Source organism: Streptomyces sp. NPDC091292, from assembly GCF_044757265.1.
In the GTDB taxonomy this organism is placed as follows: Bacteria; Actinomycetota; Actinomycetes; order Streptomycetales; family Streptomycetaceae; genus Streptomyces.
In genome coordinates this window covers 113,559-171,229 of sequence record NZ_JBIVUQ010000007.1, presented here as the reverse complement: position 1 = coordinate 171,229, position 57,671 = coordinate 113,559, and the positions used below count along the sequence as shown (strand labels likewise).

The window sequence follows — 57,671 nt, the reverse complement described above, 5'->3', positions numbered from 1 at the left end:
CCGCCGTCGTCCCGGCCCGCAGATCCCCGGAGAAGCGGTACAGCGGGTGGCCGTTGTACGTGATCTGCGCGGTGCCGTCGTCCCGGTCGGACGTGCCGAGGAGGTCGCTCCTGACGCCGCCCGCCCCGCTCGGCCCATCGGCCCCCGCCTCCGCCGGTGGCCATGACTTGGCGCAGTTCCCGTAGCACGACGACTTCGACGACTTGTCCCCCTCGAAGAGGTAGAGGGTGCGGCCCTGGCCGTCGACCAGGTACGTCCCCAGCGGCCCGGTCGCGGTCGTCACCTGGGACTCGCCGCCCGCCGCGCTCGGCGCCGACGACGGCGACGTGGACGCGGTGGCGGTCGGGGCGCTCGCACTCGCCCTCGTGGTCGGCGCGTTCGAGGACGCCGACGAGCCGCCGCCGCTGGAGCAGCCGCCCACCAGCGCGGCCACCACCACGGCGGCGGCCACCACTCCGGCCACGCGCAGGCCCTTGTTCCCGCCCTTGTTCCCGCTCTTGTTCCCCCGGGCTGTCTGACTCATTTTCGGGACTCCTGGTCCGGTTGTCCGGCGACGGCCCGTTCCGGGCCGCACGCGCCCCACTACACGGCAGGTCCGGGAGAAGGGCCACCAGAGAGGGACCGTCCGGGTCAGCCTGAGACCCGGACGGGCTAGAGCCGACGGTGCGTCAGGGGCCGTACGGGAGCGCTACGGGGGCTCTCCGCCCCCTTGTCTGATGCACCGTCAGGTATCACGATGGGACCCCCCCACATGACGGAACGTCACATCTGACGAGGAGGCGCACCGCCGTGCCCACCCCGATACCCCCCGCCTACGGAATGCAGCTCCCGATCCAGTCCCAGAGCACCCTCTACACCGAACCCTGGGAAGCGGACGCCACCGTCGACGACCTGGTCGAAATCGCCCGTACCGCCGACCGCACCGGCTTCCACTACCTCGCGAGCTGCGACCACGTCGCCATCCCGCGCCGCCTCGCCGACGCCATGTCGACCATCTGGTACGACCCGGTCGCCACCCTCTCCTTCCTCGCGGGCGTCACCGAGCGCGTGCTGCTCATGAGCCATGTCGCCGTCGTCGGGCTGCGCCACCCGCTCGCCACGGCCAAGCAGTACGCGACCCTCGACCACCTCTCCGGCGGCCGGCTGATCCTCGGCGTCGGGGCGGGTCACGTACCGGAGGAGTTCGAGGCGCTGGGCGTCGACTTCGCGCGGCGCGGGCCCCTCCTGGACGAGACGATCGACGCCCTGAAGGCGGCGCTCGGGCCGGAGGAGTACCCCGAGTTCAAGGGGGAGCGGTTCGCCTTCGCCGGGCTCGGGCAGCGGCCAAGGCCCGCCCAGGAGCGGGTCCCCGTCTGGGTCGGCGGCTCCTCGCCCGCCGCCGTGCGCCGCGCCGCGCTCAAGGGCGACGGCTGGCTGCCGCAGGGCGATCCGCGCGAGGAGATGCCCGCGCGGCTCGCCCGGATCAAGGCGCTGCGCGCGGAGGCCGGACTCGCCGCGCCCTTCACCTTCGGCGCCCTCACCGAACCGCTGTACATCGGCGAGCCCGGCTGGCACGTCGGGCGCCGCACCCTCACCGGCAGCCCCGACGCCCTCGCCGACTCGTTGCGCGCGTACGGCGCGATGGGCGTCCATCAGCTACAGGTCCGGTTCCGCTCCCGGAGCCGCGCCGAACTCACCGACCAGATGGCGGCGTTCGCGGCCGACGTCGCCCCCCATCTCGCGTAGGACTCGAACAGGGAGGCACCATGGGCAAGCTCGACGGGCGGGTCGTCATCGTCAGCGGTGCGGCGCGCGGGCAGGGTGAGCAGGAGGCACGGCTGTTCGTCGCGGAGGGGGCCGAGGTCGTCATCGGCGACGTCCTGGACGAGCAGGGCGAGGCGCTGGCCAAGGAGATCGGCGCCCACTACGTCCACCTCGACGTGAGCAGCGAGGACGACTGGCGCGCCGCCGTCACCGCCGCGAAGCGCACGTACGGGAAGGTGGACGGGCTCGTCAACAACGCGGGCATCCTCCGCTTCAACGAACTCGTCCACACGCCGCTGGCCGAGTTCCAGCAGATCGTGCAGGTCAACCAGGTCGGGGCCTTCCTCGGGATCAGGACGGTGGCCCCCGAGATCGCGGCGGCCGGGGGCGGCTCCATCGTCAACACCGCCTCCTACACGGGGCTCACCGGCATGGCGTACGTGGGTGCGTACACCGCCACCAAACATGCCGTCGTCGGGCTCACGCGGGTCGCCGCGCTGGAGCTGGCCGCCAAGAACATCCGCGTCAACGCCGTGTGTCCCGGTGCGATCGACACCGCGATGACCAATCCGGCGCAGCTCGACCCGGGCGCGGACCCGGAGGCGAGCGCGGCGGCCATGGACGGGCTGTATCGCAAGCTGGTGCCGCTGGGGCGGGTGGGCAGGCCGGAGGAGGTGGCGCGGCTGGTGCTCTTCCTGACGTCGGACGAGGACTCCTCGTACATCACCGGGCAGCCGTTCGTGATCGACGGGGGGTGGCTGGCCGGGGTGAGCGCCCTCTGACCCCTTGTCCGACCGCATGTGCATATGGCTGACACATCGTCAGCTATTGACGGTCCACGCGGGCGATGGAACAGTCACAGCAACAGATCTGACGGTTCGTCAGAAACAGCGGACTGGCGGGCGTCGGACACTAATCAGGGACGGTGAACCTCCTTGGAATTCGGGCTCTTTGTACAGGGATACGTGGGCAAGCGGGCCGAGACCGACCCCTTGGCCGAGCACAAGGCGCTGATGGAGGAGACCGAGTACGTCATCCAGGCGGACAAGTCCGGCTTCAAGTACGCCTGGGCGTCCGAGCACCACTTCCTGGAGGAGTACTCGCACCTCTCCGCCAACGACGTCTTCCTCGGCTACCTCGCACACGCCACCGACCGCATCCACCTGGGCTCCGGCATCTTCAACCCGCTCGCCCAGGTCAACCACCCGGTGAAGGTCGCCGAGAAGGTCGCCATGCTCGACCATCTCAGCGAGGGCCGCCACGAGTTCGGCTCAGGGCGCGGCGCCGGAAGCCACGAGATCCTGGGCTTCATCCCCGGTGTCACCGACATGAACTACACCAAGGAGATCTGGGAAGAGACCATCGCCGAGTTCCCGAAGATGTGGCTCCAGGAGGAGTACGTCGGGTTCCAGGGCAAGCACTGGTCGCTGCCGCCGCGCAAGATCTTCCCCAAGCCGTACGGCAAGTCGCACCCCGCCATGTGGTACGCGGCCGGCTCCCCGCCCTCGTACGCCATGGCCGCCCGCAAGGGGCTCGGCGTCCTCGGCTTCAGTGTGCAGAAGGTCTCCGACATGCAGTGGGTCCTCGACCAGTACAAGGGGAACATCGGGCAGGCCGAACCCATCGGGGACTACGTCAACGACAACGTCATGGTCACCTCGACCGCCATCTGCGCGCCCACCCACTCGGAGGCCGTCCGGATCGCGGCGGGCGGCGGGCTCAACTACCTCCAGTCCCTCGTCTTCCGCTACCACGACACCTTCCCGCGCCCCGAGGGCTTCCCCGTGTGGCCCGAGACGCTGCCCGAGTTCAACGAGGAGATCATCGAACTCCTCATCGCCGAGGAGCTGCTGATCTGCGGCGACCCGGACGAGGTGACGCAGCAGTGCAAGCGCTGGGAGGCGGCGGGCGCCGATCAGCTCAGCTTCGGCATTCCCATCGGGATATCCCGCGAGGACACCCTCCAGTCGATACGCCTCATCGGGGAGCACGTCATCCCGAAGATCGACACGGACCCGGTGCACCGCACGACACGGTTCCGCCAGAGCGCGGGCGACTGAGAACGGAGGGCGCCGCCATGCTCGACCACCTGATCAGGGGCGTGACCGTCGTGGACGGCACGGGCACGCCCTCGTACACCGCCGACGTCGGCATCCGGGACGGGCGGATCGCGGTGATCTCCGCGCCGCCCGGCACGCTCACCGAGGAGTCGAGGACGAGTGAGGACGCCGCCGGGCTCGTCCTCGCCCCCGGCTTCGTCGACCCGCACACCCACTACGACGCCCAGCTCTTCTGGGACCCGTACGCCACGCCGTCGCTCAACCACGGCGTCACGACGGTCGCGGGCGGCAACTGCGGCTTCACGCTCGCGCCGCTCCACCCCGACCGGCCCGAGGACGCCGACTACACGCGGCGGATGATGTCCAAGGTCGAGGGCATGTCGCTGGTCGCCCTGGAAGAGGGCGCGCCCTGGACCTGGCACACCTTCGGCGAGTACCTGGACGCCCTGGACGGCCGGATCGCGGTCAACGCCGGGTTCATGGTGGGGCACTGCGCGCTGCGACGGCATGTCATGGGCGCCGACGCGGTGGGCGGACAGCCGACACCCGCGCAGCTCGACGCCATGGTGCGGCTGTTCCACGAGGCCATGGACGCCGGGGCCTGGGGGCTTTCCACCACGCAGTCGTCCACGCACTCCGACGGCGACGGGAAACCGGTCGCCTCCCGGCATGCCCTCCCCTCCGAACTCCTCGCCCTGTCGCGCGCCGTCGGCGAGCACGAGGGCACGCAGTTGGAAGCGATCGTTGCGGGCTGCCTCGACCAGTTCGACGACGACGAGATCGACCTGTTCGTGAACATGAGCGCGGCGGCCGGGCGCCCCCTCAACTGGAACGTCCTCACCATCGACGCGGCCGTCCCCGAACGCGTCCCGCGCCAACTGATCCCCAGTGCGCGGGCCCGCGCCGCCGGAGGCCGGATCGTCGCCCTCACCATGCCGATCCTCACCCCGATGAACATGTCCCTGGGCACCTTCTGCGCCCTCAACCTCATCCCCGGCTGGGGCGACGTCCTCGGCCTCCCGGTGCCCGAACGCATCGCGAAGCTCCGGGACGCCGACGTGCGCGCCGAGATGCTGCGCCGCGCCGACAGCAAGGAGGCGGGCGTCTTCCGCCGCCTCGCCGACTTCGGCCGGTACGTCATCGGCGACACGTACAGCGCCGCCAACTCGGGTCTCACCGGCCGGGTCGTGTCGGACATCGCCGCCGAACGCGGCCTGGACCCCTTCCACTGCCTGGTCGAGATCTGCGCCGAGGACGACCTCCGTACGGTGCTGTGGCCGATGCCGCCCGACAACGACCCCGACTCCTGGGCGCTGCGCCAGGAGACCTGGGCGCACGAGGACGTCATGCTCGGCGGGTCCGACGCGGGCGCCCATCTGGACCGCATGTGCGGCGCCCCGTACACGACCCGCTTCCTCGGGGACTGTCTGCGCGGCCGGAAGCTGGTCGGTCTCGAACAGGCGGTGAAGATGCTCACGGACGACCCGGCGCGCCTCTTCGGGCTGCGCGAACGCGGCCGGATCGCCGAGGGCTTCCACGCCGACCTCGTCCTCTTCGACCCCGCCCGGATCGACGCGGGCAAGGCGACCCTCGTCCACGACCTGCCCGGTGACAGCCCCCGCCTCGACTCGAAGGCGATCGGGATCACCGCCGTGTGGGTCAACGGCGTCGAGGCCATTCGCGGTGACCAGGTCTCCGGCGCGACCCCCGGCACCGTCCTGCGCTCCGGCCGTGACACCCGGACGGTGAGTACCAGGTGACCCGCGAAGTCCTCCCCGAGGGACAGTTGTTCATAGGCGGCGAGTGGACGGCGCCCGATGCCGGTCACTACGAGGTGACCGACCCGGCGACCGAGGAGGTCGTCGGCCTCGCACCCGAGGCGAGCCGCGCGCAGGTGTACGAGGCCACGGCGGCGGCCCGGGACGCCTTCGACGCCTGGTCCCGTACCCGGCCGGAGCAGCGGGCGGCGATCCTGGACCGGGCGGCCGACCTGATGCGGGCCGGGCTCGTGCCGTACGCGGATCTCGCGAGCGCGGAGAGCGGGGCGCCGGTCGGTACGGCGCGCGGGATGCAGGTCGGGGTCGCCGTGGCCCGTTTCCGGCGGTATGCGAAGGGCGCCCTGGAGCCGGTCGAGACGCCGCTGCCGCCGCAGATCAACGAGGCGGGACCGATGGGGAAGGCGGGCGTCCTTGGCGCGCTGGCGATCCGGCAGCCGGTCGGCGTGGTGAGCTGCATCACGTCCTACAACAACCCCTGGGCGAACCCGGCGGGCAAGGTCGCGCCCGCCCTCGCCATGGGCAACACGGTCGTCGTGAAACCGGCGCCGCAGGACCCGCTGTCCGTGTACCGGATGGCCGCCGCGCTCGCGGAGGCCGGGGCGCCGCCGGGCGTGGTGAACGTCGTCTCGGGCCGTGCTGTCGGCGTGGGCGAGGCGGCGGTGGACTCCCCGGACGTCGACATGGTCAGCTTCACCGGCTCGACGGTGGTCGGGCAGCGGATCGCCGAGGTCTGCGGCCGGGACATGAAACGCCAGCTCATGGAGTTGGGCGGCAAGGGCGCGGCCGTCGTCTTCGACGACGCGGACCTCGAAGCGGCGGTCGCGGGCATCGGCACCACCTTCTCCTTCTACAGCGGCCAGATCTGTACCGCGCCGACCCGCGTCCTCGTCCAACGCGGCCTCCACGACCGGCTGGTGGCCGCGCTCGCCGCCTATGCGCGGGCCCTGCCGGTCGGCGACCCCCGGGAACCCGGCACGGTCGTGGGCCCGGTGATCTCGGCGGCCCACCGCGACCGCGTCGAGTCGTACGTCGACCTCGGCCGCAAGGAAGGCGCCCGCCTGGTCACCGGCGGCGAACGCCCCGCCGTCGCGGGGGGCCGGGGCTCCTATGTCGCCCCGACCCTCCTCGCGGACTGCAGGGCCGACATGCGGGTGGTCCGCGAGGAGATCTTCGGCCCGGTCGTGGCCGTCGTCCCCTTCACGGACGAGGAGGAGGCCGTAGCCCTCGCCAACGACTCCGACTACGGCCTCATCGACTACGTCTGGTCCGGCGACGTGGCCCGCGCCTTCCGCACCGCCCGCCGGCTGCGGGCGGGCGGGGTCGGCGTCAACACGGTCGGCCGCAACATGGAGGCACCGTTCGGCGGCTTCAAGAAGAGCGGCGTGGGCCGAGACGTCGGCTCCTACGCCCTGCACGCGTACAGCGAAATCCAGTCGGTGATCTGGCCGGGCTGAGGCCAGGACCTGACGCCGGCCGGCGCCGGGAGGGGGACCCTGTTTTCAAAAGTGGCCAGATCTCCGGTAGGTCATGGAGATCTGGCCACTTTTCACAACAGACCCCCCGGACCCCGCCGCTCGCCGAGCCGGAACGGCGGGCTCCGGGTGGGTCAGGCCGCCGGGGTCACCAGTTGATACAGGTCGCCGGCACGTATCCCTCGACGCCACGGTGGTAACCCCAGTACCACTTGTCGCTGGTCTTGCCGCACAGCGTGTACTTCTCGCCCACCGTCGCCTTGCCGTCGTCGCACAGGTCGCCCCGGCCCGCCTTGAGCCACAGGCCCAGCGCGGTGCCGTTCACCTTCTTCGTCGTACGGATCTTCACGTTCTCCTTGGCCGTGACATTGGAGATGTTGTTGCCGCAGTTGTGCGCGGCGGCGGCTGCCGGGGCCGCGGTGGGCGTGGCCGCCACGGCGACCCCGCCCGTCAGCGCGGTGCCCACCAGGGCGACGGTGGCGATGGCGCTCGCCGCCAGCTTCAGCTTCATGCGATGTTCTCCATTGCGATGGATGCCAATTCCCCCGGGAAGCGGGCCGGTTACGAACGGAGTTACTGGCCACGCGCCCCCGTTGAGACGTGATCATGCCATCCGAATAGATCACCTGTGCGGGTGCGAACGCCTTGGTGACGTGCCTGTGACAGGACGGGACGGTTCCGGAACAGGGGTGCGGTCAGGTGCCCAGGAACACCGGGTTCGTGAACGCCGCCAGCGGGCCCGGGAACCCGGTCGTCACGGGTGCCCGCCGGACCTCGGCGCGGACGTACGCGGCGTACGCGGGCGTCGTGCGCCACTCGGCGGTGACCGAGCCGGACTGCGGCACCGCCGTACTGAACAAGGTGCCCTGATCGGTGACGAACAGGAGCGTGCACCCGGGCACTCCGGCGACCTCGGCCCGTACCGTCACGGGGGTGTCCGCGTCGACCCGCAGCCGCTCACCGATGCCCGCGTACTTGCCGCGCCCGCCGCTCGCCGAGAACGCGACCGTCACCTCGGACGACTCGGCGACATAGCTGCGGCCCGCGCGGATGCCGTCCTGGATCGCCGTGCGCGTCAGGTCGTCGGCGAGCACCACCGTCTGCGGCAGGCCGATCCGGTCCGGGTCGCGGTGCGCGTCGCTGTTGCCCATCGCCGGAATCCAGTCACGGCGGCCCTGCCGTACCCCGGCGACCAGGGTGTTGTCCCAGTCCGCGAGGGACACCTCGTCCTCGGGCGTCCAGGGGCCGTTCCACACCTCGACCGCGTCGGCCTCGCCGAAGCCGAACTTCCAGTTGCAGCCGATGCAGGTGGCGTGCGGGTGCGCGGGCACGACCAGACCGCCCGCCGAGCGGATCTTCCGGGCGTAGTGCCCGAACCGGTTGTCCCGCGCGCGGTAGCGCCAGTCGATGAAGGTGCCGGGCTCGGTGCCGAGCGCCACCACATGCCCGTTGCGCGTGGTGACCTCCTCACCCAGCATGATCAGCAGGTCGTCGCCCGCCTGATCGGCCCAATGGGCGTGCGCCGACTGCGTGTTGTGCTCGGACGTGTTGATGAAGTCGAGCCCGGCGGCGCGCGCGAGCGCGGCGATCTCGGCGGGCGTCCGCTTGCCGTCGGAGTACCACGAGTGCAGATGGCAGTCGCCCCGGTACCAGGCGCGCCCGCGCCCCCGGGCCCGCTCCGGCGGATACACCGGCTTCGGCGTCCGGCCCGGCTCCCCGTACGTCAGCGTGATCGTGACCTCGTACGGGAGGCCCTGCGGCGCGACCGTGTACGGGCCGAGCGCGATGTGCCAGGTGCCCGCGCGGACCGGACCCGGGAGGTAGCCGGGGGTCGCGTCGTCGGCGCGGAGGAAGAACTCGGTGCGGGCGCCGCCGGACCAGCCGCGGAAGCCCTGGCCGCCGAGGTCGGTGCCGCGTTCGTCGAAGATGCCGATGTCGAGGGCGTTGCCCGCGGTGCCGGCGGGGACGGTCACCCGCTCGTAGGTGTACGCGACATGGATCTCACGCACCCCGCGCGGGACCTCGACGGGCAGGTACACGAAGTCCGGCGAACCGGTCGGCAGGGTGCCCCGGACCGTCTTCGTCTCCTTGCCGCCCGGCTCTCTGTCTGCCGCGCCGGGATTCTCGGCACCGCTCGCGAAACTCACGCTTCCCAACGTAAGCGCGGCGGCGGCGCCCGTCACGAACAGAGTGCGCCTGCCGATCGTGGTGTCGTCCTCACACATGGAATGCCCCCTGGGGGTCGGGTGTGACCTGGGTCGGGTGTGACACGGGTGATGCCACGCAACTCTGGTATTGACCCGTGAACTCCCGAGCAAGGGAAGGGGATCGACAGGTGGACAAGCGGATGGTCTTCTGTCGGCCGTGCGTGTAGGAAGAGGGCGCCTCGCTGACCCACACCCCCGGAGCGCGCCGATGCGGATCTCGACCACGATGTTCCTGACCGACGAGACGATCACCCCCGTACGGCTGGCGCGGGAGTTGGAGGAGCGTGGCTACGCGGGCCTGTATCTGCCCGAGCACACGCACATCCCGGTGGAACGGACGACTCCGTACCCGGCGGGCGGCGACCTGCCCCCCGAGTACTGCCGCACCTTCGACCCCTTCGTGGCCCTCGCCCAGGCCGCGGCGGTCACCGACCACCTCACCCTCGGCACCGGCATCACCCTGGTCGCCCAGCACGACCCGATCGCCCTGGCCAAGCAGATCGCGACCCTCGACCATGTCTCCGGCGGCCGGTTCACGCTGGGCATCGGCTTCGGCTGGAACGTCGAGGAGGCCGCCGACCACAACGTCGACTGGCGCACCCGCCGCGACCTCACCCGCGACCGCATGGCCCTGATGCGCGCCCTGTGGTCCACCGAACCCACCGCGTACGAAGGCGAGTTCGGCATCTCGGTCCGCGCCAGCCACGCCTACCCGAAACCGGTCCAACGCCCCCGGGGCCCGCTCACCGGCCCCCGCACCCTCGTCGGCGGCGCGGCGGGCCCGAAACTCTTCGCGCACATCAGCGCCTACGCGGACGGCTGGATGCCGATCGGAGGCCGCGGCCTGACGGAATCCCTCCCGGTCCTGCGCACCGCCTGGCAGGAGGCGGGCCGCACCCCCGACACCCTCCAGATCGTCCCGCACGCCATCCTCCCCACCCCGGGAAAGCTCACCCACTACGCGGACCTGGGCATCGAGGAGGTGGTCGTGCAGTTGCCTCCGGCGGGGGAGAAGGAGGTCCTGACGGTCCTGGACGAATACGCGCGGTACGTGTAGCCCGGAAATCAGGTGGAGCCGAGGGCGACTCTCTCCTTATGGTCGCGAGATGAGCAACCGAGTATTCCGGGTAACGGTGCGTGGCGTCTTCGAAGGCCTGACCGAGCAACAACGCTCGGCCCTACTGACGAGGGCAGAGGACCACGACGTCCTCAAAGCAGCCTTCACTACGGAGGGCCATCTCACGTACGACATCAAAGCCCGAGACGCCTTCACGTTCCGCTTCAAGGACACGGGAGAAGCGGAGGAGGACATCCTGGAGGCGGAGGAACGAGCGGAAACGGCAGCGAAGGCCTGGCTGAACGCCGGGGGCTACGGCTACAAGAACCTGAGATCGCAGGGCGAGGACCTGTCCCAGGCCCCTCTGGGGAAGAGACAACGCCGGGCAGCGGCGGCCCGCACCCAGGGACGCACCTCTTAAGGGGCGCGGGGAACTGCGCGACCAGCCACAGCGCACCCGCAGCGTTCCGACTACCCCAGCCCCGCAGCTTTTAGGGGCGCGGGGAACTGCGCAACCAGCCCCAGCGGACCCGCAGCTCCCCCCACCCCCCCCAATAATCCAGTCACCTCTTAAAAGCGACATACCCCCACTGATCCACCGGCGTCCCGGTGAACGGCTCCTCCGGATGCCACAGATCAATCGACCCGAACCCGGGCTCAACCATCTCCAGCCCCTCCGCAAAGGAGCGAAGCGTCTCGGCCGGCCGAGACTTATAAGGCAGCGCGCCCCCGTCCTCGTACTCATCAGACGCCGCCCGAGTCTCCGGCGTCTCAATCGTGTCGCAGGTGATGAGACAACTGCCGGCCGGGAAGGCGTCCAGGTAGCTGCGCAACAGCGCACGGGCCTGGTCGTCGTCCGTGACATGCCCGAGCGTGGAGAGCAGCATCAACGCGACCGGCTTCGCCAGGTCAAGCGTCTTCGCGGCCAACGGCAACACCGTCGCCGCGTCGGTCAGGTCCGACGGCACATAGGCCGTGGCCCCCTCCCGAGTGCTGACAAGCAGAGCGCGGGCGTGCGCCAGCACGATCGGGTCGTTGTCGACGTAGACGATCCGCGACTCGGGGGCGACCGCCTGCGCGACCTCGTGCGTCGAGTTCGCCGTCGGCAACCCGGTGCCGAGGTCGAGGAACTGTCTGATCCCCGCCGTCTCGGCCACGTACCGCACCGCCCGCGCCTGGAACTTCCGGGACGCGCGGGCGATGGTGATGATCTGCGGGAACATCTCCTCCATGTGCGCGCCGAGCTGCCGGTCGACCTCGTAGTTGTCCTTGCCGCCCAGCCAGTAGTTCCACATCCGCGCCGAGTGCGGCGTGCTCGTGTCGATCTTGTCCACCGGTGCCTGCTCCGCGTCCATCGCGCTCTCCTCGCCTCCGCACCCGCACAGCCCGTACGGGGCACGCCCATGCTTTCCCACACGGTACGCGTACACCAGCCGCACAAGTGGGCAACTCCGGTCCGAAACAGGCGCGGTGTGGTCGGAGTCAGGGGTGGTTGCGGTACGAGTCGCTCATGTTCGGCGGAGCATTGTGCACGGAGCGGGAATTGAAGACCTGGCGGTCGTGCCACGCCTGCTCGCGGCGCCGCTGTTCGAGCAGCAGCCCGTCCGCGTTCTCCGTACGCCTGTTGCCCCGCCGCATGATGATGACGATCAGGACGACCGCCACCGCCGCCATGCCCCCGAGCAGTACTCCCAGCGCGATCATCGTCGGACCCCCGTCCCGCCGGGCGGCCACCGCCTCCGGCACGCGAACTGACACAACACGTGCTACAACCCTACCCGCCCGGCCGAGATCCGCCCAGGGCAGACGCTGTCGGTCCCCGCTCGTATGCTCGGGACCATGACTGACAGCCCCACCGCCAACGCCATGCGCCGTGCCCTGCGCCGTGCCCGGGACGGCGTCGCGCTCGACGTCACCGAGGCCGCCGTGCTGCTCCAGGCGCGCGGCGACGATCTGAGCGACCTCACCGCGTCGGCGGCGCGGGTACGGGACGCGGGTCTGGAGGCGGCGGGCCGCCCCGGGATCATCACGTACTCCAAGAGCGTGTTCATCCCGCTCACCCGGCTCTGCCGCGACAAGTGCCACTACTGCACCTTCGTGACCGTGCCGGGCAAGCTGCGCCGCGCCGGCCACGGCATGTTCATGTCCCCGGACGAGGTCCTGGACATCGCCCGGCGCGGCGCCGAACTCGGCTGCAAGGAAGCCCTGATCACCCTCGGCGACAAGCCGGAGGACCGCTGGCCCGAGGCCCGCGCGTGGCTGGAGGCGGAGGGGTACGACGACACGATCGCGTATGTCCGCGCGATGTCGATCCGCATCCTGGAGGAGACCGGGCTGCTGCCCCACCTCAACCCGGGCGTCATGACCTGGACGGACTTCCAGCGGCTCAAGCCCGTGGCCCCGTCGATGGGGATGATGCTGGAGACCACGGCGGTCCGGCTGTGGAGCGAACCGGGCGGCCCGCACTACGGCTCGCCCGACAAGGAACCGGCCGTCCGGCTGCGGGTCCTGGAGGACGCGGGCCGCTCCTCGGTGCCGTTCACCAGCGGCCTGCTCATCGGCATCGGCGAGACCTACGAGGAGCGCGCCGACTCGCTGTTCGCGCTGCGCCGCGTCGCCCGCTCCTACCACGGCATCCAGGAGCTGATCATCCAGAACTTCCGCGCCAAGCCGGACACGGCGATGCGCGGCATGCCGGACGCCGAACTCGACGACCTCATCGCGACGGTCGCCGTGGCCCGGCACATCATGGGCCCGTCCGCCTGCCTCCAGGCCCCGCCCAACCTGGTCGACGCCGAGTACGGACGGCTGATCGGCGCAGGCATCGACGACTGGGGCGGCGTCTCACCGCTCACCCCCGACCACGTCAACCCCGAGCGCCCCTGGCCCCAGATCGACGAACTCGCCGCCCGCTCCGCCGACGAGGGCTTCCAGCTGCGCGAACGGCTCTGCGTGTACCCGGAGTTCGTCCAGCGCGGCGAACCCTGGCTCGACCCCCGCCTGCTGCCGCACGTCCGCGCGCTGAGCGACGGCGACACCGGCCTCGCCGACCCCGACGCCATCCCGTCCGGCCTGCCCTGGCAGGAGCCCGACGAGGGGTACGTCGCCTCATCGGGCCGCACCGACCTGCACCGCACCATCGACACCGAAGGCCGTACGGCGGACCGGCGCGACGACTTCGACGAGGTGTACGGCGACTGGGAGGCCCTGCGCGAACAGGCGGCGCCCGGCATGGTGCCCTCCCGTATCGACGGCGACATCCGCACCGCGCTGCGCCGCGCCGCCGACGACCCGACGAAGCTCACCGACGACGAGGCGCTGGCCCTGCTGCACGCGGACGGGCCCGCCCTGGACGCGCTGTGCGGCATCGCGGACGACCTGCGCGCCTCGGTCGTCGGCGACGACGTCACGTACATCGTCACGCGGAACATCAACTTCACCAACGTCTGCTACACCGGCTGCCGGTTCTGCGCGTTCGCACAGCGCCGCACCGACGCCGACGCCTACACGCTCTCCCTCGACCAGGTCGCCGACCGGGCCGCGCAGGCGTGGGACGTCGGCGCGGTCGAGGTGTGCATGCAGGGCGGTATCCACCCCGACCTGCCGGGCACCGCGTACTTCGACATCGCGCGGGCCGTGAAGAAGCGGGTACCGGGCATGCATGTGCACGCGTTCTCGCCGATGGAGGTCGTCAACGGCGCGACCCGCACCGGCATGTCGATCCGCGACTGGCTGACCGCCGCGAAGGAGGCGGGCCTCGACTCGATGCCGGGCACGGCGGCGGAGATCCTGGACGACGAGGTCCGCTGGATCCTCACCAAGGGCAAACTGCCCACCGCCACCTGGATCGAGGTCATCGAGACCGCCCACGAACTGGGCCTGCGCTCCTCGTCCACGATGATGTACGGCCATGTCGACCAGCCCCGCCACTGGCTGGGCCATCTGCGCACCCTCGCCGGTATGCAGGAGAAGGCGCTCGCGAAGGGCGTCGAGGGCTTCACCGAGTTCGTGACCCTCCCGTTCATCCACACCAACGCGCCCGTGTACCTCGCGGGCATCGCCCGCCCCGGGCCCACCACCCGCGACAACCGCGCCGTCACCGCGATGGCCCGCCTCCTGCTGCACCCGCACATCCGCAACATCCAGACCAGTTGGGTCAAGCTCGGCACCGAGGGCGCGGCGGAGATGCTGCGCTCCGGCGCGAACGACCTGGGCGGCACCCTCATGGAGGAGACCATCTCCCGGATGGCGGGCTCCAGTTACGGCTCGTACCGCTCGGTCAAGGACCTGATCGCCATCGCGGACGCGGCAGGCCGCCCGGCCCGCCCCCGGACCACGCTGTACGGCGAGGTCCCCGAGGAACGGCAGCGCGCGGCGACCGCGTCGGACGGCCATCTCCCGCGCCTGCTCCCGGTGTTGGGGGACTGACGGCGGACACCACCGGGGACGGAGGGACGGAGGGACGGAACCGGAGGCGGTCGGTCGGCGTCGGGACGTACGGACCTACACGCGGGCTCCGTCTCATCTCTGGGGGATGTGTGACGACGTTCCAAGCGACGTACCGGACGACGACGTACCGGACGGTGTGGTGGACGGGCGGCGCCCTCGCCCTGTGCGGGGCGCTGCTCACCGGCTGCACCTCGCAGCCGCCGCCCGACAAGAAGGCGGACGCCACGCCCACACGGACCACGGCGTCCCCGAGCCCCACCTCGCTCGGCTACACCCCCGACCCCGCCCGCGTCCCCACCTCCCGCACCGCCGCCCGCGCCCTCGCGGCCCGCATAGCCACCGGACCCGAGGTGTACGGCCCGGGTTACGAGAAGTCCGCGCCGTACGACAGCGACCCCGCCGAGTGGACGGTCCTCGACGGCTCCTGCGACTGGCAGCGCGAGCGGTTACCCGCCGACAGCGACGTACTCGCCACCCTCACGCGCCGCAGCGAACTTCCCGCGTCCGGCGGCAAGGGCCGCGTCCGGATCGCCGCCGTCGTCACCGTGCACCGGGACACCGCCGCCGCCGACCGGGAGATGGCCGAGACCCTGGAAGAGGCGATGCGCTGCCCCGACCAGCGACTCGGCCCCACCGAACGGGTCACCGAACTGCTCTCCCTCGGCTCCGCCTACGGCCAGGGCGGCAACATGTCCACCGACGACGTCCTGAACGAGCGCGGCAAGTACGTGGACGAGACGATCGGCGGCGCCCCCGTCTTCTACGGCTGGCAGCAGTCCCGGCTCGGCCCGGTCACCTTCGCCGTCGTGGTGAAGGGCGCCCAGGGCTTCGCGGCCGAGGAGCTGGAGAGAACCCAGGTCAGCGGGTTGACCTCGATGCTCGGCCGGATCAAGCAGCAGTTGGGAGCCACCTCATGACCGAGCCCCTGACGCCCTCCGACCCGTCGGCGATCGGCGGCCACCGACTCCTCGGCCGGCTCGGCGCGGGCGGCATGGGCGTCGTCTACCTCGCCCGCGCCGAGTCCGGCGCGCTCGCCGCCGTCAAGGTCATCCAGAGCGAGTACGCGGCCGACGACGAGTTCCGGGCCCGGTTCCGGCGCGAGGCGGACGCGGCGCGCCGCGTCGCCAGCCCCTGGGCGGTACCGGTCACCGGCGCCGACCTGGACGCCGAACAGCCGTGGATGGCGACGGCGTTCGTACCGGGCCCGGCGCTGAACGAGGCGGTCGCCGCATGCGGCCCGCTGCCGGTACGGAGCGTCCGCGTACTCGGCAAGATGCTCGCCGGCGCGCTCACCGCCGTCCACGCGGCCGGCCTCGTCCACCGCGACGTCAAACCCGGCAACGTACTGCTGGCCGTCGACGGGCCCCGCCTCATCGACTTCGGGATCGCCCGCTCCCTGGACGACACCGCGCTGACCTCGGCCGACCTCGTCATCGGCACCCCCGGCTTCCTCTCGCCGGAGCAGGCGCGGGCGCTCGGCGACGCGCTCGGCCCGGCCACCGACGTCTTCTCGCTCGGCTGTCTGCTGGCGTACGCGGCGACGGGCCGCCCGCCGTTCGGCACCGGCGCGGTCGACGCCCTGCTGTACCGGACGGTCCACGACGAGCCGGACTTGAGGGGGCTCGACGGCGGGGCGGACTCGGGCGGAGCGGGCGTAGAACTGGCCGCCCTCATCCGCCGCTGCCTCGCCAAGGACCCCGCCGACCGCCCCACCGCCCCCGAGGTCGACGCGGCGCTGATCGAGGACCTGCCCTCCGGCACCGCCGACTGGCTGCCCGCCGACGTCGTCCGGATGATCGCCGACCGGGCCGCCGAGATGCTCGCACTCCCGGACATCGAACCGACCTGGGCGGACCCGGCCGCGCCCACCACACCGGACCACCCGGACCGCCCGAACCGGCGCCGCTTCCTCGCCCTCGCCTCCGGCGCCACGCTCCTCGCGGCCGGCGGCGGCGCCGCCCTCTGGGCCGCGCTCGCCGACGACACACCCCCGCCGAAGAAACCCGCCGCCCGCCGCTGGACCATCGGCGTCCAGGCCGACCTGAGCGGCCCGCTGAAGGCGGTCGGCCGGGCGCAGGAGCGGGGCGCGCGGCTCGCCGTCGAACAGTTCAACGCCCGCGAGGACCGGCCCTTCGATGTGACCCTCAAGACCTCCGACGACGGCGGGCGGCCGGAGCGCGCGGCAGCGGCGGCCAGGAGTCTCGTCGCCGACCGGGACGTCCTGGCGGTGCTCGGCCCTTCCGACGACCGGACGACATCGGCCGCCGTCGCCACGTACGACGCGGCGCTGCTCCCACTGATCACGGTGGTGAGCGGCGACAGCTACCTGCTGCTCAACCAGCCGCGCTCCGTGCTGCGGGCCCGCCCGATCCACTCCGACGGCGGCGCCAGGATCGCGTGGGTCCTCCTCAACGACGCGCGGTCCGGGGTGCCGGGGCTGATCCAGGACCGGCGCGACGACGTGGTGTCCTGGCAGTACGGGCAGATGGTGAACGCCATGCTGCGGTACGGGGGCCGCCCCGCGTACCCCCGGGTCGTCCCGGTGTCCACCCGCGACTACCGGCCGATCGTCGACGATCTGCTGGACCGGGGCGTCGGCTCGGTCGTGTACTGCGGCACCCCGGAAGGCGCAGCGACGGTCGCGAAGCTGCTCGCCGAACGGGGTTTCAAGGGGCCGAGGTTCGCCGACGAGACCGTCTTCGACCCGGCGTTCCCGAAAGCCGCAGGGAAGGCCGCCGAAGGCTGGACGGTGGTCTCCGCGGCGATCGGTCCCGGCGCCCCCGAGATCCGGACATTCGCCGCCGCCCACCGCAAGCGGTTCGGCGTGGCGCCCGCACGGTGGGCCGCCGAGTCGTACGACGCCGTCAACTTCCTCATCCAGCAGGTGGTGAAGGCGTCCGGCGGCGGAAAGCGGCGCCCGGCGCCCAAGTCGCTGATCGCACCCCTGCGGGCCGCCCGCTACGACGGCATCGTGAAGCCCCTCGCCTTCGAGACCAAGAACCCGAACCGCATCGGCGACTTCGTGGGCACCGGCATGTATCTGTACGAGGTCACCGACGGCGCGTTCCGCTACACCGGCCCCGCGCCCGTCAGCGCCGCCCCGGGGAGCTGAGGCCGGATGCGGGCGCTGAAAAGGACCGATCCGGAGGCCATCGGCGGACACCGGCTCCTCGCGCGGCTCGGCGCGGGCGGCATGGGCGTGGTGTATCTGGCACGGTCGGAGGGCGGCGCCCTTGTCGCGCTGAAGTCGATCCGCCCCGAGTACGCGGCCGACCCCGGCTTCCGGGCCCGGTTCCGCCGCGAGGTCGACGTGGCGCGGCGGCTCACGGGCCGCTGGGTGGTGCCGGTGACGGCCGCCGACGCGGACGCCCGCGCGCCCTGGCTGGCCACCGGTTTCGTGTCGGGACCCGCGCTGGGCGAGGCCGTCGCCGAACTGGGCCCGTTCTCGTACGGGACGGTCCGGGCGCTCGGGGTGCGGCTCGCGCGGGCGCTCGCCGAGGTGCACGCGGCCGGTCTGGTCCACCGGGACGTCAAACCGGGCAATGTGCTGCTCGCCCTGGACGGGCCGCGCCTCATCGACTTCGGTATCGCGCGCGCCGCCGACGCGACCGCGCTGACCGCGACGGACGCCGTGATCGGCACCCCCGGCTACCTCGCGCCCGAACAGGCCAGGTCCCGGGGCGCGGGCGGCGAGGTCGGGCCGCCGAGCGACGTGTTCGCGCTGGGCTGCGTCCTGGCGTACGCGGCGACGGGCCACCGCCCGTTCGGGACCGGCGCGGCGGCGGCCGTCCTGTTCCGCACGGTCCACGAGGAACCCGATCTGACGGGGGTGCCGGACGGACTGCGCCCGATGCTGGAGCGGTGCCTCGCGAAGGACCCGGCGGACCGGCCCACCGCCGCTCAACTCGCCGCCGAATGGGGCCCGTTGACGGACGGCTCCGAGTGGCTGCCGCCGGGCCTCACCGCGCTGATCGCCGAGCGCGCGTCCCGCGTCCTGGACCTCCCGGAACCGGAACCCCGCACCCCGCCCACCCTGGTCGCCGACACCGACACCCCACCTCCCGTCGGCCGCCGCAGCTTCCTGACGCTGGCGTCGGCCGCCGGAGTGGTCGCGGTCGGCGGCGGCACGGCGGCCTGGTTCGCGGCGCGAGGCGGAGGCGATGGGGGCGGCGCGGGTGCGGCAGGGGACCTCCCCGAGTGCGTCATCGGCCTGCACGGCGACCTCACCGGCCCCGGCAAGGCGGCGGGCCGCGCCCAGGAGCGGGGCGCGCGGCTCGCGGTCGCCGCGTACAACGCGCGGCGGGACCGGAAAGTACGGCTGACGCTGCGCGTCGAGGACGACCGGGGCGATGCGGAGCGGGCGGTGAAGGTCGCCGAGGAGTTCGGCGCGGACGAGAAGGTGTACGCGGTCGTCGGCCCGACATCGGACGCCACGGCGCTCGCGGCGAGGGTGCCGTACAAGAAGGCGCAGCTACCGATGCTGACGGTCTGGGCGGGGGACCCGTACCTCTACCAGAACACCTATCCGATTGTCTTCCAACTGCGCCCGCCCCGCCCGTCCTTGGGCGGCCCGACCAACCGGTTCCTCACCCGCGTCAGGCGCTCCGCACGCACGGCCGTCCTGGACGACCTCACAGACGAGCCCGCGAGCTGGCAGCTCGCGAAGGTCGTGTCGGACACGCCGCCGTCGGGCGGCACCGTGTCCGTGCACCGCGTCGACGCGGGCAGCGGCGCCTTCGGGAAGGCGGTCGCCGACGCGATCGGGGAGCGGGCGCAGGGCCTGCTGTTCTGCGGCACCTCGCCCCGGCGGGCCGCGCTGTGCGCGAAGGCGGTGCGGGATGCCGGGTTTCGCGGCGGCTGCGTGGCGACCCAGCCGGTGATGGTGCCGGAGTTCTTCGACGAGGCGGGGGACGCGGCGGAGGGCTGGGCGTTCGGCACGACCCTCTGCGACCCGGAGAAGCTGCCCGGCGCCAAGGGCTTCGTCACCGCGTACCGCGCCGCCTACGGCGCCGACCCGATCGGGCTCGGGACCGCCGAGTCGTACGACGCCGTGGGCCTGGCGGCGGCGGGTCTCGGCACGCTCGCGGCACCGGAACGCGGCGCCCTGACCACGGCGTTGAGGGCACACTCGTACAAGGGTGCCACCCGCACGTACGACTTCTTCCCGGGCAACGGCTCGGTGACCGAGACGACGGGCCTGTATCTGTGGCGGGCGGAGGACGGGAAGGCGCGGTTTTTGGGGCGGTTCATGGACGTCAAGGCGTAGGCAGGGTCAGGCGAGGTCAGTCGGGTCAGGAGGGGGACAGGGTGGTACGGGTGGCTCGGGGGTCCATGGCGGAGCTGATCAGACGGCGGCGACGCGTCCGCTTCGTCGGCCGCCAGGGCGAACGCGCCGCGTTCCAGGAGAACTTCACCTTCCCGCCCGAGGACGACCGGCACCGCTTCCTCTTCCACGTCCACGGCAACGCGGGCGTCGGCAAGACCTTCCTCGTCCGCGAGATGGAACAGCTCGCCCGGGAGCGCGGCGCGCTGACCGCGTACGTGGACGAGGGCGTCGGCAGCGTGCCCGAGACGCTGGCCGCGATCAGCGCCCAATGCGCCCAGCAGGGCCATCCGTTGAAGGCGCTCGACAAGCTGCTCGCGACCTACCGGCAGCGCCGCCACGAGGCGGAGTCGGCCGCCGTGCCCGACACGGGCGCGGACGGCGCGGGACCGTCGACCGGCAGCATGGTGGCCGCGCGGGCCGGGCTGACCGGGCTCGGCATGGTGCCGGTCGTCGGCGCGTTCGCGGGCGCGCTCGACCCGGGCGAGCTGGCACAGGGCGCGGACCGGCTGCGGACGGTGCTCAGCGCCCGGTTCCGCAATCAGGAGGACGTCCAACTGGTCCTCGCCCCCGACCGCGCCCTCACCCCGGTGTTCGCTTCGGAGCTGGAGGACAAGGACGTCCCGTGGATCGTCCTGTTCTTCGACACCTACGAGCGGACGGCCCCCTTCCTCGACGGCTGGCTGCGCGATCTGATGCTGACCGAGCAGTACGGCGCGTTGCCCGCGCATGTCGTAGTCGTCCTCGCCGGACAGCGGCCCTTCGACGAGGTGCGATGGGGTGGCGGCGGCCTGCCGGAGTTCGTCGCCGATCTGCCGCTGGAGCCGTTCAGCGAGTCCGAGAGCCGGGACTTCCTCGCCACCAAGGGCGTCACCGACGAGTCCGTGGTCGCCGAGGTGCTGCGCCTGTCGGGCGGCCTCCCGGTCCTGGTCTCCACCCTCGCCGAGAACCAGCCGACCGACCGCGCGGACGTCGGCGACCCCAGCACGACCGCCGTCGAACGCTTCCTGAAGTGGGAGCAGGACCCGGTACGCAGGGCCGCCGCCCTGGCCTGCGCGATACCGCGCCGCCTGGACGAGGACGTGGTCCGCGCCGCCGTGGACGCATCGCCCGACGAGACCGGGGCGCTGTACGGGTGGCTGTGCGGCCTGCCGTTCGTACGGGACCGGGGCCGGGGGGTCCAGTATCACGACGTCGTACGGGCGCCGATGCTGCGCCTCCAACGGAACCGCTCCCGCCGGGACCTCGCGGTCCGGCATGCCCGCCTCGCGGAGACGTTCGGGGGGTGGCGCGATGAGGCGGCCGAGGGGATCGACCCGGACGAGGTGTGGGGGCACGAACAGTGGCGCGAACAGCGGTTGGAGGAGACGTATCACTTGGTGTGCGCGCGGCCGGTCGCCGCGCTGCCGGGGGCGCTGGCGGACGTGGTCATGGCCTGCCGCGAGGGCGCGGTCGTGGGCCGTCGGTGGGCCCGGATGCTGGCGGATGCGGGGGAGGATACGGAGACGGAGGCGGTACGGGGGTGGGGGCGGGGACTCACGGGGGCGCTCGCGGGGGACTCGGCGGGGGTGATGGGGGCGCTGGATCTGCTCCTTGCGCGTCCCGGGCTCGACGTCGCCGGGCGGGCCCTGGCGCACGCGGCGCGCGGCCGGGAACTGCGGAACTCCGGCGAGTACGCGCGGGCAATCACTGAGTACGAACAGGCGCTCGCCCTCGATCCGGAGCTGGTCCGCGCCCACTACGGGCTCGGCGCGACCCGGCAGGCGCTCGGCGACCACGACACGGCGCTCACGGACCTGCTCCGCGCGGACGCACTCGCCCCCGACTCGTCGTGGATCGTCTACGAGCTGGGCGAGACCTGTCGGCTCGCGGGCCGTTTCGAGGACGCCGTCAGGTACTTCGGGCGGGCCGGCGCTGGATCCGACGGACGCCAGAAGACGTGGGCGACGACAGGTGGCAGTGGGTGCTGCCGGTGACCTTGATCCTGGGCGGATAGTTGATCAGGAGGCGGGCGTGATCGCGTTCGCCGTAAGATTTTAGCTGTGCAACTCCGTTACAACTACCGGGCCTACCCGGACGCCTCCCAGCGCCGCGCGCTGGCAAGTGCGTTCGGCTGCGCCCGCGTGGTGTGGAACGACTGCCTGCGCGACCGCAAAGAAGCGCACGCGGCAGGGCTGCCGTACGTGAAGTCGGCAGACCTGTCCCGGCTTCGCATCACCCAGGCCAAGCGCACCGAGGAACGCGCGTGGCTCGCTGACGTGTCAGCCGTCGTCCTACAACAGTCCCTTCGGGACCTCGACACCGCCTACAAGAACTTCTTCGACTCGATCGAGGGCAAGCGCCAGGGCCGCAAGGTCGGCCCTCCCCGCTACAAGTCGAAGAAGGACACCCGGCAGTCGATCCGCCTCAACACCAACGCCTTCTCCCTCCAGGACGACGGCACGGTGTACGTGGCCAAGGTCGGCAGCCTCAAGGTCAAGTGGTCCCGGCGGCTGCCGGCCGCGCCCACGTCCCTGACCGTCACCAAGGACTGCTCCGGCCGGTACTTCCTCAGCTTCGTCGTGGACACCGAGCCGGACATCCTCCCCGCGCTGGAGGCGGAGTGCGGTATCGACCTCGGCCTGTGCACGTTCGCGGTCCTGTCCGACGGTCGGAAGATCGCCAGCCCCCGCTTCCTGCGCCGGGCAGAGAAGAAGCTCAAACGCCTCCACCGGGAGCTGTCCCGCAAGACAGAGGGTTCGAAGAACCGGGCCAAGGCTCGCATCAAGGTCGCACGCCAGCACGCCAGAGTGGCGGACAGACGCCGGGACTGGCACCACAAGGCATCCACACAGATCATCCGCGACAGCCAAGCGGTGTACGTGGAAGACCTCGCGGTGTCCGGCCTCGGCCGTACCCGGCTCGCCAAGTCCGTGTACGACGCGGGATGGTCCGCGTTCGTCGGCATGCTGGAGTACAAGGCGGTCAAGCACGGCCGCACCTTCGCCAAGGTGCACCGCGCTTTCCCGTCCTCCCAGATCTGCTCGGCCTGCGGATTCCGGGACGGGCCCAAGCCCCTGCACGTCCGGGAATGGACGTGCGGGGGGTGCGGTACCGCGCACGATCGCGATCACAACGCTGCTCGCAACGTCCTGTTCGAAGGACGCCGTATCGTCGCCGCCGGACGGGCGGAGACGCTAAACGCCTCGTGGAGCGCCGGTAAGACCAGGACGAAAGCCCTGGCACAGCGCGTTGAAGCAGGAAGCCGCCGGAAGGGTCGGACGACCCGGGCCGGAGCCCCTGGACTTTAGGCCAGGGAGCACGTCAAAGTGCTGCTGCGCGGACAGGACACCAGGACGGTAGGGAGGGAGAGGCCGGTGAGTGCGGTTGCCACCGCCGTCTGGGGCCGGGTCGAACAGCAGGACTTCCGTAGCCGGGTGCGCGGCACTCTGCTCGGGCTCGCCCTCGGTGACGCCCTGGGCGCGCCCGTCGCCGCGCTCGACCTCGCCGCGATCCGCGCGGAGCACGGCGCCGAGGGGATCACCGACCTCGCGCCGGCCCACGGGCGGCGCGGCGCCGTGACGGCCGCGACCCAGCTCACCCTCTTCACCGTGGACGGTCTGATAAGGGCCCAGGTGCGGCGCGACACCGGCGCCTGGCATCCGCCGACCGATCTGCACCGCGCCTATCTGCGATGGGCGGCGACCCAGCGCGACTGGGGGCCCGACGAGCGCCGCAAGGACGACGGCTGGCTGGCCCGCGAGGAGTGGCTGTACGTACGCCGTGACCCGCCGCGCGCCTGTCTGATCGGCTTCGGCGACGACGTCATGGGCACCGTGGAGGCGCCCAAGAACCCCGGTGAGCGTTCGGTCGCCGCCACCGTGCGGTCCGCGCCGTTCGGGCTGCTCGTCGGCTGGGAGCCGGGGCTCGTCGCCCAACTCGCCGTCGAGTGCGCCGCGCAGACCCACGGGCACCCCACCGGGTACCTGGCGGCGGGCGCCTTCGCCGTGATCGTGCACGCGCTGGCCCGGGGCGACAGCCTCGACGGTGCCGTGCAACGGGCCCTCGCGCAGTTCGCCGCCCGGCCGGGGCACGAACCGGTCACCGAGGGGCTGCAACGTGCCCTGGGTGCCGTACGGCAGGGGATGCCGTCGCCTTCGCGGGTCGAGGAGCTGGCCGGGGACGGGGACGCGGCGGGGGTCCTCTCGGCGGCCGTGTACTGCTCACTCGTCGGTGAGGACATTCGGCACGGGTTGTGTCTGGCGGTGAATCAGGGTGGGGATTCCGGGGGTGCGGGGGCGCTGACCGGGGCGTTGCTCGGGGCGCTGCACGGGGAGACCGCCCTTCCTCCCGGGTGGTTGGCGGAGGTGGAAGGGCGGCCGACGCTTCTTTCGCTGGCCGATGATTTCGCTATGGAGATGACGCAGGGCGCTGCGCTGCATGGGCCGGGGGGTTCGGCGCCCGGGTGGCTTGCCCGGTACCCAAGAGGCTGACGGCACTTGGGGGAGGGAGGTGCCCACCCGTTCCTCCCCCAGTACCGGCAGGTTCAGTCCTTGGTGCCGATCGTCCCGTCCTGCGATGCCGCCGGAGCCGGGATCGCCGCCGAAGCCGCGCCCGCGCCCCCGCCGTCGTCATCCGTGTTGATCGTTTCGATCAGGGCGTCGCGTTCCGGGGTGTCCTCCGGCTTCACGAAGCCGATCACGATGTAGAGGATCAAGGAGACGGCGAGCGGGATGGAGACCTGGTACTCCAGGGGTACGCCGCCCTCGACGCTCCAGTTGATCGGGTAGTTGACCAGCCAGAACGCCAGCAGACCCATGCTCCAGCTGGTGAGCGCGGCCGTCGGGCCGGACTTGCGGAAGGTGCGGAGCAGACCGAGCATCATCGGGATGGCGATCGGTCCCATCAGACCGGCGACCCATTTGATGACGACGGTGATGATGTCCTTGAACGTGGGCGAGTTGACCTGGGTGGCGACCGCCATGGACAGGCCGAGGAAGACGACCGTGGTGAGCCGGGCCGCGAGCAGCCCCGAACGGTCGCTCCAGGCGCGGGCCTGCTTCGACAGGACCGGTGCCACGTCCCGGGTGAAGACCGCCGCGATGGCGTTGGCGTCGGACGAGCACATGGCCATGGTGTGCGAGAAGAATCCGACGATGACGAGTCCGAGCAGCCCGTGCGGCAGGAGTTGTTCGGTCATCAGGGCGTAGCTGTCGGAGCCGTCCGGCTTCTGCGCGTCGACCAGGAGCGGTGACATCCACATCGGGAAGAAGAGGACGAGTGGCCAGACCAGCCACAGGATCGCGGAGAGCCGGGCGGAGCGGGTGGCCTCGCGCGGGGTCGCGGTCGCCATGTAGCGCTGGGCCTGGTTGAGCATGCCGCCGTTGTACTCGAACAGCTTGATGAAGAGGAACGCGAGCAGGAAGATCGTGCCGTACGGGCCGACCAGTGGTTTGCCGTGGCCCTGGAGCGCGGGCTCGTCCCAGACGCCGAAGAAGCCGCCGTGGTCCCCGAGCTTGCCGACGACCGCGACGAACATGGCGATACCGGCGAGGAGCTGGATGATGAACTGGCCGAGTTCGGTGAGCGCGTCCGCCCACAGGCCGCCGATGGTGCAGTAGATCGCGGTGATCACACCGGTGATGAGGATGCCCTGGTTGAGGGAGATACCGGTGAACACGGAGAGCAGGGTGGCGATGGCGGCCCACTTGGCGCCGACGTCCACGATCTTGAGGAGCATCCCGGACCAGGCGAGCGCCTGCTGGGTCTTGAGGTTGTAGCGGTTCTTCAGGTATTCGAGCGGTGACGCCACGTGGAGCCGGCCGCGCAGCCGGTTGATCCTCGGGGCGAACAGCTTCGAGCCGATGGCGATGCCGAGCGCGATCGGGAACGACCAGGTGACGAAGGACGTCACGCCGTAGGTGTACGCGATGCCGGCGTACCCGGTGAACATCACGGCGCTGTAGCCGGACATGTGGTGGGAGATGCCCGAGAGCCACCACGGCATCTTGCCGCCGGCCGTGAAGAAGTCGCTGACGTTGTCGACGCGTTTGTGGGACCAGATGCCGATGGCCACCATCACGCCGAAGTAGCCGATGAGCACGGCCCAGTCGAGACTGTTCATGTGCCCCCTCCAGGGGTCCGCCTTGTGAACTTCCACGTACTGAGGAGCGCTTCGCCAGGACGTCCATGGGGCGGCGCCCCCGTGCGGGAGCGGGGACTTCCGGGATTGAACCGCTGCCAAAGGGGCCCGGTCAAGACCTTTCAGGGTCATGGATATGAACGTGGATCAGTAAGGCGAACGATTTTACTGTCTCTTGACCTGCGTGCCGGTTGTCGCATACATGGCGGCGACCACACGATGAGCGGGCACTTCGCCAGACGGATCCACCCGGGAAACACGACGGACGGCCGCACGGGATGCGGGTCCCGTACGGCCGAGAGAGGGGGTGAGCAAGTACCAGTTCGGATGGGCGGGTTCAGGTCACCGCATGAGTTCACCGGCGTTCACGAGCAGCGACTGCCCGGTGATGGCGCGGGCCCGGTCCGACGCCAGGAACACCGCCGCGTCCGCCACATCCCCGTCGGTGGCCAGCTCCGGCAGCGCCATCCGCTCCGTGAGCCGCCGCAGTACGTCGTCCTCCGACACCCCCTCGGTGTGCGCGGTGAACTTGACGTACGCCTCGACCGGAGGCCCCCACATCCAGCCCGGCAGCACCGTGTTGACGCGGATCCTGTGCGGGCCCAGTTCGCGCGCCAGCGAGTACATCGCCGAGGTCAGCGCCCCCTTCGACGCCGCGTACGCCGCCTGCCACACCTGTGAGGGCGCGGCCACCGCCGACTGCGTACCGACGATGACGACCGAGCCACCCCGCTCCTTGAGCCCCGGCAGACAGGCCCGGGTCATCCGCAGCGTCCCCAGCAGGTTCACGTCGATGACCCCCTGCCAGGTGGTGAAGTCCGCGTCCTGGAGGCCGCCGAAGTAGCTGTCCCAGGCGGCCACATGGACCACCGCGTCGACCCCGCCGAACCGCTCGCGCGCCAGCGCGGCCAGCGCGTCGCACTGCGCCTCGTCCGTGATGTCCGTGGAGCGGTACGCGGTCTGCGCGCCGGACGGGTCGATCGCCGCGGCCGACTTGACGAGATTCGCCTCGGTACGCGCCCCGAGGACGCAGTTCCCGCCGTCCCGTACGACGGCGGCGGCGACCTGATGGCCGAGCCCGGCCCCGACGCCCGACACCACGACGGTCTTCCCCTGGAGCAGCATCCGGTCGCCTCCCGGCTCTGGCAGATTTTCTGACGGGGCGTCAGAGTAGGTCTCCGCGCCGGAGGACGGAAGGGGAACGGCATGAGCGAGGAGACCCGCGAGGAGACCCGCAGCGAGGTCTACGCGGAGCTGGCCGCGGTCGGCCCGTACGGGGTGCGCCCCGGGCACGCCCTGATCACCATGGTCGAACCGCACCCGGGCCACGAGTACGCCTACAACCGCTGGTACGAGGACGACCACTACTACGCGGGCGCGATGGCGATGCCCTGGATGTTCGCGGGTCGCCGCTGGGTCGCGACGCGGGAGCTGCAAGAGCTGCGCTCACCGGAGGATTCGGCGGTCGCCCGGCCGACCACCGCCGGCTGCTATCTGTCCACGTACTGGATCACCGAGGGCCGCTACGACGACCACATGAAGTGGACCGTCGGCATCAACAAGCGGCTCAACCGGGACGGCCGGGTCTACCAGGACCGTACGCACGTCTTCACGTCGTTCCAGGACCACGAGGCGACCGTCTACCGGGACGGCGCCGCCGGCCCCCGGGACCTGCACGCCCTCGACCACCCCTACGCGGGCCTGGTCGTCGAAGTCGTGGACGCCGACGGGCCCGACGAGCGGGCCGCCCTGCTGGAGTGGCTGCGGTCACGGCATCTGCCGAAGCGGCTGGCCGGTTCGCCCGCCGCGATGGTGACCGTCTTCCGGCCGACACCGCTGCCCGGCGACCGGATGACGTACGTGAAGCAGGTCGAGGGCGTGGACACCCGGCTGACACTGCTGTGGTTCCTGGAGGCCGACCCGCGCACCTGCTGGGAGCCCTTCGGGCAGGAGGGCGACCTGGTACGGGAGTCCGGGCACGGCCGGGTCGAACTGCTGGCGCCGTTCATTCCGACGGTCCCTGGCACGGACCGTTACGTCGATCAACTCCGCTGAATCACGGAGCGGACACCCGGGCTCACGCCGAGCCCCCTCGGCCGGGACGGCGGACCAGTCGAGAGGGCTCTGTCGGTGATGCCTATGCGATTGTTCTGCGGTGTTTCGTACTGCATCAGGCGAGGGTGAACGACCCTCGGCCGACCTCGTTCACGAAGGAGTTCCAGGAATCGGGTGCGAAGCCGATGGCGGGGCCGTCGGTGACCTTCGAGTCCCGTACGGCGATTGCGTGCAGAAGGGGGGACTTGACCTCAACGCATGCGCCGTTTCCCGTGGAATACGAAGACTTGACCCACGTATCCGTAGCGCCCTGCTGAATTGCCATGTTCACTCCGGTTCAGCCAGTTGTCGAGTTACTGACACCGCTTTCGGCGGCCAAGCCTCGGCGGTCGTGCCACCGTTGGTACCTGATGACGTGATCGACGCTACTCGCCCGCATCGACGGGGGAAGTGGCCATTCACTCGACTGGATGGCATATTCCACGCGGGTCTTCCGCTCCGCTGGGCGGACGGTGTACTGTGCCGCGCCCCTTGCCGGACAAGGGAGTTGGATCACCGGCCGATCCCGGATGATCAGCGCGCGTAATCCTTGGCGATCTCCGAGATGAACTGGCGCGACTGATCCACATTCAGCGCCTGGGCCCGCAGATGCTCGTACATCACGCTGTATCGCTGGACGTCATTCGCTTTCTCCAGATAGAGATCGCTCGTGACTCCCTCGATGTAGACGACGCTGGAATCGGCCGCGTCGGGAAACTCCAGAATCGCGTACTGCCCGTTCAGTCCGGGATGCGCGCCCATGTCGAACGGAATCACCTGGACCGTCACATGCGGAAGCTGCGACTGCTCCACCAGGAATTCCAACTGGTCCCGCATCAGCCCCCGGTTGCCGACCACACGGCGCAGCGCGGCCTCGTCGAGCACGGTCCACAGGCGCAGCGGGTTCTCGGGCGCCGCGATCCGTTCCTGGCGGCGCAGCCGTACCTGGACCCGCTTGTCGATGTCCGTCGACGGGGTCTCCGGCAGCGCGCCCGCGATCAGCGCCTCGGCGTACGGGCGGGTCTGCAACAGCCCGGGGACGACCTGCGGGTCGTACACGCGCAGCGAGGCCGCGTCGGTCTCCAGACCGATGTAGACGCTGTACGGGATGTCGCCGAAGGAGTGCCACCAGCCCTGCTGGCGTGAGTCCTTGGCCATCTGCATCAGGGAGTCGACGATGCGGTGGTCCTCGACCTCGTAGACCCCGCACAGATCCCGGACGTCGCGCTGGCTGATGCTGCGGCGGCCGTTCTCCAGGCGGCTGATCTTCGACTGCGAGACGAGCAGCCGGTCGGCGACCTCCTCGGCCGTCATGCCCTTCAGCTCTCGGAGCCGGCGCAGCTCCTGCCCCAAACGGCGTCGCCTGACGGTGGGATTGACGTTGGACGCCACGGACGTGCACCTCCGGCTGCTGGCCCGCGACCACCGGCTTGTGATCGCGCTGGCAACTATGCGTATCTGCTGTTGAGCAGACTGCCACCATGGAGGATTGTGGCGCTGGGAAACGGTGGGATATGTGTGCGGGAGCGCTCTGCGGGGCGGGGGGTCCGTGGCATCGTCCCGATGCCTACGGGCTCTCCGCCCCGCGGGTTTGCGGCTCCCGGGTCTTTTGTCCGGGTGGTGCGGGCTGTTGGTGAACTGGCGGCCCGGTGTGGCTGGGTGCGCCCCGCGGCGGAGCCGCAAATGTCACAGTCCCGCGCCCCTAGGGGGTGGGGTGCTGGCGCGCCCCGGTGGGTGAACTGGCGGCCGGTGGGGGCTGGTCGCGCAGTTCCCCGCGCCCCTTTAGCGGGGCGCGTTCGCGCCCCTCAGTGATCAGTGCGCTGCTGCTCTGGCCATTGGGCTTCGGCGTGGTTGCATTGATACCTGGCCCGGGGGCGCGGCCTGGTTGGTTCGGCGGGGCGGGGCCGCCGCGCCGTTTTGGACGTCCATCACGGCGTGTGCCACTAGTCCGCCCATGGGGTCGTGTCGTATGAGGTCCCGTAGCCGGGATCGCGACGACCGCCCCTCGTTGCCGGGGTACAGATGCTTGCCGAGTCCGACCGCGTGGGCCAGTGCGGCGAGCGCCGCGGTCCGCGGGTCCGGTGGTACGCCGGTGCGGATCGCGCTGTCCAGCCGGGACCTGATCTCCCGGCTGATGGCCGTGTCCGTCGCCTGGTAGCGAGTCGTCGGCAGCACCCCGCACATCTGTCCCGCCACGGCATGCACCATGCCGCACCGCTCCAGATGCGAGAGATACGTTTGGCGCAGCCCCAGTCGGGGCCCGCCGATCCAGTGGACCGCGCGTACCGGTGCGCCACGCCTTCGCAGCAGCTCCAGTGCGCAGTCGAGTGTCGGATCTCCGGTCGGCCGTGGTACGACCACGGCGATACGATCCCCGTCAGGGGCTATCCGTCCGGCCAGCGCCAGCTCCACTAGCTGTGCTCCGGCCAGACCGAGGTCGAGCGACTGCGGCTGCGCTGTGGTACCCGTGGTCGGGTCCAGAGCGAGCAACAGAAGCTCCTCCGGAATTGTTCTGCGGCTCCTGCCCATCCATGCCTCCCCGCGTGGATGTCTGACAGGGTGACCCCTCTCACATTGGTCTGTCGAGAGCGCGTGACCTCTTTGTAGTGGAACCGATAGGTATGTCGTTCTCGTCTACCAGCAGGGTCGGCTTCTCACACAGGACACTGGTGCAGGCTTCGGACACCTGATTTCGGGTGGCATTCCGTGGGGACCCCGGTTCGATTCGGGTGGGAGCGGTGCGGTGCGGTCCAATGAAACGGTTCCGCGCGGGGCGGCTCACCGCGTTTGGCGTAGGCGTATGGAGGAGGCATCGGTGGCGGGCGAGTCCCCCGACAGGTCGAAGCAGCAGAGTTCGTCGGGAACCCCGGCCCCCGACCCGCGTATGGGGTTGGCCCGGGAGGCCGAGCCGGGGCGTCCGGCGCGTGTGGATCACGCGACGGCCGTGTTCGGTACGAAGGTCGTGCCGACGGGCTCAGCGGGGGAGACGCGGGGTGGGGGTGAATCGGTTGCGTCGCCGTCGTCGTCCGCGGCATCGTCCGCGTCGCCGGCTGCGGCTGCGGCTCCGGAAGGTGATGAGCGGTTGCGGGAGGCGGTGGCCGCTTGGGTGACCAGTGGGGTGGCCTCCGGCGGTGCGGACGGGGATGGGACTCGGGGTGGGTCTCGGACGGAGTCCGAGGCCTCTGAGGTGCCCGGTAAGGCCGATGTGCCGGGTTCGCGGGTGGAGGGCGAGGCTTCCGGGGCTGAGGAGGAGGCGGCAGAGGGTGATGCGTCCGCCGATGACGACGATGCCTCCGATGACGCCTCCGCCGGTGATGACGGTGACTCCGACGTGGTGCGGGACGAAGTTCCCGAGGGGGACGAGCCGGACGACGCGGTGACCGATGAGGTCGTGGACGACGACGCGGATGAATCCGGGCCCGTCGACCAGGCCACCGCCGTCTTCAAGGCGCCCGTCGTGCCTGACGGGGGCGATCAGGCGACCACCACGCTGAAGGTCGACGATCTTCGCAAGCGGGAATCCGACTCCGAGCGCACCAGCAAGTTCGTCGCGCTCAAGCCGCTGGACGAGAATGCCGGGGAGAGGACTCCGCCCGCCTGGGCCAAGAAGTCGCCGCCCGCCCCTCCGGCCGTACCGCCGCCCGGCCCGCCCGTACCGCCCGTTCCGCCCAAGGCCGAGGTCAAGCCCGACGCCGGCCCCGTGGCACCGTCGATCGAGCGGACCACCCAGCAGCCCCTTCCCCCCTTGCCCCCGCTCGACCTGCTCGCCGAGCTGACCAACACCCCGCCGCCCCCGCAGACGCCCCTGCGCACCACGCTGCGGCGGGTCAAGATCTGGACGCCGCTCGCCGTTCTCCTCCTCATCGTGTTCGCGGTCGCACAGTCCCTGCGCCCGCTGCCCCCGCCCACGCTGAGCCTGACAGCCGACCCGAGTTATTCGTTCGACGGTGCCAAGGTGTCCCTGCCCTGGCCGGGCGAGGGGCAGGGCTGGATGGACGCCAGCGGGGTCGGCACGATGGACCATTTCGGCAAGCAGCAGCCCGTACCGATCGGCTCGGTCGCCAAGGCCATGACGGCGTACGTGATCCTCAAGGAGCACCCCCTCAAGCGCGGCGCCGACGGTCCCCTGATCCCGGTGGACGCCACCGCCGAGAAGGAGGGCGGTTACGACGAGACCGGGGGCGAGTCGACGCTGAACACGGTCAAGGAGGGCGACGAGCTGTCCCAGAAGGACGCCCTGGCCGCCGTCATGATCCCGTCCGCGAACAACATCGCCCGGCTGCTCGCCCGCTGGGACTCCGGTTCCGAGGCCGAGTTCGTCCAGAAGATGAACGACACCGCCAAAGAACTCGGCATGGACAACACCACGTACACCGACCCGTCCGGGCTGAAGGAGACCACCGTCAGCACCGCCGAGGACCAGGTCAAACTCGGCAACGAGCTGGTGCGGATGCAGGCGCTCACCGACATCACCAAGCTGCCGAGCTGGACGGACCCCTCGGGCAAGGTCTGGTCGAACTACAACCGCCTCGTCCCGTACGACAACGCCATCGGCATCAAGACCGGCTCCACCACCAAGGCCGGCGGCAACCTCCTGTTCGCCGCCACCAAGCAGGCCGGCGGCGAGACCGTCGTGGTCGTCGGTGCCGTGCTCGGTCAGCACAAGCCGCCGATCATCGACACCGTCAACGCCGTCAGCAAGACCGCGATGCTCGCCGCCCAGGACGCCGTCAAGGCGAGCACGATCCTGAAGAAGGGTGATGTCGTCGGTCAGGTGGACGACGGGCTCGGCGGTCTCACCCCGGTCGTCGCCACGAAGGACGTCTCGGCCGTCGGCTGGGCCGGACTCACCGTCCAGCTCAAGCTCACCGACGGCGGCGAGGCGCTGCCGCACACGGCGAAGGCCGGTACCAAGGTCGGTGTCCTGACCGTCGGCGACGGCACCGGCGGCGCCGTCGAGGTGCCCGTGGCGCTCCAGAAGGACCTCGCCGAGCCGGGCTTCGGCGCCAAGCTCACCCGACTGGGCTGAGCCCTCGGCGCGACCGGCCGGCCGGCCCGCACCGGCCGGCCGGTCGCCCCCGCCTGACCCGTGCTAGCGTCGCGAAACCGGGGCCGGACACCGGGAGTTTCCGGGGAAGTCATCCCCAGGAGCCCCGGCCGACGACAACACGGGGAGAGACCGTACGTGGCCACGACGGAGCCGACGCGGGCCGACGACGCCGAGCCGGGTGAGCGAATATCCATGCCTGTGCAGCGCGACAACAGAAGCCGGGACGGCGACTCCGGCGACCCGGGCGACCCCCGCACCCCCGGCTCCCGCCTCGCCGCCCTCCGCGACGGCATCCGCCGCCACCCCGTCGCCGTCGCCACGCTCCTCGCCGGCGCCGCCCACCTGATCTGGTTCTTCACCTTCGCCAACAGCGGCGGCGACCTCGCCGCGCAGGACGCCTGGGCCGAGTTCGTCGGACGGCACCCGGACTCCGCGTACAACCTCGCCTGGTACGGCGGGATGCACCCCGTCTCGTACAGCGTCGTGTCCCCGTATCTGATGTCCGTGCTCGGGGTGCGGACCACGATGATGATCGCCGGGACCGTGTCGGCCGCGCTGCTCACCCTGCTGCTCGTCCGCAGCCGGGCCGTGCGCGAGCCCCTGTGGCCCGCGCTCGCGGGCGTCTTCGCGCTGCTGTGCAACGCCGCGTCCGGCCGCGTCACCTTCGGCCTCGGCATGCTCTTCGGGCTCGCCGCGACCGCGACCGTGTTCTGCTGGCCGTACCGCTGGCGCTACAAGCGCTGGGCCAAGGCCGCCACCGCCGCGCCCCTCGCCGGGCTCGCCACCGCCGCTTCACCGGTCGCCGGGCTCTTCGTCGGGCTCGTCGCCGTCGCGCTGTTCCTCCAGAAGCGCCGCCCCGGCGCGTACGCCCTCGGTATCGCGCCGACCCTCGTCGTCGTCCTGTCCGCGTGGCTGTTCCCGTTCTCCGGTACCCAGCCGATGGAGTTCCTGTCGGCGCTGCTGCCGATGGTGTTCGGGCTCCTCGTGCTGATCCTGGTGCCGAACGAGTGGGTGACGGTCCGGATCACGGCCGCCGTGTACACCCTCGCCGTGCTCCTCACCTGGCTCATCAGCTCGCAGATCGGCTCCAACATCACCCGCCTCGCGATGCTCTTCGGCGGCGTCGCGCTGCTCGCCGCCCTGCCGTTCGCGGTGCCGCGCACCGTCAAGTGGTACGCGGTCCTCATCGCCTTCACCGGCTTCACCGCGTGGATCGGGTTCAAGTCCGTCGACGACGTCGTCCATACGACGCCGACCGCGTCCTGGGCCCGGGAACTCGCGCCCCTCGTCAACCAGCTCCAGATCGCCGGCGCCGAGAAGGGCCGCGTCGAGGTCGTACCGGCCCGCAGCCACCGCGAGGCGTCCGCGCTCTCGCCGTACGTGAACCTCGCCCGGGGCTGGAACCGGCAGGCCGACATGGAGCGCAACCCGCTCTTCTACGACGACACCCTCAACTCCGCGAACTACCACGACTGGCTCCAGCGCTGGGCCGTGCACTACGTCGTCCTGCCGAAGGACGAGCCCGACGGGGACGGCGGGCAGCGGGAGCGGGAACTCGTGCAGCGCGGGCAGCCGTATCTGCGGCAGATCTGGGGCGACACCAACTGGCAGCTGTTCGCCGTCACGGACCCGACGCCGCTCGCCGAGCCGAACGCCGTGGTCGACCGGGCCGAGCAGGGCGAGTGGACGATCGAGGTGAAGCAGGCCGGGCGCATCCTGATCCGCATCCCGTACTCGCCGTGGCTCGGTCTCGTCGACGAACAGGGCAAGAGCGTGAAGCCGCCGCAGGAGACGGAGGCGTCCAAGACCCGGACCGAGGGGACGCCGAAGTCGTACGACAACGTCAGCGGCTGTCTGATCGAGACGCCGGAGGACTCCGAGGGCGACAAGTGGACGGAGCTGCTGGCGCCGGTCCCCGGGACGTACCGTCTCGCGTCGCCGTATCAGCTTCCCCGGGGGACCCCGTGCCCGGAAGAACTCCGGTAGGAGCCCCCGCTACGTTTCGCTACGTTTCCTCGCAGATGCCCGACAGGGCTTTCTTCGGTTGGTTCTGATCGGTCAGTTTCTGCAGCTGCTCCAGGAGGGAGTCCAGCTCCGCCGACGTCGTGGTCTCCACGTACGCCAGGACCGCCCGGTAGAAGGCGTCCCGAAGCTGTGGGGGCATGACGTCGGACGCGTCGAAGCAGAGGGTGCTGCCCCCGGCGGTGAGGAGCGACGCGATTTTCCCGCCGATCGGGTCGTCCGGGCGCGGGTCCTCCTTCGCCCCGGGGAACAGCGGTCGTACCGCCGGCTTCGCCTCCTGCTGCCAGAGCCCGCGGCCCTTCGCGCCCGAGAGCCGGTCCACGAGCTGCTGCGCGGCCGGGTTGTCGCTGAACACGGCCGCCATGTCCCCGGACACCTCGTACGCGTCGTCGTACCGGCTGTCCCCGTGCAGGAACGGGGCCGACGGCTCCACCCGTATGGCGTCGTCGTCCGCGTACACGTACCGGATGAACGCGTTCTGGTGCTCGTGCGTGCAGGCTCCGGTCCCGGGCCCGGAGTTCAGCAGGCCGCGCCCGTCCGCGCCCTCGTACGACGTCTGGAGGGAGCGCGCTATCTCGTCCGGCATGCGGCGCCCGAGCAGTGACGCCCAGGTCTCCCACGCGCGCCGCACCTCGGGGCTCTGCCAGGACAGGCCGCCCGTGGCCCACTTCTCGTACGCGGTCGGCCCCGCCTGGTGCAGCAGGATGTCCTCGATCCAGTCGGTGCCGGGCCACCCGGACGTCGCCTGCGAGGCGAGCCCCAGGCACCAGCGGACCGCGTCGCCGGACGCCGTGTTCCTGCTCCACACCAGACTCTTCACGTCGACCTTGAGCGGCACCCAGAATGTCTGGTTCCGGTTGTTGACGAGCAGCGTCGGCACCCACGGCGGGTACGCGCGCTCCGCGACCGCCGGTGCCAGGGGCCGCAGCTTGCCCTTGCGGGCGTACTCGGCCAGCTCGCCGACGCTGTTGAGGATCGCCACGTCCGGCGGGGCGTCGGCCTCCAGCTGCGCGACCAGCGTCTCGCGCAGCGACCGGGTGCCCTCGTAGGTGTACGTGTGCCCGGTGCCGTCGTCCAGTTTGCGCAGCGTCGCCTCGAACGCCTTGGCCTCCTCGCCGGTCCACGGCCCCAGGACGACGAGGGTGTCCCGGTCGGCAGGGCCCGAACACGCGGCGCCGGTCAGGGCGGTGAGCGCGAGCAGACAGGCGGCGAGTGCGGTGCGGAGCGCCACGCTGCGGGTCATCGGAGGAGTCATCGGCGGGGTCCTCATGTGGCGGCTCCGTGGCGGGTGACGGTCAGGTACTCGCGGCGGTAGCCGTGCAGCGCGCCCGCCGTGACGGCCGCCGTGACCAGTCCGGCGGGGAACACGAACGGTGTGAGCCACGCCAGGTCGGGGCCCGGTGTGCGGCCCGCCGCGAGCCGCCGGTCGATCACGCCGGTGAGCCGGGCGACGGACTGCCGGTGCGGGGCCTGGAACGGATGGTTCTCGGTCTCCGTCTCCTTCGCGGCCGACGTCTTGTCGGTCAGCTCCCGCGCCGTCGACTGGACGGCGTGCTGGGCGCGCTGGGCGAGGATCCCGTCGGCGGTGAGGAACGGGATCACCACCAGCGGCACCGCGGCCACCACCAGCGGCAGACTCAGCCTGATCCGGAAGCGGCGCCTGAGGAAGCCGAGCGTGTGCCAGAGGCCGTAGCCGAACAGCGCGAACCCCACCGCCGACACGGCGCCCGCCGTGAGGACCCGTGGCCCCCACGCGGCGCGCTCGGTGAGCCGCCCCCGCAACTGGTCCTCCAGCGCCGAGATCCGGTCCACGACGGTCGTCGCCTGGGACGCGGCGGGCTTGGCGGTGGGTTTGCCGGCGGGCTCGGCGGCGGGCGCGGGGGAGTACAACATGCCCTGGGCGTAGGAGAGTTCGGCCAGCCGGAGCACCGGGTTGGCCACATGGGCCTGGGCGCGGCTGATCCAGCCGCTGTAGTCGGTGAGCAGACCGGACACCACCTGGAGTTCCTGCCGCTGCGACACGGTGAGCGCACCGCTCTGCGCGACCTGGCCGAGGTCCTGGCTCGCCCGGCTGAGGCGGGTGCGGTACCGCTCGCTGAGCCCGCCCAGCTCGACGGCCTGCTCGGTGCCGAGGCTCTTCACCGCCTCCTCCTGCGCGATCCGCAGCGACACCTTGGCGTCCGCGAGGTCCGCGAGCGCGGGCGCGAGCTGGTCCCGTACGTAGGCGCTGTCGCCGCGCAGCTCCGCGTACCCCCAGGCGAACGCGGTGAACGACACCACGCCGAGCAGGGGCAGCGCGATCAGCCGGTCCCGCAGATACGCGCGGTTCCGGTTCCCTTTCGACCTCGGCCACAGGTAGCGGCCGACGCGGCGGACCACGGCGTCCGTGACGGCCCCCGCCGCGACCACCGCCCGGCGTATCCGGTCCGCCGTCTCCCTCATGACCCGTCCCGCCCCGGCAGGACCGTCTCACTGAGGTGCACCCGGGCCGCCTCGATGTCGAACCGGGGGATCTCCGGGCGCAGTTCCACCTCACCCCTGGTCGCGTCCAGCACCCTGACCAGGCGCAGCAGATGCTCCTGCATACCGGTGTCCCGGGTCCGCAGCGCCAGCGTCCACGCCTCACCGAAGTGCCGTTCGGCGGCGTCGGTCCCGCCGGCCCGCAGCGCCCGGCAGCCGTCCTCGAAGACCACCCGCAGCCGCTCCTCGTGCCGGTAGTGCGCGACCCTCGGATGCAGCCTGCTGTAGAGGTCGGCGTGCGAGGACCAGCACAGGAACACGGCGGCGGGCTCCGGCAGCCGCACCGGCCACGCCCCTTCGCCGTCCGCCGACTCCACGGTGACCGCCGTGAGCAGCAGCCGCCGGTCCTCCTGGTCCGGCAGGTACGGCGCGCTGAGGCAGAGCAGATAGTCCCGGGTCTCCTCGCGCCACGCCCCCGTCGCGTACTCCTCGACCGGGCCCCCGGCGCCCGCCTCGACCGCCGACCTGTCCACCGTGGCCGGCTCCAGCGGCATCCGGGTGGGGTGCACCTGCTCGAAGGAGTGCACGGTCACGCCCTTGCGGTGCGCGAGCCGCAGCCGCAGCCCCCGTACGTCCCGGGCCACCGCCTCCTCCGTCAGCCTCGCCAGCTCGCCGGGCAGCCGCGCCAGATCGCCCACCGCCCGCGCCCGGCCGCCGAGTCCCTCGGTGATCAGCCGGAGTTCCGCCGTCTCCCAGGCGTCCCCGATCCCGACGACATCGCAGGTGAACTGTCCCCGGCACGCCTCGACGCGGGCCGTCAGCTCCTCCCGCGACTCGTACCCGGGCTCGTTCCTGCCGTCCGTCAGGAGCAGCGCGTGGCACACGTACCGGTCGCGCTCCCCGGCCGGTACGCCGTCGCGCAGGAGCCGCGCCGCCAGCTCCAGCCAGGTCCCCATCGCCGTACCGCCGCCCGGGGTGCGGGCCGCCAGCGCCTCCGCCGCCTCGCGCCGCGTCGCCGGGCCCGCCACCGCCAGGTCCTCGCGTACGGGGTAGATCACGCCTGCCCGGTCCCGGCCCGCGACCAGCGCGAACAGGGTGCCGTCCGGGATGCGGTCCAGGGCGGCGAGCGCGGCGGCGCGGGCGGCGCCCAGGCGGCTCGGCGGGGACACCATCGACGACGAGTGGTCGACGAGCAGGATCTCTGCGCGGGGCGGCGCCTCGGCCCTGGCGCCGGTGGTCGGGGGCTTGTGGACGGAGACGGTCAGGACCGCGTACATCCGGGCCCGTTCGGCGGCTTCGGTCCCCGTCTCGGGGTGGGCGGCGGAGCCGGTCGGGGCGGGCAGCTCCATGACCTGGCTGACCTCCAGACCGACCACGACACCGGCAGCTACGGTTCCTTGCGGGTCCGTTCCGCCGGTGCCGGTGTTGCTACCGGGACCACCGACCGCAGCCACTTCCGCGTTCTCTCGGTTCTCTTGCCGAGCCATGTCCTGTCATCCCTGTGGTGTCGGAAGCCGGGTGGCCTGACCTCGTACGCGCGGTCCAGGAGCCGTTCGGCGAGGCCGTCCGCATAGACGGCGTCGGAGCGGGCGGCCTGATGGGCCAGGCCCTGGTAGAAGCGCGCGAGCGAGGTGCGGAGGTCGTTCTCGTTGTCGGGGAAGCCGAGCCGTTCGTCGGCGCCCGCCGCGAGCGCCGCCAGACCGGCGGCGTCGAGCCTGCGGTCCGCGAGCAGGGCGTGCGCGGTCTCCCACACGTCCGCCTTCATCCGCAGCCGCGCCTGCTCGTCGGTGAGCCCGTGCTCGTGGAACAGCCGCGCCAGCCGGCCCAGGACCACGCCCAGTTCGGCCGCGTCGCGGGTGTGGTCGACGCCGATGCGGACGGCGGCGGTACGGGCGGCCGTGCGGTGCCGTGAGTACCGGGGCACCGCGTGCAGCGCCTTGATCGCCTGTTCCCGGGATCCGGCGCCGCCCTGCTGGAGCCGGGCGCGCGCCGTACCGAAGGCGGCGCCGCCCAGGGACGGGTTCCGCAGCCGGACCGCCTCGTAGAAGGTGAGCGCCGCGTCCCAGTCGGCCAGTTGCTCGGCGCAGTAGCCGAGCGCCAGCTTCGGGGCGTACTCGCCGGGGATCGCCGCGTACACCCGGTCGAAGTGGCCGTGGGCCACGCGGACCTCGCCCCCCGCGAGCGCGAGCAGGCCGCGGTGCCAGTCGATACGCCAGTCGTAGCGCACCAGCTTCGGGCCCAGCGCGTTCTCCGCGCGCCGCAGTTCACCCTCCGCCGCGGCCAGGTCGGGGGACCGGGCCGCGTACTCCTCGTACCCGGGCGCCGCCCGGACCGCGACGCGCAGCCGCAGCCGGCAGCGCAGCAGCAGGACCTCCGGTGTGGCGGGCCAGCGGTCCACGTGCTGGAGCAGCGCGGCCGGGTCGTCGTCGGCGAGCCGGTGGATCTCGGCGTAGTGCGCGTCGTGCGGGTCGGGCTGGGGGACCGGGAGGCGCTGGGCGACGTCGGCGGGGGTCGGCGCCGGATAGAGGGGGACGGGGGTGCCGGGGGGCGGCCCCGGCGGGGCGCCGGTCCGGGGCGGTGCCGGGGTGGGGGTGGCGTCGGCGGCCCAGCGGGAGAGCGGGGGTGCGGCGCCGAGTTCGCCGTCGAGTGCGTACGGCGACTGATGGAACAGCGGCGACGGCTCGAAGGTCTCCTGTCCCGTCCGCAGCGACCGTAACTCCCGGAAGACGCCGCGTAGTTGCTGCTGCATCTCCTCGGCGGTCGCGAAGCGTTCGGCGCGTTCGTCGCGGGTCGCGCGGTGCAGGACCCGGGCCAGGGACACCGGGCCGAGGCCGGTGAGGGGGGCCACCGAGATGCGGCCGGGGGTTGCGGTACGGGAGCCGGTTCCTGTTCCTTGCGTGCGGCGGGCGCCGACCCGGTCCAGGGCGCTGAGTCTCGCCAGCTCCGTGCGGTCCTTGCCGAGCCCGCACAGCCTGCGCAGCGTCTCGCCGAGGCTGAACAGGTCGTCCTGGCCGGTGGATTCGCCGCGCGGACCGATGGTCGGCGCACGGAACCCGTGGGTGGTCGCCCCCGGCGCCCCCTGCTTGCGGACGCTCCCCACGTCGATGAACTTGGTCGAGGTGCCGTCGTGCATCAGGTTGTTCGGCTTCAGATCCCCGTACACCTTGCCCTGGGCGTGCAGATGGCCGAGCCCGGCGAGCACCCGGACCCCGTACGCGAGGACGAACTCGTGGTAGCGGGCGCGGCCGAAGTCGGCCGGGGCGGCCTGGGCGCGCTTCCCGATCTCGTCGAGGGTCAGCCCGTCCACGTACTGGAGCACCAGGAAGTCGCCGACCCCCTCGTGGTGCCCGTAGTTGAACACCCGGATGATGTCGTCGTGGTGCAGGTCGACGAGGGCCCGCCGCTCGCTGACCAGGTTGCTCAGGGTGTTCGCTTCGGTGTCGGCGCGCAGGAACTTGATGGCGACCTCGCGGTGGTCGACCTTCGTGTCACGGGCGAGGTAGACGTGGCCCATTCCGCCGTAGCCGAGCTGGCTGACGACGCGGTACTGCCCCGCGAGCAGCCGGTCCGGCGGCAGCCGCAGCGCGCTCAGCGTCTCGTCGGGTGCCGCGCCCCGGTCGGCGGCCCTGTTCTCCAGGGCGACATCCGGCAGCACGGTCGGGTCGGCGTCCTCGGGCGGCAGGGTGACACGGGCGGGGCGGGGCGGGCGGCGACTGAGGGAGCCGGTGGGCCGGGACGCGGGGTCTGTGGCCCCGGGGCCGATGAACTCGCGGCCACCACCGTCGTCAGCCAGGTCGAGCGCTGCCCGGTCCAGGGTCGTCGGATCCAGCGCGCCGGTACATCCGTGCCCACTCCGCGTCCCACCCCCACCCCCGTCCTCGCCGCTCACCGTGACCGTCGAGTGCCGCAGCGACTCCGTGTCGACCGCCTCACCGGTCGCCATGCAGTGCCCCTGCACCACGACCCCCGGGCACCCGGGCTCCTGACACCTCATCGGGGCTCCTCCTCGCCGAACTTCGCCCTCAGCTCGCGCGCCACCCGCCCGTACTCCGCCACGCCCCGCTCGGCCTCCGACAACGGCACCGGATCGCCCATCAGCAGCCGCTCCGCCGTGGTGTGCGCGGTCACCGCGCGGGGGTGCTCCGCGAGCCCGTGCCGCGTGAGCCGGTCGACGTAGGCGCCGAGCAGGTGGCGCAGCCGTAAGTGCTCCCGCAGGGTGTCCCGGAAGGCCCGGTGCGCCCGTTCGGCGCGCAGCACATAGGTCCGTACGGCCTGTTCGGCGCGGCCGAGCCGTTCAAGGAGCGCCGGTACCGGCCGTCCGGCCGCGTCGTCCATCGCCGCGTGCTGTGCCACGTCGTGGTGAAGTTGGACCAGCCACACCTGCGTACGCGGCGCGTACTCCACCGGCCGGACCTGTCCCGAGACGTGCCGCTCCACGCGCCGGTACACGCGTGCCATCCGGCGCTCCGCCGCCGCCAGCTCGCCGACGTGCCCCTCGATCCGCTCCAGCCAGCGCTCCGCCCGGTCGTCCGGCAGCAGATACGGGAGCATCTGCGCGAACTCGCCGCCGCTCCCCGTCAGCACGAGCAGCAGCCGCGTCCCGCGCTCCGTCAGCGCCTTCAGCACCCGGGCCGCCACGGCCGGTTCCGTACGGGAGCGGTCGGCCCCGATGACCGCGACGGCGGGCCGCGTACTCTCGCCGGTCGCCGCCGAGAATGTCAGCGTCTGGTCGAGCGCGGTGAGCGCCACCCCGACCGGGCCCGGGTCCTGCGGCAGGTCGAGTGCGGCGTCCGTCGCGTCGATGAGCAGCGTGATGCTGCCGAGCCGTGGCGCGATGCCCGCCCGTGCGAGGTAGGGGGCGCCTGGCTGGTCCGGCGGACCCGGTGCCCGCTCCCGGTCGGCCATGGTGAGGACCAGGTCGAGCGCGCGCCGCTCCCGGGCGTCGTCCGCGTCGAGGAACAGCACCTCCGTGTCCCACGCGCCGGGCTCCGCGTGCAGCCAGTCGACCACGGTGCGCTGGAGCCCGTGCGGCCTGGCGACCCGCGCCTCGTCGGGGCCGACGCTGTGCGCGCCGGGGATCACGCTGGGCCCGGTCACGTACGGCCGTACGCCCGGCAGGTACCGCGCGAGGGTCGCCGTCGGCACGAACAGCCCCCGGCGGCCCCGCTCGCCCGACTCCACGACGATTCCGAGGACCCGGTCGGTGCCCTCCTGGAGGACGGCGGCGCCGCTGAACCCCGACACGACCAGGTGCTCGGGGCGGCCCGGCGCGAACTCGACCCGCTCGTCCCCGTGCCCGGCGGCGCCCCGGCACACCCCGCTGATCCACCGCCCGCCCGAGTCCCGCACCGGGAACCCGTCCACCACGACCGGTAACCCGCTGGGATCGCCGCGCCACAGGGTGATCGGTGACGGTTCCGGCGCGGGGGCGTCGAGCGCCAGCAGCGCCAGATCGCCCCGCGAGGTGCCGAACGGGGGCAGCCAGTGCCCCTCGACGACGGTCGCCGTACGCGTCGGGGGGTCCGTCAGACCGGCCACCGACGGGAAGTCGACCCGTACGCGAGCGGGCCGCCGCCCGGTCACCGGATCCTGGACGACATGCGCGCAGGTGAGGACGAGATCACCCCCGAGCAGCACCCCGGTACCCAGCACGGCGCCCGGCGCATCCCCGGCCCGCTGACCGTCGTGCTCCCGGGTGGCGCGGCGCAGCCGCACCCGCCAACCCGACTCTCCCACCCGGGTGTTGGCCCGCTCGCCCGTGTCCGCGGTATCCCCCGTCATGGTTTCCCAGGGTAGGCGCAGCGGGGGGAGATGGGTCCGAAGCTGCACAAGGGGAGCCGGAATCGCCGGGGGTTCAGCCGCCGTCGGCCACCGGAAAGGCGATGTCGCACACCTCGTCGCCGGGCCCCGCCGCGTCCCAGTCCGCGAAGTACACCTCCCGGCACGGCCCCACGACCCGCAGCCCCTGCCGCGCGACCCACTCCTCGACGGCCTCGAAGGCGCTCACGATCTGCGGATACGCGACATGCGCCTTGGTGATACGGGTGTACGCGAGCCGGCCCGCGGGCTCAAGGCGCAGCCCGGTCTCCCACGCGGCCCTGCCCTGCCCGTCGACCCACGCCCGCGCCGCCCCGGGATCGCCGACCGGTACGCAGGACTCGACGGGCCCGTCGCTCTCCTCGGTGACCTCCGCGTGGTAGACGACGAACGGCGCACCTGTCGCACCCCCGCACTCCGCCGCGGCCCGCTCCAGGCGCCCGAGCGACCCCCCGATCCACTCCGGCAGCCCGTCCGCCAGCGTGTACCGCGACTGCGAGAGCACCCACCGCTCCGGCACGTCGACCAGATCGACGCCGAACGCCTCGTACCCCTCGGAACTCCGCCCGGACAGGCGCCCCCTGAGATGGTCCGCGAGGGTCCGCTGCCCGGCGATCCGCTCCTCGACCTCGGCCCAGTACGCGGCGACGCTCCGCGCCGCGGCCTCACCGTCGCGTTCGGCGGCCTCGACGACCTCGGCGATCCGCGCGAGGGGCATGTCGATACGGCGCAACAGGGCGACCGTACGAGCCCGTTCGACCTGGTCGTCACGGTAGTAGCGGTAGCCGCTCGACGCGTCGACATGGGCGGGCGTGAGCAGGCCGAGCCGGTCGTAGAGCCGCAGCGCCTTGGGGGAGAGCCGGGTACGGGCGCTGAAGTCGCCGATGCCGAGCACTTACCCGGCGGCCGGGCCGGACGCCACGACCTTCTCCACCGCGGCGACGATCTCCGGCGACTCCGGCTCGGTCTGCGGCGCGAACCGCCCCACGACCCGGCCGTCCTGGTCGATCAGGAACTTCTCGAAGTTCCAGCGGATGTCGCCGCTGTGCCCCTCGGCGTCCGCGAACCCGACGAGCCGCCGGTACAGCTCGTGCCGCCCGTCCCCGTTGACCTCGACCTTCTCGGTCATCGGAAAGGTCACCCCGTAGGTCGCCGAACAGAACGCGGCGATCTCCTCGGCGCTCCCCGGCTCCTGCCCCATGAACTGATTACAGGGCACCCCGAGCACGGTGAACCCCCGCCCCCCGAACCGCCCCTGCAACCGCTCAAGCCCCTCATACTGAGGAGTAAGCCCACACCGAGAAGCGACATTCACCACCAAAAGGGCCTTCCCCAGATACTGCCCAAGCCCGGCAGTCCCCCCTTGCAAGGCCCCGATCTCCACCCCGAGAACGCCGCCACTGTCCTGTCCTGCCTCGAAATCACCCATGGGTCGGATGGTAGACGCCACGACGCGATGGGGGAGGCGGTGGTTCCCGGCCGCGTTCAGTGGCGGCCGGGAACTTTGAGGGGTGGGACCGTCATCGGGAGAAGTCGGCGTTTCCCATACCGGGGACTCCGGCCGCGCCGAGCCGTTCGAACCGTTCCTGCACATTCGCCGCGAACACCCGCTGCTCCGAACCGGCGTACGGCTGCCCTGTGATGTCCATCGCCACGGTCAGGACGCCGCTGATCGGCGCCCCCGGCGAGGTCCGTACCGGTGTGCACAGGAAGCTGAAGTCCTGCGGCGCCGGTGAGTCGTACGTGGTGATCGACGCCCGGGGGAGCGTCGCGGCCTGGCCGGAGTGGAAGGCGTCGTCCATCGCGTTGAAGACGCCGACCGCTTCGAGTCCGGGCAGGACATGCCGCCCGGGGCTGAACTGGGGGATCATCCCGAAGGCCGCGCCCTGCTTGCCGTTGGCGTACCGGAGCAGATGGTTCGGGCCCTCGGTGAGCATGATGGGGAAGGGCGCGCCGTCGAACACGGCGAAGAGTTCCTGCTGCTGGGCCAGCAGGCTGTCGCGCAGCCTGAAGTCCGACAGAAGGGTCTCCGTCAGCTCCTGCATGCCCTCCTTGAGTTTGCGGTCCCAGGTCCGCGGCACCATGTCGGCCACACAGACCGTGCCGAGGATCATGCCCGTGTTGTCGCGCAGCGGGGTCCCGAGGTAGGAGCGGACACCCATGTCGTTCACCAGGGGGTTGCCCCGGAACCGCGGGTAGTCGAAGACGTCGTCCAGGGCGAGTTGGGAACCCTGGGCCACGACGTGCGGACAGAAGCCGTAGTCGCTCGGTGCTTCACGTGCGATTTCGCTCAGGTCGAAGACGACACCGCCGCCGTCGGTGTTGGGTCGGTCGTCGGGCGAGGCGGACGGGATGTACATACCGCGGAACATCTGCCGCTCGTCATTGATGAAGTTGACCATGGCCAGAGGTGATTGGGTGAAGCTGGCCGCCAGCCGGGCTACGCGGTCGAACGTGGCCTCGGCCTCAACGCTGTTGAGGCCGAGAACTTGCAGTCGAAGCCTCCGCTGCTCGCCCGCGCGCCGGGCCTGATCGGGTGTCAGGGGATCCATAAAAACAGATGAAATCAGAATCTGGGACGTGTCGATCGCCACACTGGAATCATTTCGGTATCGGATGGCTCACCCGTACCGCCCCCGCGAGCCCCCAAGAGCCCTACGGCCCAACGGGCGCCTGGGCAGGGGCGACAGACGCCGAATCAGAGAGTCTGTCCAAATTTTTCAGTGTTTCAACCTCGGCCGATCACTTCCCGCCATTCCCGGAAGCGGAACGAACCGAATCGATGTCGCGTACGACAATCGTGCGGTGGGCTTGATTTGGGCGTTGGCGTGCGCGATCCGGCACGACCTCGGACCTCGAACCCGGACTCGGACACCTGTCCGATTCCGGGTTCCGGTGTTCGGGGCCGGAGGCCGGCTCCGGCATGCCCGCGTCGAGGGGTCCCTGGGCGGAGCAGCGGTGGTATGTGCACGGGTTGCCCCTGGCACTGGCCGCGCCTCGGGTGACGGAGGCACATTCCGTTCGGTGAGATCTCCGCGCGTCGACCACCCCGCCTTACGGACCCCGACCCGCGCCGCACGCCGCCCGCGCACCGCACCGCCGGGCCCGCGGTACTCGCCAAGGCCCCAGCGGCCCCGGCGTGTTCCCGCCGGTCGGTGAGGCGCCCGTAGCCCCTGCCGTGTCCCCCACCACGATGATGCGAACCCACGATGATGCGAACTCGTCCGCCCGGAACCGGGAGGCTCTCAGCGGCATTGCGGCGTGTCCGCCCGTCCGGAAGCCTTCCACTCCGCTGCCCACCGAAGTGCCGCGGAGCAAGTGAACTGCGCCATCGCACAGGGACATCGGCGAAGCATCGAAGGAGAGTTGTGATGAACAGGTCGGACGTGGACGCACGGTCGGTGGCAGTGATCGGCATGGCATGCCGGCTGCCCGGCGCGTCGGGGACCGACGAGCTGTGGGACATGCTGCGCGACGGCGTGGACGCCACCAGCGAGACACCACCTGAACGCTACGACGCGGAGGCGCTGCACGCCGAACGCAAGGGGCCCGGCACCCGCCCGACCCCCGGCAAGATCGCCTCCCGCCGCGCCGGATACCTCCAGGACGCGGCCGATTTCGACGCCGAGTTCTTCGGCATGTCCGCGACCGAGGCCACCGAACTCGACCCGCAGCAGCGCCTCCTGCTGATGACGGCATGGGAGGCCCTGGAGGACGCGGGCCGCCGCCCCGAAGAGCTGGCGGGCACCCGCACCGCCGTGTACGTCGGCAACGCCCGCGCCGACTACCTGGAGATCCGCTTCCGCGAGGGCCTCGACACCGTCACGCCCTCGCAGTTCAACAACTTCCGCTCCCTGCTGCCCGCCCGGCTCTCCCACGTCTTCGACCTCCGCGGCCCGAGCGTCCTCATCGACACGGCCTGTTCGTCGTCGCTGGTCGCCGTGCACAACGCGGTGCAGAGCCTGCGCGCCAGAGAGAGCCCCCTCGCGATAGCCGCCGGGGTGAACCTCACCCTCCGGCCCGACGAGGGCGTCATGATGTCGCAGGCCGGCGGCCTGGCGGCGGACGGCCGCAGCAAGTTCGGCGACGCGGACGCCGACGGCCACGCCCCCAGCGACGCGGTCGGCGTCGTCGTCCTCAAGCGCCTCGCCGACGCCCTCGCCGACGGCGACCGCATCCGCGCCGTCATCCAGGGCAGCGCGATCGGCAACGACGGCCGCACCAGCGACTCCGTGCTCAACCCCTCCCTCGACGGCCAGATCGAGGTGCTGCGCTGGGCCTACGAGGACGCCGGGGTCAGCCCGGCCGACGTCGACTTCGTCGAGGCGCACGGCGCCGGATCCCCCGCGCTCGACCCGCTGGAGATCACCGCGCTCGGCGAAGTGCTCGGTGAGGGGCGCCCCTTCGACCGGCCGCTGCTCGTCGGATCCGTCAAGACCAACATCGGGCACGCGGAGGCCGCGGGTGGCATGGCCGGGCTGATCAAGGCCGTCCTCTGCCTCGAACACGGCCAGGTCCCGCCCAGCCTCCACCACAACACCCCGCACCCCAAAGTCGCGTGGAACAAGCTGCCGCTGGAGATCCCCGGCAAGCTCCAGGACCTGCCCGAGCGCGGCCGGCCCGCCCTCGCGGGCATCTCCGGGCAGGGCTCGTCCGCCCTCAACGCCCATGTGGTGATCCGCCAGGCCGACGGCGCCGGGTTCCCCGCGGGGTCCGCCGCCGCGTCGGACGGTACGCCGTATCTGCTCGCGCTGTCCGCCCGTACCCCCGAAGCCCTCGCCGCACTGGCCCGGTCGTACACCACCCACCTGCGCCCCGGCGGCGCGGGCACCGCGCACGCGCTGCGGGACATCTGCTTCAGCGCGCTGACCCGCCGCCAGCACCACACGCACCGGATGGCCGTCGCGGGGGCCAGCCACGAGGAGATCGTGTGGGCGCTGCACGGCGGCGCCCCCTCCGCGCGCGCCGCCGCGAAGCCGGAGCTGACCGCCGCCATCGAGCGCTACCGCTCCGGCGGCGACCTCTCCTGGACCGGCCTCTTCGGCCCGCCGGGACAGTACGTCCCGCTGCCCGGCTACCCCTGGCAGACCCAGCGGTACTGGCACGGCGAGCAACGCGACGACGGCGACGACGGCGGTGACCTGCTCGCACAGGTGCTGCGCGAGCATGCCCGTACGCCCTACCACGACGACTCGCTGCTCAACGACATCGGCATCGACTCGCTCGCCCGGCTCCGGCTCATCGTGGAGCTGACCAACACCACCGGGCAGGAGATCGACCCGGAGGAGATCGGCGGGCTGCGCACGGTCGGCGAGCTGGGCCGCTGGATCCACACCCTCCAGGCCCGTACCCCCGAGGCAGCCGCGTCATGAGCGAGCCCCTGACCGTGTACGGGTGGTTCGCCCGCTCGGCCGACGCCTTCGCGCACGACTGCACCGCCCTGGAGGTCGAGGGCGAGCAGCTCACGTACGCCGAACTCCGCGACCTCGCCGAGCGGCTGGCCGCCCGGCTGCTCACCGCCGCCCAGGGAGCCGCCGGGGGTGAGCGGCCCCGGCGGATCGGGCTGCTCGTGGGCCGTACGGTCACCGCGTACGCCGGATACCTCGCGATCCTGCGGACCGGCGCCGCCGTCGTCCCCCTCAACCCGGAACATCCGGCGGCCCGTACCGCCCAGATCGCCGGGGCGGCCGGGCTCGGCCTGGTCCTCGCGGACGCGACGGGAGCGGAGGCCGCGGACGGTCTCGGCGTCCCCGTACTCGTCGTCGACGGCCCGGAGCTGAAAGCCGTGGCGGCCGATCCGGCGCCCCGGCTCGTGCATGCCGAGGCCGGACCGGACGACGAGGCGTACCTCATCTTCACCTCCGGGTCGACCGGCACCCCCAAGGGCGTACCGGTCCTGCACCGCAACCTCACCTCCTACCTCGGGCAGATGGCGGGCCGCTACGACATCGGACCCGGCAGCCGGCTCTCGCAGACCTTCGAGCTGACCTTCGACGGCTCGGTGCACGACCTGTTCGTCACCTGGGCGTCCGGCGGCACCCTCGTCGTCCCGCAGCGCGGCCAGCTCCTCTCACCGGTCAAGACGGTCAACGCGCTGCGGCTCACCCACTGGTTCTCGGTGCCGTCGCTGATCACCTTCGCGTCCCGCCTCGGCACCCTGAAGCCCGGCAGCATGCCCACCCTGAGGTGGAGCATCTTCGGCGGCGAACCCCTCACCCTCGCCCTGGCCCGCGAGTGGCGCACCGCCGCACCCGAATCCGCCCTGGAGGTCCTGTACGGGCCGACCGAACTGACCATCTCCTGCACCGCGTACCGCCTGCCGTCCGACCCGGACACCTGGCCGGCCACACCCAACGGCACCGCGCCGATCGGCACCGGCTACCCGACGCTCGACCTCGTCCTGCTCGACGAGGACGGCCGCCCGGCCGACAGCGGCGAGCTGTGCGTCCGGGGGCCGCAGCGCTTCCCCGGCTATCTCGACCCGGCCAACGACGCACGGGCGTTCCTCCCGCCGGAGGGGTTCGAGGGGTACGCGGCGGTCGCGGACGCCGCGGACCAGGCCGAACCGCCCCTCACAGAACCGCCCGTCACCGACTCACCGCTCACCGACCAGCACTGGTACCGCACCGGCGACCGCGTGGCCATGCGCGACGGCCACCTCGTCCACCTCGGCCGGACCGACAGCCAGGTCAAGATCCGCGGCCACCGCATCGAACTCGGCGAGATCGAGGCCGCCCTGAGACAGGCGCCGGGGGTACGGGACGCCGTCGTCCTCGCCGTACCCGCCGCCGACGGCGAACTGGAGCTTCAGGCCGTGGTCGGCGGCACCGAAAGGTCCGCCGACGAACTGTTCGCCGCGCTCGGCGGCCGGCTGCCCCCGTACATGCTTCCGCGCCGGATCGTGACCCTCGATGAGCTGCCGCTCAACGCGAACGGCAAGATCGACAGGCACGCGCTGCTCACCGAACTCGGGCGGAGCCGCTGATGGCCCCTGCCTGACACGCTCGTCCGAGTCACCGGTCCGCATCGCTGATGTCCACGGTCTGAGAGGTCCCACATGTTCGACGCCATCGTGGTGGGGGCGCGCTGCGCCGGTGCCCCCACCGCCCTGCTGCTCGCCCGCGCGGGATACCGGGTACTCCTGCTCGACCGGGCCGAGTTCCCCTCCGACACCCTCTCCACCCACCTCGTCCACCAGCCGGGCATCGCCGCGCTCGCCCGCTGGGGCCTGCTCGACGCCGTCCACGCCTCGGGCTGCCCGCCGCTCGACCGCGCCGTCTACGAGGTCGCCGACATCCGCCTCGAAGGGTGCGCGCGCGGTGTCGGGGGCCAGCGCGCCGGATACGCGCCCCGGCGCCACGTCCTGGACCAGATCCTGGTCGAGGCCGCCGTCGCCGCCGGTGCCGTCCTGCGCACCCGCTCGTCGGTGACCCGGCTGCTGCGCGACGACACCGGACGGGTCACCGGCGTCGAGGGCCGGCGCCGCGGCCGGTCCTTCACCGAGCGCGCCCCGCTCGTGATCGGCGCCGACGGCATGCGCTCCACCGTCGCCCGCCTCGCGCAGGCGCCGTTCACCGTCGAGGACCAGCGCCTGACCTGCGCGTACTACACCTACTGGGACGAGGTGCCCGCGGCGCTCGAACTCTATGAGAGACCGGGCAGTTGGGTCGCCGCCGTCCCCACCAACGACGCGGCGACCCTGGTACTCGCCTACTTCCCGCAGTCCCGCTTCGAAGAGGTCCGCACCGACGCCCGCCGCGCCTACCTGGCGCAGATCCGCGACACCGCGCCCGCCCTCCACGAACGGCTCCAGGGGCGGCGCCCCGTCGAGCGGCTGCGCGGCACCGGCGATCAGCAGAACTTCTTCCGGCAGGCCGCGGGCCCCGGCTGGGCCCTCGTCGGCGACGCCGGACACCACAAGGACTCCATCACCGCACGCGGCATCAGCGACGCCTTCCTCCAGGCGGAAACCCTCGTACGGCACATCGGCGACGGCCTCGACGGCGACCCCCGGCAACTGGACGAAGCGCTCGGAAAGTACGCCGCCGACCGGGACGCCGCCTTGACACCCGGCTATGAGTCCACCCTCGCCGTCGCCCAGCTCGCCGACCCCAACGAACAGCGCCTGTCCCTGCTCCGGGCGGTGCAGACGGACGCCGATCTCACCGCGATCTACTTCGACATGGTGGCCGGGATCTCGACCGCCAGCGCCCTCTACACCCCCCGTCTGCTGGCCCTTCTCTGACCGGAGGCCGCCGTCCAGCCCCAAGATCCCCCGGGTGCCGTTCCTATGACAGGATGCAAAACGGACCCGGGGGTTCGGCCTGTGGGCCCCGGGGTGAGAGCCGTCAACGGGTGCTGACGATGCGGCAGTGACCCTGATACGGTTCGCACAGCGCCGACCTGCGATGACGGTCAGTCAACTCACCGCGCGCGGGGGAAAGTTGGGCATTCCGCACCATCCCCTACCGCCACCAGTTATTTGCTGCCGTACGAGGATTCAGATGCCAGGCTCCCGCGACCGGCGGACAACTCAGCGGACGACTCAACGGTCCGCCTCCCGCCGATCTCTCCGGTTCTCGTTCGCCCTGCCGTTCGTCGTTCCCGCACTCCTGCTCACCGGACTGTGGGGCTATACGGCGGCCGGACTGCTGGACGAGCAGAGCCGGTTGCGCGCCGACATGGAACGCGCGTCATCGGCGGGACGGCCCGCCGAGGCCGTCATGTCCCGCCTCCAGGACGAGCGGCGCCTTACCGCCGCCTGGCAGGCCGCCCGCAGCGACTCCACACGCACCGCGCTCGACAACGCCCGCGAGGCGACCGATACCGCCGTCGAGGAGTTCGACCGGACCTCACCCGCAGGGCTGGACACCACGACGCTCAAGAGCCGCGCACGGGCTCTGGGCGATGCCCTGGACACCCTGTCCGAGCGCCGCGACGCGGTCGACAAGCGCACCCTGTCGGCCACCGAGACCTTCGACTGGTTCACGGAGACCGTCGCCCACGGCCAGGCGCTGCTCACCACGGCGACCCGTACCGACGACGGAACGCTCTCCCGGACCGCGTTCGCCGCGACCTCGCTGGCCCAGCTCACGGAGATGTTCTCGCGCGAGGACGCCGTACTCGCCGGGGCCCTGCCGGCCGACAAGCTCGAACCGGCCGCCCGCGCCCGCTTCGGCCAGTACGTCGCCGTGCAGCGTGACGTCCGCGCGACCCTGGACGCCCGGGGCCTGCCCGCGGGCCGGGCCGCCGCGTTCGACCGGGTCACCGGCGGCGCCGAGTGGTCGGCGGTCGCGGCGATCGAGGACGCCGTGGCGACCGGCGGCGGCAACGGCCTGCCGGGCGATGCCAAGGACTGGCCGGAAGCCGCCGCATCCGTCGTGGACGATCTGCGCGGCGTCGGCGCCGGCTCGCTCGACGACCTCACCGGCAGCGGCTCCGACCGCGCCAACACCCTGCTCATCGGCCTGATCCTGAGCACGGTCGTCACGGTCCTCTTCCTGGTCGGCGGCGCGATCCTCGCGCTGCGCCTCCAGCGCTCGGTGCTCGGGCGGCTCGCCACGCTGCACCGCAAGACGGAGGAGCTGGGCACCGACAAGCTGCCGCAACTGCTCGCCCGCCTGGAGCGCGGCGAACGCGTCGAACCGACCGTCATGCCGGCCGAACGGCCCGGCGACGGCGACGAGATGGAGCGCATCGACGCCGCCGTCGACCAGCTCGGCCGCGTCGTCCAGGACGCCGTCGTCCACCAGTCCCGGGGCCGCGAAGGCACCGAGAAGGTGTTCGCGCAGCTCATCCGGCGCACCCAGATCCTCATCCACCGCCTCATCTCGCTCCTGGACGACCTGGAGCGCAAGCATGAGGACTCCGACCTGCTGAAGGACATCTTCAAGGTCGACCACCTCGCCACCCGCGTACGGCGCCACTCGGAGAACCTGGTGATCCTCAGCGGTTCGCCGCCGAGCCGCCGGATGACCCAGCCGGTGCCCATCACCGACGTGATGCGCAGCGCCGTCGCGGAGACCGAGCAGTACACCCGCGTCAAGGTGAAGAACCTGCCCGTGGACCGGCAGCTGTCCCTCACCGGGCGTGCCGTCGCCGACGTCACGCACCTGGTCGCCGAACTCATCGAGAACGGCACCAGCTTCTCGCCGCCCGACACCCAGGTGTACGTCAGCGCGACCCGGGTGGCCAAGGGTCTCGCCCTGCACGTCGAGGACCACGGCCTCGGCATGCCGGAGGACATGCGGGCGCGCGCCAACCATCTCCTCGCGCACCCGCCCAAGCTCGACATGGTGACCCTGGGCGAGGACCCGCGCCTCGGCCACTTCGTCGTCGCCCGCCTCGCGGACCGCCACCAGATCAAGGTGGAGCTGCGCGAGTCCGTGTACGGCGGCACCCTCGCCATCGTGCTGCTTCCGCAGGCACTTCTGGAGGAGCACGAGTCCCCGGTGCTCGACCAGTTGAGGTCGGCGGCGGCGAACGCGAACCGGGCGATCGGCACGGCGGACGACTTCGACGGCATCAGCGCGTCGGGCGTCACGAGTGTCACGTCGGGCGGCGGCGGTGTCCTGGCGGGCGCCCTGGTGGGTGCCGACTCCCTCGTCGGTGCCGACGCCCTCGCGGGCGCGGGCATCGCGGGCGGCGCCGGCCTCACCGGTGGCACCACGCATGTGAAGCTCCCCGACCACAGCGGCTTCCCCGAGTACGGAGGTGCGGGTCTGTTGCCGGCTGCATCAGGACACACGGCGGCTCCGGCACCCGTGCCGGAGGAGTGGACGCCCGGCGGAGGGCATCCCGGCGGAGGGCATCCCGTATCCCGGGAACACCCCGCTCCGCACGCGTACCCCGCCCCCGACGGCGGGACCACGCACACGTATCCCGGCCCGGACTCCGGGCAGGCCCGCCCCGACGCGGGGCGCGGGCGCGCGGTTCCCGGCCACGGTTCCGGCCAGGGCGACGACGCCCCCCAGCCGCTCACGACCCCACGGGTGCTGCCTCAGCGGACCCGGGGAGCCAGCCTCGCGCAGCAACTGCGCAAGGAGGCGGCGGAAGCACCACCGGTACGGCAGGACAGCGACGGCGACACCGGACTCTCCCCCGATCTGTCGGCCCGCGCGATGACCGCCATCCAGCAGGGACTGCAGCGCGCCCGGATCTCCGAGGTCGACGACTCGACCGGTACGGACGGTCGGACGGAGTCGCGCGGCCCCGGCGCCAACTAACTGTGAGGGAACAATCAGCAATGACTGAGCAGGTACAACCCGCTGCCCAGCTGGACTGGCTCCTGGACGGACTGGTGGACCGGATCCCCGAGATCCGCTGTGCCGTCGTCCTGTCCGGGGACGGCCTCCTCATCGGCAAGTCGAAAGAGCTGGGGCGCGACGACGCGGAGCACCTGTCCGCGGTCGGCTCCGGCATGCACAGCCTCGCCCGGGGCGCCGCGCGGCACTTCAGGGGCGGCGAGGTGCAGCAGACCGTGATCCAGATGGAGAAGGCGTTCCTCTTCGTCACCGCCGCGGGGCGGGGAGCGCGGCTCGCCGCGATCGCGTCCGAGGAGGTCGACGTCGGGATGATGGCGTTCGAGATGGGCACGCTGGTGAAGCAGGTCGGCAAGTACCTCAGCGCCGCGCCCCGCGTGCAGACACCCACCGGGGGTCACTTCCCGGATGCCTGACCCCCGGTGGACCGACGACGACGGTGAGCAGGCCGGACGCCATGTCCGGCCGTACGCCATCACCGGCGGCCGTACCCGCCACAGTCAGCACAGCTTCACGCTGATCACGCTGGTCGTCTCCCTGTCACCCGACGAGATCGACCACGAGCCCTTACAACCCGAGTCGGCTCTCATCCTGGAGCTGTGCCGGGACCGTGCGGTGGCGGTCGCCGAGATCGCCGCGCACCTCGATCTGCCGGTCAGCGTGGTGAAGGTGCTCTGCGGTGACCTGCTGCACGCCTCGCTGATCCTCGTCACCGCGCCGCCCTCACAGATGGACAGACCGAGCGTGGAACTCATCGAAAGGGTGATGGATGGTATCCGTCAGCTCTGAGCCGATTTTGCCCACCGCGTTGAAGATCCTCATCGCGGGCGGGTTCGGCGTGGGCAAGACCACCATGGTGGGGGCGGTGAGCGAGGTCCCCCCGCTGGAGACCGAGGAACGCATCACCGAGGTGAGCCGCGGCATAGACGACCTCGCCGGGATCGAGGGCAAGTCCTCGACGACGGTCGCCATGGACTTCGGCCGCATCACCATCTCGCCGGAGCTGGTGCTCTATCTCTTCGGAACGCCCGGTCAGGACCGCTTCTGGTTCATGTGGGACGACCTGGCGCTCGGCGCGCTGGGCGCGATCGTCCTCGCGGACACCCGCCGGCTCGACGCGTCGTTCGCGTCGGTGGACTTCTTCGAGGCCCGCGAAATCCCCTTCGCCGTGGGCGTCAACTGCTTCGACGGCCGCCGGGAGTGCACCAGCCAGCAGGTACGCGAGGCCCTGGCCCTCGACCCGTCGACCCCGGTCATCCTGTGCGACGTCCGCGACCGCGCCTCCAGCAAGGCGGTACTCCTCGCAGTCCTGGAGGCGGCCCGAGCCCAGGCATCGGCACGGATGGCGATGGCGGGGCATCCGTACTGACGGCGCTGGGCGGGCACGGCTAGCGGTCGTGCAGGACGTGGGGGCGGGTGACCGGGACGACGGTGAGCAGGTCGTCCAGGCCCTTGAAGTCGTCCGGGTTGGTGGTGAAGAGGGGGAGATCCTCGGCGATGGCGATCGCGGCGATCATCAGGTCGGCGATCCGGCGCCGCGGCTTGCGCCCCGCACTGATCACGGACGCACAGACCCTGCCGTAGATGCGGGCGGCTTCCGCGTCGAAGGGGAGCGGGTCGAACTCGTTCTCGGCGCGCTGGAGGACGTCCATGCGCCGGGCGCGCTCCGTGTGTTCGTCGTAGTCGTCCTGCTCGTCGTTCCCGCGCACTTCGTGGGGTCCTGCGGAGAGTTCGGCCAGGGTGATGGCGCTGATGGCCATTTCGGCGGGCAGTTCTTCGGCGTCGATCCACTTGCGCAGGATCAAGATGTTGGAGTCCAGGAGCCCCTGCTGGTGCTCAACGGTCATAGGGGTCGTCCGTCTCCTGCGCGGCGGTGGCTTCCTGGTCCGCGCGGAACGCGTCCAGGGAGATGTCGGGTGCCGTGCGTGACATGGCCGCGAACTCGCCGCGCGGAACGAAGCGCCGACGTCGCCGCAGGGGGACGAGTTCGCCGATCTGGTGTCCGTCGCGGGTGACGGTGAACGCCTGTCCCCCCTGTACGGCGTCCATGATCTCTTTGGATCTCGTACGCAGGTCACGCTGGGTGATCTCGGGCTGTGCGGTCATGCACCCATGGTAGCCACCGTGTGCCATCGGGTGCTACTGCGTGGCACACCCGCGGTTGTCGGTGGACCCGGTGCGTCACGCCATGGCGTCGAGGCTGATCACGATGCCCGTCACATCGGTGAGTACGGCCGCGACCCCCGCCCGTATCGCCGCCGCGCAGCGCTCCGGGGTGAAGGAACCCTCGTCGTACCGTGACGACGTGTCCAGGCCTTCGCCGCGGAAGGACGCTCCTGTCCAGTTCACGGCCGTGACGTTGTGCGTGGGCTCGGGCAGCTCCGCGCCGATGACCAGGAAGTGCTGCGCGAGGTGGTTCGGGGTGACCGTCATGAGGGGGTCGATGAGGGCGTTGCCCGCGCCGACGATGAGGTCCGGCTTCATGTCCATGGCCCGGGTGATCGCGGGGATCAGGTCGGACGGGCTGTCGGGGACCACCGTCCTGAGGTCGGCGTCCTCGGCGCCCGCCCAGTCCTTCACCGCCTTCACCAGGGCCTTCGTCGGCTTGTCGTCGCCCTCGGTGAGCAGGACCACGCGGTAGTTCTTCGACGGATGAACGCCGTCCCAGGAGCCGGGGCGCGGGGTGACGGTCGCCTCCGGTGTGGGTGGTGCGGAGGGGTCGGTGAACCCGGGGCCGAGTGTGCCCAGGGCGCTCGG

The 57,671-nt window shown here is 71.6% G+C and carries 45 protein-coding genes (2 of these 45 cut by a window edge); 24 read left to right on the top strand and 21 right to left on the bottom strand.

The window, feature by feature from the left end:
• Nucleotides 1–523, bottom strand: the 5' portion of a protein-coding gene (locus ACIQNU_RS21040; RefSeq protein ID WP_401368428.1) for a hypothetical protein. The gene continues 119 nt to the left of window position 1, outside the view; 523 of the gene's 642 nt are visible here — the first part of the coding sequence; its start codon is at nucleotides 521–523; its stop codon lies off the left edge, out of view.
• Nucleotides 524–819: 296 nt separating this feature from the next.
• Between ACIQNU_RS21040 and ACIQNU_RS21035 the strand changes: the two genes are divergently transcribed.
• The 5 genes from ACIQNU_RS21035 (at nucleotide 820) to ACIQNU_RS21015 (ending at nucleotide 7,035) form a co-directional block, all read left to right on the top strand.
• Nucleotides 820–1,725 carry an LLM class F420-dependent oxidoreductase gene (locus ACIQNU_RS21035; protein ID WP_401368982.1) on the top strand — a complete coding sequence of 302 codons (906 nt, stop codon included), beginning with the start codon at nucleotides 820–822 and terminating at the stop codon, nucleotides 1,723–1,725.
• A 20-nt stretch (nucleotides 1,726–1,745) separates the two neighbouring features.
• Entirely contained in the window at nucleotides 1,746–2,525 is a 780-nt protein-coding gene (locus tag ACIQNU_RS21030; RefSeq protein ID WP_401368425.1) for an SDR family NAD(P)-dependent oxidoreductase, read from the top strand.
• A 153-nt stretch (nucleotides 2,526–2,678) separates the two neighbouring features.
• Nucleotides 2,679–3,803: an LLM class flavin-dependent oxidoreductase gene (locus ACIQNU_RS21025; protein ID WP_401368423.1), complete on the top strand. Its 1,125-nt coding sequence runs from the start codon at nucleotides 2,679–2,681 to the stop codon at nucleotides 3,801–3,803.
• A 17-nt stretch (nucleotides 3,804–3,820) separates the two neighbouring features.
• A complete protein-coding gene (locus tag ACIQNU_RS21020) occupies nucleotides 3,821–5,563 on the top strand; it encodes an amidohydrolase family protein (RefSeq protein WP_401368420.1) in 1,743 nt (580 codons plus the stop codon).
• Nucleotides 5,560–7,035, top strand: a complete 1,476-nt coding sequence (locus ACIQNU_RS21015; RefSeq protein WP_401368417.1) for an aldehyde dehydrogenase family protein — start codon at nucleotides 5,560–5,562, stop codon at nucleotides 7,033–7,035. Before ACIQNU_RS21020 ends, ACIQNU_RS21015 begins: the two co-directional genes overlap by 4 nt.
• 166 nt (nucleotides 7,036–7,201) lie before the next feature.
• Here ACIQNU_RS21015 and ACIQNU_RS21010 read toward each other — a convergent pair whose 3' ends face one another.
• Nucleotides 7,202–7,564, bottom strand: coding sequence for a hypothetical protein (locus ACIQNU_RS21010; protein WP_401368415.1), 363 nt, complete (start codon nucleotides 7,562–7,564; stop codon nucleotides 7,202–7,204).
• A 184-nt stretch (nucleotides 7,565–7,748) separates the two neighbouring features.
• On the bottom strand, nucleotides 7,749–9,278 hold the full coding sequence (locus ACIQNU_RS21005) for a CehA/McbA family metallohydrolase (protein WP_401368412.1): 1,530 nt from the start codon (nucleotides 9,276–9,278) through the stop codon (nucleotides 7,749–7,751).
• Between the two features lie 190 nt (nucleotides 9,279–9,468).
• Between ACIQNU_RS21005 and ACIQNU_RS21000 the strand changes: the two genes are divergently transcribed.
• Both ACIQNU_RS21000 and ACIQNU_RS20995 read left to right on the top strand, forming a co-directional pair.
• A complete protein-coding gene (locus ACIQNU_RS21000; protein ID WP_401368409.1) occupies nucleotides 9,469–10,317 on the top strand; it encodes a TIGR03619 family F420-dependent LLM class oxidoreductase in 849 nt (282 codons plus the stop codon).
• A 49-nt stretch (nucleotides 10,318–10,366) separates the two neighbouring features.
• Complete coding sequence (locus ACIQNU_RS20995; protein ID WP_401368408.1) at nucleotides 10,367–10,738, top strand: DUF6204 family protein; 372 nt, start codon at nucleotides 10,367–10,369, stop codon at nucleotides 10,736–10,738.
• A 142-nt stretch (nucleotides 10,739–10,880) separates the two neighbouring features.
• Here the strand turns inward: ACIQNU_RS20995 and ACIQNU_RS20990 are convergent, their stop codons facing one another.
• Nucleotides 10,881–11,672: an SAM-dependent methyltransferase gene (locus tag ACIQNU_RS20990; RefSeq protein WP_401368406.1), complete on the bottom strand. Its 792-nt coding sequence runs from the start codon at nucleotides 11,670–11,672 to the stop codon at nucleotides 10,881–10,883.
• 127 nt (nucleotides 11,673–11,799) lie between these two features.
• Complete coding sequence (locus tag ACIQNU_RS20985; RefSeq protein WP_401368403.1) at nucleotides 11,800–12,021, bottom strand: hypothetical protein; 222 nt, start codon at nucleotides 12,019–12,021, stop codon at nucleotides 11,800–11,802.
• Between the two features lie 123 nt (nucleotides 12,022–12,144).
• On the opposite strand from ACIQNU_RS20985, the gene ACIQNU_RS20980 reads away from it, so the two are divergent.
• From ACIQNU_RS20980 to ACIQNU_RS20950, 7 genes are all read left to right on the top strand, one after another.
• Complete coding sequence (locus ACIQNU_RS20980) at nucleotides 12,145–14,745, top strand: bifunctional FO biosynthesis protein CofGH (RefSeq protein WP_401368402.1); 2,601 nt, start codon at nucleotides 12,145–12,147, stop codon at nucleotides 14,743–14,745.
• Between the two features lie 110 nt (nucleotides 14,746–14,855).
• Nucleotides 14,856–15,683: a hypothetical protein gene (locus ACIQNU_RS20975; RefSeq protein WP_401368399.1), complete on the top strand. Its 828-nt coding sequence runs from the start codon at nucleotides 14,856–14,858 to the stop codon at nucleotides 15,681–15,683.
• Nucleotides 15,680–17,878, top strand: a complete 2,199-nt coding sequence (locus tag ACIQNU_RS20970; protein WP_401368396.1) for a bifunctional serine/threonine-protein kinase/ABC transporter substrate-binding protein — start codon at nucleotides 15,680–15,682, stop codon at nucleotides 17,876–17,878. The genes ACIQNU_RS20975 and ACIQNU_RS20970 overlap by 4 nt, the downstream gene beginning before the upstream one ends.
• A gap of 6 nt (nucleotides 17,879–17,884) precedes the next feature.
• Complete coding sequence (locus tag ACIQNU_RS20965) at nucleotides 17,885–20,032, top strand: bifunctional serine/threonine-protein kinase/ABC transporter substrate-binding protein (RefSeq protein ID WP_401368393.1); 2,148 nt, start codon at nucleotides 17,885–17,887, stop codon at nucleotides 20,030–20,032.
• A 65-nt stretch (nucleotides 20,033–20,097) separates the two neighbouring features.
• A complete protein-coding gene (locus ACIQNU_RS20960; RefSeq protein WP_401368391.1) occupies nucleotides 20,098–22,065 on the top strand; it encodes a tetratricopeptide repeat protein in 1,968 nt (655 codons plus the stop codon).
• Between the two features lie 66 nt (nucleotides 22,066–22,131).
• Entirely contained in the window at nucleotides 22,132–23,379 is a 1,248-nt protein-coding gene (locus ACIQNU_RS20955) for an RNA-guided endonuclease InsQ/TnpB family protein (RefSeq protein WP_401368388.1), read from the top strand.
• Nucleotides 23,380–23,445: 66 nt separating this feature from the next.
• The gene (locus ACIQNU_RS20950; RefSeq protein ID WP_401368385.1) at nucleotides 23,446–24,561 is read left to right on the top strand and encodes an ADP-ribosylglycohydrolase family protein; all 1,116 of its coding nucleotides are present in this window, start codon (nucleotides 23,446–23,448) and stop codon (nucleotides 24,559–24,561) included.
• 53 nt (nucleotides 24,562–24,614) lie between these two features.
• Here the strand turns inward: ACIQNU_RS20950 and ACIQNU_RS20945 are convergent, their stop codons facing one another.
• Nucleotides 24,615–26,192 carry a sodium:solute symporter family protein gene (locus tag ACIQNU_RS20945; protein WP_401368382.1) on the bottom strand — a complete coding sequence of 526 codons (1,578 nt, stop codon included), beginning with the start codon at nucleotides 26,190–26,192 and terminating at the stop codon, nucleotides 24,615–24,617.
• Nucleotides 26,193–26,552: 360 nt separating this feature from the next.
• On the bottom strand, nucleotides 26,553–27,335 hold the full coding sequence (locus ACIQNU_RS20940) for an SDR family oxidoreductase (protein ID WP_401368379.1): 783 nt from the start codon (nucleotides 27,333–27,335) through the stop codon (nucleotides 26,553–26,555).
• An 81-nt stretch (nucleotides 27,336–27,416) separates the two neighbouring features.
• On the opposite strand from ACIQNU_RS20940, the gene ACIQNU_RS20935 reads away from it, so the two are divergent.
• The gene (locus ACIQNU_RS20935; RefSeq protein WP_401368376.1) at nucleotides 27,417–28,265 is read left to right on the top strand and encodes a hypothetical protein; all 849 of its coding nucleotides are present in this window, start codon (nucleotides 27,417–27,419) and stop codon (nucleotides 28,263–28,265) included.
• 115 nt (nucleotides 28,266–28,380) lie between these two features.
• On the opposite strand, the gene ACIQNU_RS20930 is transcribed toward ACIQNU_RS20935, so the two are convergent.
• The 3 genes from ACIQNU_RS20930 to ACIQNU_RS20920 all read right to left on the bottom strand — a co-directional run bounded on the left by ACIQNU_RS20930 (nucleotide 28,381) and on the right by ACIQNU_RS20920 (nucleotide 30,833).
• Nucleotides 28,381–28,590: a DUF397 domain-containing protein gene (locus ACIQNU_RS20930; RefSeq protein WP_401368373.1), complete on the bottom strand. Its 210-nt coding sequence runs from the start codon at nucleotides 28,588–28,590 to the stop codon at nucleotides 28,381–28,383.
• 248 nt (nucleotides 28,591–28,838) lie between these two features.
• A complete protein-coding gene (locus tag ACIQNU_RS20925; protein ID WP_401368370.1) occupies nucleotides 28,839–29,696 on the bottom strand; it encodes a helix-turn-helix domain-containing protein in 858 nt (285 codons plus the stop codon).
• Nucleotides 29,697–30,116: 420 nt separating this feature from the next.
• Complete coding sequence (locus tag ACIQNU_RS20920) at nucleotides 30,117–30,833, bottom strand: GPP34 family phosphoprotein (RefSeq protein ID WP_401368367.1); 717 nt, start codon at nucleotides 30,831–30,833, stop codon at nucleotides 30,117–30,119.
• A gap of 658 nt (nucleotides 30,834–31,491) precedes the next feature.
• Between ACIQNU_RS20920 and ACIQNU_RS20915 the strand changes: the two genes are divergently transcribed.
• Nucleotides 31,492–33,333, top strand: a complete 1,842-nt coding sequence (locus tag ACIQNU_RS20915) for a D-alanyl-D-alanine carboxypeptidase (RefSeq protein ID WP_401368365.1) — start codon at nucleotides 31,492–31,494, stop codon at nucleotides 33,331–33,333.
• A gap of 156 nt (nucleotides 33,334–33,489) precedes the next feature.
• On the top strand, nucleotides 33,490–35,340 hold the full coding sequence (locus ACIQNU_RS20910; RefSeq protein ID WP_401368362.1) for an MFS transporter: 1,851 nt from the start codon (nucleotides 33,490–33,492) through the stop codon (nucleotides 35,338–35,340).
• Nucleotides 35,341–35,359: 19 nt separating this feature from the next.
• Here the strand turns inward: ACIQNU_RS20910 and ACIQNU_RS20905 are convergent, their stop codons facing one another.
• The 8 genes from ACIQNU_RS20905 to ACIQNU_RS20870 all read right to left on the bottom strand — a co-directional run bounded on the left by ACIQNU_RS20905 (nucleotide 35,360) and on the right by ACIQNU_RS20870 (nucleotide 46,205).
• On the bottom strand, nucleotides 35,360–36,631 hold the full coding sequence (locus tag ACIQNU_RS20905) for an extracellular solute-binding protein (RefSeq protein ID WP_401368359.1): 1,272 nt from the start codon (nucleotides 36,629–36,631) through the stop codon (nucleotides 35,360–35,362).
• An 11-nt stretch (nucleotides 36,632–36,642) separates the two neighbouring features.
• Entirely contained in the window at nucleotides 36,643–37,818 is a 1,176-nt protein-coding gene (locus ACIQNU_RS20900) for a hypothetical protein (protein ID WP_401368357.1), read from the bottom strand.
• The gene (locus ACIQNU_RS20895; protein ID WP_401368354.1) at nucleotides 37,815–39,212 is read right to left on the bottom strand and encodes a VWA domain-containing protein; all 1,398 of its coding nucleotides are present in this window, start codon (nucleotides 39,210–39,212) and stop codon (nucleotides 37,815–37,817) included. The genes ACIQNU_RS20900 and ACIQNU_RS20895 overlap by 4 nt, the downstream gene beginning before the upstream one ends.
• 11 nt (nucleotides 39,213–39,223) lie before the next feature.
• Complete coding sequence (locus ACIQNU_RS20890; protein WP_401368352.1) at nucleotides 39,224–41,779, bottom strand: tetratricopeptide repeat protein; 2,556 nt, start codon at nucleotides 41,777–41,779, stop codon at nucleotides 39,224–39,226.
• A gap of 47 nt (nucleotides 41,780–41,826) precedes the next feature.
• On the bottom strand, nucleotides 41,827–43,617 hold the full coding sequence (locus ACIQNU_RS20885) for a trypsin-like peptidase domain-containing protein (RefSeq protein WP_401368350.1): 1,791 nt from the start codon (nucleotides 43,615–43,617) through the stop codon (nucleotides 41,827–41,829).
• Between the two features lie 73 nt (nucleotides 43,618–43,690).
• The gene (locus ACIQNU_RS20880) at nucleotides 43,691–44,548 is read right to left on the bottom strand and encodes a MerR family transcriptional regulator (protein WP_401368347.1); all 858 of its coding nucleotides are present in this window, start codon (nucleotides 44,546–44,548) and stop codon (nucleotides 43,691–43,693) included.
• Nucleotides 44,549–45,082, bottom strand: a complete 534-nt coding sequence (locus tag ACIQNU_RS20875; protein WP_401368344.1) for a glutathione peroxidase — start codon at nucleotides 45,080–45,082, stop codon at nucleotides 44,549–44,551.
• 91 nt (nucleotides 45,083–45,173) lie between these two features.
• Nucleotides 45,174–46,205 carry a GAF domain-containing protein gene (locus ACIQNU_RS20870; protein ID WP_401368342.1) on the bottom strand — a complete coding sequence of 344 codons (1,032 nt, stop codon included), beginning with the start codon at nucleotides 46,203–46,205 and terminating at the stop codon, nucleotides 45,174–45,176.
• Nucleotides 46,206–47,024: 819 nt separating this feature from the next.
• On the opposite strand from ACIQNU_RS20870, the gene ACIQNU_RS20865 reads away from it, so the two are divergent.
• The 7 genes from ACIQNU_RS20865 to ACIQNU_RS20835 all read left to right on the top strand — a co-directional run bounded on the left by ACIQNU_RS20865 (nucleotide 47,025) and on the right by ACIQNU_RS20835 (nucleotide 56,283).
• Complete coding sequence (locus ACIQNU_RS20865) at nucleotides 47,025–49,025, top strand: beta-ketoacyl synthase N-terminal-like domain-containing protein (RefSeq protein ID WP_401368339.1); 2,001 nt, start codon at nucleotides 47,025–47,027, stop codon at nucleotides 49,023–49,025.
• Nucleotides 49,022–50,638: an amino acid adenylation domain-containing protein gene (locus ACIQNU_RS20860; protein ID WP_401368336.1), complete on the top strand. Its 1,617-nt coding sequence runs from the start codon at nucleotides 49,022–49,024 to the stop codon at nucleotides 50,636–50,638. Before ACIQNU_RS20865 ends, ACIQNU_RS20860 begins: the two co-directional genes overlap by 4 nt.
• A gap of 72 nt (nucleotides 50,639–50,710) precedes the next feature.
• Complete coding sequence (locus ACIQNU_RS20855; protein WP_401368334.1) at nucleotides 50,711–51,898, top strand: FAD-dependent oxidoreductase; 1,188 nt, start codon at nucleotides 50,711–50,713, stop codon at nucleotides 51,896–51,898.
• 259 nt (nucleotides 51,899–52,157) lie between these two features.
• Complete coding sequence (locus ACIQNU_RS20850) at nucleotides 52,158–54,878, top strand: nitrate- and nitrite sensing domain-containing protein (RefSeq protein WP_401368331.1); 2,721 nt, start codon at nucleotides 52,158–52,160, stop codon at nucleotides 54,876–54,878.
• Nucleotides 54,879–54,898: 20 nt separating this feature from the next.
• Nucleotides 54,899–55,330, top strand: a complete 432-nt coding sequence (locus ACIQNU_RS20845; protein WP_401368329.1) for a roadblock/LC7 domain-containing protein — start codon at nucleotides 54,899–54,901, stop codon at nucleotides 55,328–55,330.
• Nucleotides 55,323–55,703: a DUF742 domain-containing protein gene (locus ACIQNU_RS20840; RefSeq protein WP_401368326.1), complete on the top strand. Its 381-nt coding sequence runs from the start codon at nucleotides 55,323–55,325 to the stop codon at nucleotides 55,701–55,703. Before ACIQNU_RS20845 ends, ACIQNU_RS20840 begins: the two co-directional genes overlap by 8 nt.
• Nucleotides 55,684–56,283 carry a GTP-binding protein gene (locus ACIQNU_RS20835; RefSeq protein ID WP_401368324.1) on the top strand — a complete coding sequence of 200 codons (600 nt, stop codon included), beginning with the start codon at nucleotides 55,684–55,686 and terminating at the stop codon, nucleotides 56,281–56,283. Before ACIQNU_RS20840 ends, ACIQNU_RS20835 begins: the two co-directional genes overlap by 20 nt.
• Nucleotides 56,284–56,302: 19 nt before the next feature.
• On the opposite strand, the gene ACIQNU_RS20830 is transcribed toward ACIQNU_RS20835, so the two are convergent.
• From ACIQNU_RS20830 to ACIQNU_RS20820, 3 genes are all read right to left on the bottom strand, one after another.
• On the bottom strand, nucleotides 56,303–56,761 hold the full coding sequence (locus ACIQNU_RS20830) for a type II toxin-antitoxin system VapC family toxin (protein ID WP_401368321.1): 459 nt from the start codon (nucleotides 56,759–56,761) through the stop codon (nucleotides 56,303–56,305).
• Nucleotides 56,751–57,020: a prevent-host-death protein gene (locus ACIQNU_RS20825; protein WP_401368318.1), complete on the bottom strand. Its 270-nt coding sequence runs from the start codon at nucleotides 57,018–57,020 to the stop codon at nucleotides 56,751–56,753. The genes ACIQNU_RS20830 and ACIQNU_RS20825 overlap by 11 nt, the downstream gene beginning before the upstream one ends.
• Nucleotides 57,021–57,095: 75 nt before the next feature.
• A protein-coding gene (locus ACIQNU_RS20820; protein ID WP_401368316.1) for a hypothetical protein crosses the window boundary here: on the bottom strand, nucleotides 57,096–57,671 show its 3' portion. 117 nt of this gene lie beyond the right edge of the window; 576 of the gene's 693 nt are visible here — the last part of the coding sequence; the start codon falls outside the window, past its right edge — the gene reads right to left on this strand; its stop codon occupies nucleotides 57,096–57,098.

Excerpts from the sequence above, each read along its gene's own strand:
- ACIQNU_RS21035 (WP_401368982.1), top strand. The coding sequence starts at position 820 with ATGCAGCTCCCGATCCAGTCCCAGAGCACCCTCTACACCGAACCCTGG.
- ACIQNU_RS21030 (WP_401368425.1), top strand. The coding sequence starts at position 1,746 with ATGGGCAAGCTCGACGGGCGGGTCGTCATCGTCAGCGGTGCGGCGCGC.
- ACIQNU_RS21020 (WP_401368420.1), top strand. The coding sequence starts at position 3,821 with ATGCTCGACCACCTGATCAGGGGCGTGACCGTCGTGGACGGCACGGGC.
- ACIQNU_RS21010 (WP_401368415.1), bottom strand. The coding sequence starts at position 7,564 with ATGAAGCTGAAGCTGGCGGCGAGCGCCATCGCCACCGTCGCCCTGGTG.
- ACIQNU_RS21005 (WP_401368412.1), bottom strand. The coding sequence starts at position 9,278 with ATGTGTGAGGACGACACCACGATCGGCAGGCGCACTCTGTTCGTGACG.
- ACIQNU_RS21000 (WP_401368409.1), top strand. The coding sequence starts at position 9,469 with ATGCGGATCTCGACCACGATGTTCCTGACCGACGAGACGATCACCCCC.
- ACIQNU_RS20995 (WP_401368408.1), top strand. The coding sequence starts at position 10,367 with ATGAGCAACCGAGTATTCCGGGTAACGGTGCGTGGCGTCTTCGAAGGC.
- ACIQNU_RS20990 (WP_401368406.1), bottom strand. The coding sequence starts at position 11,672 with ATGGACGCGGAGCAGGCACCGGTGGACAAGATCGACACGAGCACGCCG.
- ACIQNU_RS20985 (WP_401368403.1), bottom strand. The coding sequence starts at position 12,021 with ATGATCGCGCTGGGAGTACTGCTCGGGGGCATGGCGGCGGTGGCGGTC.
- ACIQNU_RS20980 (WP_401368402.1), top strand. The coding sequence starts at position 12,145 with ATGCTCGGGACCATGACTGACAGCCCCACCGCCAACGCCATGCGCCGT.
- ACIQNU_RS20970 (WP_401368396.1), top strand. The coding sequence starts at position 15,680 with ATGACCGAGCCCCTGACGCCCTCCGACCCGTCGGCGATCGGCGGCCAC.
- ACIQNU_RS20965 (WP_401368393.1), top strand. The coding sequence starts at position 17,885 with ATGCGGGCGCTGAAAAGGACCGATCCGGAGGCCATCGGCGGACACCGG.
- ACIQNU_RS20960 (WP_401368391.1), top strand. The coding sequence starts at position 20,098 with ATGGCGGAGCTGATCAGACGGCGGCGACGCGTCCGCTTCGTCGGCCGC.
- ACIQNU_RS20945 (WP_401368382.1), bottom strand. The coding sequence starts at position 26,192 with ATGAACAGTCTCGACTGGGCCGTGCTCATCGGCTACTTCGGCGTGATG.
- ACIQNU_RS20940 (WP_401368379.1), bottom strand. The coding sequence starts at position 27,335 with ATGCTGCTCCAGGGGAAGACCGTCGTGGTGTCGGGCGTCGGGGCCGGG.
- ACIQNU_RS20935 (WP_401368376.1), top strand. The coding sequence starts at position 27,417 with ATGAGCGAGGAGACCCGCGAGGAGACCCGCAGCGAGGTCTACGCGGAG.
- ACIQNU_RS20930 (WP_401368373.1), bottom strand. The coding sequence starts at position 28,590 with ATGGCAATTCAGCAGGGCGCTACGGATACGTGGGTCAAGTCTTCGTAT.
- ACIQNU_RS20920 (WP_401368367.1), bottom strand. The coding sequence starts at position 30,833 with ATGGGCAGGAGCCGCAGAACAATTCCGGAGGAGCTTCTGTTGCTCGCT.
- ACIQNU_RS20905 (WP_401368359.1), bottom strand. The coding sequence starts at position 36,631 with ATGACTCCTCCGATGACCCGCAGCGTGGCGCTCCGCACCGCACTCGCC.
- ACIQNU_RS20900 (WP_401368357.1), bottom strand. The coding sequence starts at position 37,818 with ATGAGGGAGACGGCGGACCGGATACGCCGGGCGGTGGTCGCGGCGGGG.
- ACIQNU_RS20890 (WP_401368352.1), bottom strand. The coding sequence starts at position 41,779 with ATGGCGACCGGTGAGGCGGTCGACACGGAGTCGCTGCGGCACTCGACG.
- ACIQNU_RS20885 (WP_401368350.1), bottom strand. The coding sequence starts at position 43,617 with ATGACGGGGGATACCGCGGACACGGGCGAGCGGGCCAACACCCGGGTG.
- ACIQNU_RS20875 (WP_401368344.1), bottom strand. The coding sequence starts at position 45,082 with ATGGGTGATTTCGAGGCAGGACAGGACAGTGGCGGCGTTCTCGGGGTG.
- ACIQNU_RS20870 (WP_401368342.1), bottom strand. The coding sequence starts at position 46,205 with ATGGATCCCCTGACACCCGATCAGGCCCGGCGCGCGGGCGAGCAGCGG.
- ACIQNU_RS20865 (WP_401368339.1), top strand. The coding sequence starts at position 47,025 with ATGAACAGGTCGGACGTGGACGCACGGTCGGTGGCAGTGATCGGCATG.
- ACIQNU_RS20860 (WP_401368336.1), top strand. The coding sequence starts at position 49,022 with ATGAGCGAGCCCCTGACCGTGTACGGGTGGTTCGCCCGCTCGGCCGAC.
- ACIQNU_RS20855 (WP_401368334.1), top strand. The coding sequence starts at position 50,711 with ATGTTCGACGCCATCGTGGTGGGGGCGCGCTGCGCCGGTGCCCCCACC.
- ACIQNU_RS20850 (WP_401368331.1), top strand. The coding sequence starts at position 52,158 with ATGCCAGGCTCCCGCGACCGGCGGACAACTCAGCGGACGACTCAACGG.
- ACIQNU_RS20845 (WP_401368329.1), top strand. The coding sequence starts at position 54,899 with ATGACTGAGCAGGTACAACCCGCTGCCCAGCTGGACTGGCTCCTGGAC.
- ACIQNU_RS20840 (WP_401368326.1), top strand. The coding sequence starts at position 55,323 with ATGCCTGACCCCCGGTGGACCGACGACGACGGTGAGCAGGCCGGACGC.
- ACIQNU_RS20835 (WP_401368324.1), top strand. The coding sequence starts at position 55,684 with ATGGTATCCGTCAGCTCTGAGCCGATTTTGCCCACCGCGTTGAAGATC.
- ACIQNU_RS20830 (WP_401368321.1), bottom strand. The coding sequence starts at position 56,761 with ATGACCGTTGAGCACCAGCAGGGGCTCCTGGACTCCAACATCTTGATC.
- ACIQNU_RS20825 (WP_401368318.1), bottom strand. The coding sequence starts at position 57,020 with ATGACCGCACAGCCCGAGATCACCCAGCGTGACCTGCGTACGAGATCC.